At 71.6% G+C, this 54,759-nt stretch carries 54 protein-coding genes, 1 tRNA gene and 1 pseudogene (2 of these 56 only partly in view); 20 read left to right on the top strand and 36 right to left on the bottom strand.

Annotated features, from left to right (window positions below; genetic code table 11):
• Positions 1 to 668, top strand: partial view of a Dyp-type peroxidase gene (locus AC4BGC_RS14080; RefSeq protein ID WP_490556325.1) — the 3' portion only. 550 nt of this gene lie to the left of the window's left edge; 668 of the gene's 1,218 nt are visible here — the last part of the coding sequence; the start codon falls outside the window, past its left edge; it ends in the stop codon at positions 666 to 668.
• A gap of 136 nt (positions 669 to 804) precedes the next feature.
• Positions 805 to 1,023, top strand: a complete 219-nt coding sequence (locus AC4BGC_RS14085) for a hypothetical protein (RefSeq protein ID WP_490556326.1) — start codon at positions 805 to 807, stop codon at positions 1,021 to 1,023.
• Between the two features lie 9 nt (positions 1,024 to 1,032).
• Here AC4BGC_RS14085 and AC4BGC_RS14090 read toward each other — a convergent pair whose 3' ends face one another.
• The 9 genes from AC4BGC_RS14090 to AC4BGC_RS14130 all read right to left on the bottom strand — a co-directional run bounded on the left by AC4BGC_RS14090 (position 1,033) and on the right by AC4BGC_RS14130 (position 8,850).
• On the bottom strand, positions 1,033 to 2,049 hold the full coding sequence (locus tag AC4BGC_RS14090) for an asparaginase (RefSeq protein ID WP_490556327.1): 1,017 nt from the start codon (positions 2,047 to 2,049) through the stop codon (positions 1,033 to 1,035).
• On the bottom strand, positions 2,046 to 3,398 hold the full coding sequence (locus AC4BGC_RS14095) for a dihydroorotase (RefSeq protein WP_490556328.1): 1,353 nt from the start codon (positions 3,396 to 3,398) through the stop codon (positions 2,046 to 2,048). The genes AC4BGC_RS14090 and AC4BGC_RS14095 overlap by 4 nt, the downstream gene beginning before the upstream one ends.
• A 704-nt stretch (positions 3,399 to 4,102) precedes the next feature.
• Positions 4,103 to 4,744 (bottom strand): Fic family protein, encoded by a 642-nt coding sequence (locus tag AC4BGC_RS14100; RefSeq protein ID WP_490556329.1) that lies wholly within the window; start codon positions 4,742 to 4,744, stop codon positions 4,103 to 4,105.
• Positions 4,745 to 4,826: 82 nt separating this feature from the next.
• Positions 4,827 to 5,642 (bottom strand): hypothetical protein, encoded by an 816-nt coding sequence (locus AC4BGC_RS14105; protein ID WP_490556330.1) that lies wholly within the window; start codon positions 5,640 to 5,642, stop codon positions 4,827 to 4,829.
• Complete coding sequence (locus tag AC4BGC_RS14110; protein ID WP_490556331.1) at positions 5,639 to 6,517, bottom strand: TIGR04255 family protein; 879 nt, start codon at positions 6,515 to 6,517, stop codon at positions 5,639 to 5,641. The genes AC4BGC_RS14105 and AC4BGC_RS14110 overlap by 4 nt, the downstream gene beginning before the upstream one ends.
• A 105-nt stretch (positions 6,518 to 6,622) precedes the next feature.
• Positions 6,623 to 6,904: a hypothetical protein gene (locus tag AC4BGC_RS14115; RefSeq protein WP_490556332.1), complete on the bottom strand. Its 282-nt coding sequence runs from the start codon at positions 6,902 to 6,904 to the stop codon at positions 6,623 to 6,625.
• Between the two features lie 25 nt (positions 6,905 to 6,929).
• Complete coding sequence (locus tag AC4BGC_RS14120) at positions 6,930 to 7,490, bottom strand: hypothetical protein (RefSeq protein WP_490556333.1); 561 nt, start codon at positions 7,488 to 7,490, stop codon at positions 6,930 to 6,932.
• Between the two features lie 330 nt (positions 7,491 to 7,820).
• A tRNA-Met gene (locus tag AC4BGC_RS14125) sits at positions 7,821 to 7,894 on the bottom strand.
• A gap of 32 nt (positions 7,895 to 7,926) precedes the next feature.
• Positions 7,927 to 8,850 (bottom strand): haloalkane dehalogenase, encoded by a 924-nt coding sequence (locus tag AC4BGC_RS14130; RefSeq protein ID WP_490556334.1) that lies wholly within the window; start codon positions 8,848 to 8,850, stop codon positions 7,927 to 7,929.
• A 90-nt stretch (positions 8,851 to 8,940) separates the two neighbouring features.
• Here AC4BGC_RS14130 and zwf point away from each other — a divergent pair, with 90 nt between their 5' ends.
• Both zwf and AC4BGC_RS14140 read left to right on the top strand, forming a co-directional pair.
• Entirely contained in the window at positions 8,941 to 10,380 is a 1,440-nt protein-coding gene (zwf, locus tag AC4BGC_RS14135; RefSeq protein ID WP_490556335.1) for a glucose-6-phosphate dehydrogenase, read from the top strand.
• Positions 10,373 to 12,208 carry a glycoside hydrolase family 15 protein gene (locus tag AC4BGC_RS14140; protein ID WP_490556336.1) on the top strand — a complete coding sequence of 612 codons (1,836 nt, stop codon included), beginning with the start codon at positions 10,373 to 10,375 and terminating at the stop codon, positions 12,206 to 12,208. Before zwf ends, AC4BGC_RS14140 begins: the two co-directional genes overlap by 8 nt.
• Positions 12,209 to 12,229: 21 nt before the next feature.
• Here AC4BGC_RS14140 and smpB read toward each other — a convergent pair whose 3' ends face one another.
• Positions 12,230 to 12,709 carry an SsrA-binding protein SmpB gene (smpB, locus tag AC4BGC_RS14145; RefSeq protein ID WP_490547781.1) on the bottom strand — a complete coding sequence of 160 codons (480 nt, stop codon included), beginning with the start codon at positions 12,707 to 12,709 and terminating at the stop codon, positions 12,230 to 12,232.
• Between the two features lie 18 nt (positions 12,710 to 12,727).
• A complete protein-coding gene (locus AC4BGC_RS14150; protein WP_490556337.1) occupies positions 12,728 to 13,219 on the bottom strand; it encodes an SRPBCC family protein in 492 nt (163 codons plus the stop codon).
• Positions 13,220 to 13,309: 90 nt separating this feature from the next.
• Here AC4BGC_RS14150 and AC4BGC_RS14155 point away from each other — a divergent pair, with 90 nt between their 5' ends.
• From AC4BGC_RS14155 to AC4BGC_RS14165, 3 genes are all read left to right on the top strand, one after another.
• A complete protein-coding gene (locus AC4BGC_RS14155) occupies positions 13,310 to 14,593 on the top strand; it encodes an HNH endonuclease signature motif containing protein (RefSeq protein WP_490556338.1) in 1,284 nt (427 codons plus the stop codon).
• 131 nt (positions 14,594 to 14,724) lie between these two features.
• Positions 14,725 to 16,281, top strand: a complete 1,557-nt coding sequence (locus AC4BGC_RS14160; RefSeq protein ID WP_490556339.1) for an adenylate/guanylate cyclase domain-containing protein — start codon at positions 14,725 to 14,727, stop codon at positions 16,279 to 16,281.
• Complete coding sequence (locus AC4BGC_RS14165) at positions 16,278 to 17,174, top strand: SDR family oxidoreductase (protein ID WP_490556340.1); 897 nt, start codon at positions 16,278 to 16,280, stop codon at positions 17,172 to 17,174. The genes AC4BGC_RS14160 and AC4BGC_RS14165 overlap by 4 nt, the downstream gene beginning before the upstream one ends.
• A gap of 63 nt (positions 17,175 to 17,237) precedes the next feature.
• On the opposite strand, the gene AC4BGC_RS14170 is transcribed toward AC4BGC_RS14165, so the two are convergent.
• The 5 genes from AC4BGC_RS14170 to AC4BGC_RS14190 form a co-directional block, all read right to left on the bottom strand.
• The gene (locus AC4BGC_RS14170; protein WP_490556341.1) at positions 17,238 to 20,240 is read right to left on the bottom strand and encodes a UPF0182 family membrane protein; all 3,003 of its coding nucleotides are present in this window, start codon (positions 20,238 to 20,240) and stop codon (positions 17,238 to 17,240) included.
• A complete protein-coding gene (locus tag AC4BGC_RS14175) occupies positions 20,233 to 20,781 on the bottom strand; it encodes a PPA1309 family protein (protein ID WP_490547776.1) in 549 nt (182 codons plus the stop codon). Before AC4BGC_RS14175 ends, AC4BGC_RS14170 begins: the two co-directional genes overlap by 8 nt.
• Positions 20,778 to 21,836: a YlbL family protein gene (locus tag AC4BGC_RS14180; RefSeq protein WP_490556342.1), complete on the bottom strand. Its 1,059-nt coding sequence runs from the start codon at positions 21,834 to 21,836 to the stop codon at positions 20,778 to 20,780. Before AC4BGC_RS14180 ends, AC4BGC_RS14175 begins: the two co-directional genes overlap by 4 nt.
• A gap of 84 nt (positions 21,837 to 21,920) precedes the next feature.
• Positions 21,921 to 22,226 (bottom strand): hypothetical protein, encoded by a 306-nt coding sequence (locus AC4BGC_RS14185; protein ID WP_490547774.1) that lies wholly within the window; start codon positions 22,224 to 22,226, stop codon positions 21,921 to 21,923.
• Positions 22,227 to 22,319: 93 nt separating this feature from the next.
• Complete coding sequence (locus AC4BGC_RS14190; RefSeq protein WP_490556343.1) at positions 22,320 to 22,841, bottom strand: molybdenum cofactor biosynthesis protein MoaE; 522 nt, start codon at positions 22,839 to 22,841, stop codon at positions 22,320 to 22,322.
• 62 nt (positions 22,842 to 22,903) lie between these two features.
• On the opposite strand from AC4BGC_RS14190, the gene AC4BGC_RS14195 reads away from it, so the two are divergent.
• Positions 22,904 to 24,322, top strand: a complete 1,419-nt coding sequence (locus AC4BGC_RS14195) for a zinc-dependent metalloprotease (protein ID WP_490556344.1) — start codon at positions 22,904 to 22,906, stop codon at positions 24,320 to 24,322.
• The gene (locus tag AC4BGC_RS14200; protein WP_490556345.1) at positions 24,319 to 24,861 is read left to right on the top strand and encodes an NUDIX hydrolase; all 543 of its coding nucleotides are present in this window, start codon (positions 24,319 to 24,321) and stop codon (positions 24,859 to 24,861) included. Before AC4BGC_RS14195 ends, AC4BGC_RS14200 begins: the two co-directional genes overlap by 4 nt.
• 7 nt (positions 24,862 to 24,868) lie before the next feature.
• Here the strand turns inward: AC4BGC_RS14200 and AC4BGC_RS14205 are convergent, their stop codons facing one another.
• From AC4BGC_RS14205 to AC4BGC_RS14240, 8 genes are read right to left on the bottom strand one after another with little or no spacing between them, the layout of a single operon-like run.
• Positions 24,869 to 25,414: a M48 metallopeptidase family protein gene (locus AC4BGC_RS14205; RefSeq protein WP_490556346.1), complete on the bottom strand. Its 546-nt coding sequence runs from the start codon at positions 25,412 to 25,414 to the stop codon at positions 24,869 to 24,871.
• Positions 25,415 to 25,459: 45 nt separating this feature from the next.
• Positions 25,460 to 26,782 (bottom strand): glycosyltransferase family 2 protein, encoded by a 1,323-nt coding sequence (locus AC4BGC_RS14210; RefSeq protein WP_490556347.1) that lies wholly within the window; start codon positions 26,780 to 26,782, stop codon positions 25,460 to 25,462.
• 10 nt (positions 26,783 to 26,792) lie between these two features.
• Complete coding sequence (locus AC4BGC_RS14215) at positions 26,793 to 27,686, bottom strand: prenyltransferase (protein WP_490556348.1); 894 nt, start codon at positions 27,684 to 27,686, stop codon at positions 26,793 to 26,795.
• A 7-nt stretch (positions 27,687 to 27,693) separates the two neighbouring features.
• Positions 27,694 to 28,002 carry a lycopene cyclase domain-containing protein gene (locus tag AC4BGC_RS14220; protein ID WP_490556349.1) on the bottom strand — a complete coding sequence of 103 codons (309 nt, stop codon included), beginning with the start codon at positions 28,000 to 28,002 and terminating at the stop codon, positions 27,694 to 27,696.
• Positions 27,999 to 28,376, bottom strand: coding sequence for a lycopene cyclase domain-containing protein (locus AC4BGC_RS14225; RefSeq protein WP_490556350.1), 378 nt, complete (start codon positions 28,374 to 28,376; stop codon positions 27,999 to 28,001). The genes AC4BGC_RS14220 and AC4BGC_RS14225 overlap by 4 nt, the downstream gene beginning before the upstream one ends.
• Entirely contained in the window at positions 28,373 to 29,998 is a 1,626-nt protein-coding gene (crtI, locus tag AC4BGC_RS14230) for a phytoene desaturase family protein (RefSeq protein WP_490556351.1), read from the bottom strand. The genes AC4BGC_RS14225 and crtI overlap by 4 nt, the downstream gene beginning before the upstream one ends.
• Positions 29,995 to 30,870, bottom strand: a complete 876-nt coding sequence (locus AC4BGC_RS14235) for a phytoene/squalene synthase family protein (protein WP_490556352.1) — start codon at positions 30,868 to 30,870, stop codon at positions 29,995 to 29,997. Before AC4BGC_RS14235 ends, crtI begins: the two co-directional genes overlap by 4 nt.
• Positions 30,867 to 32,006 carry a polyprenyl synthetase family protein gene (locus tag AC4BGC_RS14240; RefSeq protein WP_490556353.1) on the bottom strand — a complete coding sequence of 380 codons (1,140 nt, stop codon included), beginning with the start codon at positions 32,004 to 32,006 and terminating at the stop codon, positions 30,867 to 30,869. Before AC4BGC_RS14240 ends, AC4BGC_RS14235 begins: the two co-directional genes overlap by 4 nt.
• Positions 32,007 to 32,131: 125 nt before the next feature.
• Here AC4BGC_RS14240 and AC4BGC_RS14245 point away from each other — a divergent pair, with 125 nt between their 5' ends.
• Positions 32,132 to 32,974, top strand: a complete 843-nt coding sequence (locus tag AC4BGC_RS14245) for a DICT sensory domain-containing protein (RefSeq protein ID WP_490557187.1) — start codon at positions 32,132 to 32,134, stop codon at positions 32,972 to 32,974.
• A 13-nt stretch (positions 32,975 to 32,987) separates the two neighbouring features.
• Here the strand turns inward: AC4BGC_RS14245 and AC4BGC_RS14250 are convergent.
• Together AC4BGC_RS14250 and AC4BGC_RS14255 are read right to left on the bottom strand one after the other, a co-directional pair.
• Positions 32,988 to 33,251: pseudogene (locus AC4BGC_RS14250) on the bottom strand (MMPL family transporter); the annotation flags it as partial.
• Positions 33,252 to 33,314: 63 nt separating this feature from the next.
• Positions 33,315 to 34,382 (bottom strand): PHP domain-containing protein, encoded by a 1,068-nt coding sequence (locus AC4BGC_RS14255; protein WP_490556354.1) that lies wholly within the window; start codon positions 34,380 to 34,382, stop codon positions 33,315 to 33,317.
• Between the two features lie 358 nt (positions 34,383 to 34,740).
• On the opposite strand from AC4BGC_RS14255, the gene kaiC reads away from it, so the two are divergent.
• Genes kaiC through AC4BGC_RS14280 form a run of 5 tightly spaced genes read left to right on the top strand, consistent with a single transcriptional unit; the run spans position 34,741 to position 38,345 of the window.
• A complete protein-coding gene (gene kaiC / locus AC4BGC_RS14260; protein ID WP_490547761.1) occupies positions 34,741 to 36,459 on the top strand; it encodes a circadian clock protein KaiC in 1,719 nt (572 codons plus the stop codon).
• Positions 36,456 to 36,806 carry a circadian clock KaiB family protein gene (locus AC4BGC_RS14265; RefSeq protein ID WP_490547760.1) on the top strand — a complete coding sequence of 117 codons (351 nt, stop codon included), beginning with the start codon at positions 36,456 to 36,458 and terminating at the stop codon, positions 36,804 to 36,806. Before kaiC ends, AC4BGC_RS14265 begins: the two co-directional genes overlap by 4 nt.
• Positions 36,803 to 37,141, top strand: a complete 339-nt coding sequence (locus tag AC4BGC_RS14270) for a circadian clock KaiB family protein (RefSeq protein WP_490556355.1) — start codon at positions 36,803 to 36,805, stop codon at positions 37,139 to 37,141. Before AC4BGC_RS14265 ends, AC4BGC_RS14270 begins: the two co-directional genes overlap by 4 nt.
• Complete coding sequence (locus tag AC4BGC_RS14275) at positions 37,138 to 37,926, top strand: DUF8755 domain-containing protein (protein ID WP_490556356.1); 789 nt, start codon at positions 37,138 to 37,140, stop codon at positions 37,924 to 37,926. Before AC4BGC_RS14270 ends, AC4BGC_RS14275 begins: the two co-directional genes overlap by 4 nt.
• A complete protein-coding gene (locus AC4BGC_RS14280) occupies positions 37,923 to 38,345 on the top strand; it encodes a response regulator transcription factor (RefSeq protein WP_490547757.1) in 423 nt (140 codons plus the stop codon). The genes AC4BGC_RS14275 and AC4BGC_RS14280 overlap by 4 nt, the downstream gene beginning before the upstream one ends.
• An 11-nt stretch (positions 38,346 to 38,356) precedes the next feature.
• Here AC4BGC_RS14280 and AC4BGC_RS14285 read toward each other — a convergent pair whose 3' ends face one another.
• On the bottom strand, positions 38,357 to 39,172 hold the full coding sequence (locus AC4BGC_RS14285) for an enoyl-CoA hydratase/isomerase family protein (RefSeq protein ID WP_490556357.1): 816 nt from the start codon (positions 39,170 to 39,172) through the stop codon (positions 38,357 to 38,359).
• A 168-nt stretch (positions 39,173 to 39,340) separates the two neighbouring features.
• Here AC4BGC_RS14285 and AC4BGC_RS14290 point away from each other — a divergent pair, with 168 nt between their 5' ends.
• The 3 genes from AC4BGC_RS14290 (at position 39,341) to AC4BGC_RS14300 (ending at position 41,817) form a co-directional block, all read left to right on the top strand.
• The gene (locus AC4BGC_RS14290; protein ID WP_196804019.1) at positions 39,341 to 39,499 is read left to right on the top strand and encodes a DUF5679 domain-containing protein; all 159 of its coding nucleotides are present in this window, start codon (positions 39,341 to 39,343) and stop codon (positions 39,497 to 39,499) included.
• Positions 39,500 to 39,626: 127 nt separating this feature from the next.
• Positions 39,627 to 40,460 (top strand): hypothetical protein, encoded by an 834-nt coding sequence (locus AC4BGC_RS14295; protein WP_490556358.1) that lies wholly within the window; start codon positions 39,627 to 39,629, stop codon positions 40,458 to 40,460.
• A gap of 25 nt (positions 40,461 to 40,485) precedes the next feature.
• Positions 40,486 to 41,817, top strand: a complete 1,332-nt coding sequence (locus AC4BGC_RS14300) for an ABC1 kinase family protein (protein WP_490556359.1) — start codon at positions 40,486 to 40,488, stop codon at positions 41,815 to 41,817.
• A 33-nt stretch (positions 41,818 to 41,850) separates the two neighbouring features.
• Here the strand turns inward: AC4BGC_RS14300 and AC4BGC_RS14305 are convergent, their stop codons facing one another.
• From AC4BGC_RS14305 to AC4BGC_RS14320, 4 genes are all read right to left on the bottom strand, one after another.
• Positions 41,851 to 42,057, bottom strand: a complete 207-nt coding sequence (locus AC4BGC_RS14305) for a hypothetical protein (RefSeq protein WP_490556360.1) — start codon at positions 42,055 to 42,057, stop codon at positions 41,851 to 41,853.
• Positions 42,058 to 42,085: 28 nt separating this feature from the next.
• On the bottom strand, positions 42,086 to 42,409 hold the full coding sequence (locus AC4BGC_RS14310) for a WhiB family transcriptional regulator (protein ID WP_490556361.1): 324 nt from the start codon (positions 42,407 to 42,409) through the stop codon (positions 42,086 to 42,088).
• Between the two features lie 140 nt (positions 42,410 to 42,549).
• A complete protein-coding gene (locus AC4BGC_RS14315; protein WP_490556362.1) occupies positions 42,550 to 42,711 on the bottom strand; it encodes a hypothetical protein in 162 nt (53 codons plus the stop codon).
• Between the two features lie 129 nt (positions 42,712 to 42,840).
• Positions 42,841 to 44,922 carry an ATP-dependent DNA helicase UvrD2 gene (locus AC4BGC_RS14320; protein ID WP_490547750.1) on the bottom strand — a complete coding sequence of 694 codons (2,082 nt, stop codon included), beginning with the start codon at positions 44,920 to 44,922 and terminating at the stop codon, positions 42,841 to 42,843.
• A gap of 112 nt (positions 44,923 to 45,034) precedes the next feature.
• Between AC4BGC_RS14320 and AC4BGC_RS14325 the strand changes: the two genes are divergently transcribed.
• On the top strand, positions 45,035 to 45,262 hold the full coding sequence (locus AC4BGC_RS14325) for a mycoredoxin (protein WP_490548452.1): 228 nt from the start codon (positions 45,035 to 45,037) through the stop codon (positions 45,260 to 45,262).
• Between the two features lie 77 nt (positions 45,263 to 45,339).
• Here the strand turns inward: AC4BGC_RS14325 and nudC are convergent, their stop codons facing one another.
• Together nudC and AC4BGC_RS14335 are read right to left on the bottom strand one after the other, a co-directional pair.
• Positions 45,340 to 46,275 (bottom strand): NAD(+) diphosphatase, encoded by a 936-nt coding sequence (nudC, locus tag AC4BGC_RS14330; RefSeq protein ID WP_490556363.1) that lies wholly within the window; start codon positions 46,273 to 46,275, stop codon positions 45,340 to 45,342.
• Positions 46,272 to 48,236 carry a M3 family metallopeptidase gene (locus tag AC4BGC_RS14335; RefSeq protein WP_490556364.1) on the bottom strand — a complete coding sequence of 655 codons (1,965 nt, stop codon included), beginning with the start codon at positions 48,234 to 48,236 and terminating at the stop codon, positions 46,272 to 46,274. Before AC4BGC_RS14335 ends, nudC begins: the two co-directional genes overlap by 4 nt.
• Positions 48,237 to 48,267: 31 nt before the next feature.
• On the opposite strand from AC4BGC_RS14335, the gene deoD reads away from it, so the two are divergent.
• Positions 48,268 to 49,035: a purine-nucleoside phosphorylase gene (gene deoD, locus AC4BGC_RS14340; protein ID WP_490556365.1), complete on the top strand. Its 768-nt coding sequence runs from the start codon at positions 48,268 to 48,270 to the stop codon at positions 49,033 to 49,035.
• 6 nt (positions 49,036 to 49,041) lie between these two features.
• Here the strand turns inward: deoD and AC4BGC_RS14345 are convergent, their stop codons facing one another.
• From AC4BGC_RS14345 to AC4BGC_RS14355, 3 genes are all read right to left on the bottom strand, one after another.
• On the bottom strand, positions 49,042 to 49,365 hold the full coding sequence (locus tag AC4BGC_RS14345; protein ID WP_490556366.1) for a hypothetical protein: 324 nt from the start codon (positions 49,363 to 49,365) through the stop codon (positions 49,042 to 49,044).
• Between the two features lie 113 nt (positions 49,366 to 49,478).
• Complete coding sequence (locus AC4BGC_RS14350; RefSeq protein ID WP_490556367.1) at positions 49,479 to 52,754, bottom strand: ATP-dependent helicase; 3,276 nt, start codon at positions 52,752 to 52,754, stop codon at positions 49,479 to 49,481.
• Positions 52,751 to 54,759: the 3' portion of an ATP-dependent helicase gene (locus AC4BGC_RS14355; RefSeq protein WP_490556368.1), read on the bottom strand. 1,279 nt of this gene lie beyond the right edge of the window; only the last 2,009 of its 3,288 coding nucleotides appear in the window; its start codon lies beyond the right edge, outside the window; it ends in the stop codon at positions 52,751 to 52,753. The genes AC4BGC_RS14350 and AC4BGC_RS14355 overlap by 4 nt, the downstream gene beginning before the upstream one ends.

Here is a 54,759-nt window from a genome sequence, read left to right on the forward strand (position 1 = left end):
CCACCCGGCGCCTCCTCCTCGACGCACGCCCGTTCGCCCGCCTCCGGTGGGAGCAGCAGGGCTCGTGGCGGGGCCGCGACCAGCGTCAGCGCCCGGTGACCGGGCGCAACCTCTTCGGCCAGGTCGACGGCACCGGCAACCCCGAGGTCGGCACCACCCTGTTCGACGACACCGTGTGGGCCACCACGCCGGGCTGGTTCACCGGCGGCACGACCGTCGTCGTACGCCGCATCGCGATGAACCTCGACACCTGGGACGAGCTCACCCGGAACGAGCAGGAGCGCGCCATCGGCCGCGACCTGACCCACGGAGCACCGCTCTCGGGCACCCGGGAGACCGACGAGCTCGACCTCGAGGCCCGCGACGCCCGTGGGGACCTCGTCATTCCGCTGGGTGCCCACTCCCGTCTGTCGCACCCGTCGCAGAACGCCGGCATCCGCATCTTCCGCAAGGGCGCGAACTTCACCGACCCGGGACCAGCCCGCTCCGCGGGGCTGATCTTCCTGAGCCACCAGGCGGACATCGGTGCCCAGTTCACCCCGTTGCAACGGCGACTCGACGAGCAGGACGACCTCAACACCTGGACCACGGCCATCGGCTCGGCCGAGTTCGCGCTACTGCCCGGCTTCACCGAGACAACCTGGCTGGGTCAGAGCCTGCTGGGCTGACTGCGCCTGGAGCGGGTGCTCACGACGAGAGACTGCCTGGTGCTCAGGTTCCTTTCCACGTCACGCGGCTCCAGGTCGTAGCCGGTCGTGTGGCCGCCCGACCAGTTGAGACCAACAAGTGGGCCGTCCTTGGGGCGTGTCGAGAAGTCTGTGGTGGGCCTCGCTCGCAGCTCTTGCCGTCGCGGCCTTGGTCATCGCCGTGGCCGTGGCACTGACCAACCGGGGCGACTACTCGCTCGGTCTCCTTGGGTACGCCACCGCCGTCGTCGCTGCACTCCTGGTGCCACTGGGCCCAGGATGGGTCGCCTCGGGCAAGCACCGCGCTCGGGAGGCGCAGCAGGCGGGCTCCAGCTGAAGGCGTCGACTACCCCGAGGCGCGGGAGAACGCGGCCGCGCCCCGGAGGGCGAACTCCCGCGCTATCTCCTCACGGCCGTGTCGCCCGTGCAGCAGCGACCACAGCAGCAGCCGCGCCTTCACCGGTGTCAGCCATCCGGCCCCGACCGCCCCCCGCCCGCGCAGGTCTCGCTCCGATCCGACGAAGCCGTACGTCTCCCGGGCGGTGGTCCCGCCACCGGTGCGGCTGGCGAAGACCACGGGCAACCGATCGACGACGTCACTGACCGCTGCGGCGACCCCCGTGGAGACGTGGCCCACCCCCATCGCGGCGAGGACCACGCCGTCGTACCCAGCGTCGGCGGTCAGCCGCAGCAGGTCACCGTCGTCCCCCAGATGGGTGGTCAACAGAGCGACCCGGAGCGCGACCCCCGGCACCTCCGCCCCCACCAGGACCGGGTGCCTGGTCGGCCGGTTGCCGTAGACGGGCTCCCCCTCGACGAGACGGCCGAATGGCCCGAACACTGGCGACCGGAAGGCCTCGAGTGCCATGGTGTCGGTCTTGGCGACCCGGGCTGCGCCGTGGATCTCGTCGTTCATCACCACCAGCACGCCGAGATCGCGCGACGCGGGGGCGGCAGCCGTGATGACGGCGGCCATGAGGTTCGCGGGACCGTCACTGCCGGCGCGCTGCGGGCTGCGCATGGCGCCGGTGACCACCAGAGGCTCGTCTCGGTCCCAGAACAGGTCCAAGAGGTAGGCCGTCTCCTCCAGTGAGTCGGTCCCCTGGACGAGCACCGCGCCGGCAGCACCACCGTCGATGACCGTGCGGGCCCACGCCAGCGCATCGAGGCAGTTGGCGTGACCGAGGGAGGCACCCGGCATGACCGCAAGCGTCGTCGCCTCCAGCGTGGCCAGCGAGGCCAGAGCCGGGACGGCGGCCACGAGGTCGTCCGCCGCCAGGGTGGGGGTGACTCCGACGCCCGACTCCGACGTCATGGCGATGGTGCCGCCGAGGGACCCGACCGCAACGCGTGGCTTCGTCATGCCCGGTGCCCGGGGCCGGGCAGGAAGGCCCCGCTGCGGTCGTCCACCGGTTTGCCGTCCTCCGCCGCGAGCCGACCGCGCAGGTAGGTTCGCACCACCTGCCCGGTCACCTCGCGGCCGTCGAACGGCGTCCAGCCCGCCTTCGAGAGGACGCTGGCGTGGGAGAGCGTTCTCGTGGCGGCAGGGTCGACCAGGACCACGTCGCCGTCGGCGCCCGGGGCCAGCCGGCCCTTGCGTGGCCACAGGCCGTAGGTCTTCGCCGGGGTCTCGCTGTAGACCCGTACGACGTCCTCGTAGGCGAGGTGTCCCCGAGCCGCGGCATCGAGCAGCAGCGCCATCGTGCTGTCCAGCCCCGGCAGACCGAAGTGGACGTTCCAGATGTCCCCCTCCCGCTTCTGCTCGAGCGTCGAGGGTGCGTGGTCGGTCGACATGTGGGTGAGTACGCCCCGTCGGAGCAGGTCCCACATCTCCCGCTCGTCGTCATCGGTGCGGGCGCGGGCCGGCGGGGTGAACTTGCGCAGTGCCCCGTGCTCGTGGACCTCGTCCTCGCGCAGCAGGAAGTACTGCGGACAGCCCTCCGCAGCCAGCATCGCTCCACGGGCACGCTCGCTGGCGATGTAGGAGGCCACCTCCGGGTTGCTGACGTGCGCCACGGTCGCCCTGGCTCCTGTGCGTCGCACGAGCAGAGCAGCGACTGCGGCGGCCACCAGCTCGGCGTCCCGGTTTCGCCAGTCAAGGAGCACGGCGTTGTCGTCGCGACCCTGCTCGTGGAGCAGTCTCTCCGCGCTCTCGGTGAGGGACTCGTCCTCGCAGTGCATCAGGCTCACCGCGCCAGCCAGCGCCGTGGACTCGAGGTGCGACTTCAGCGCTGCGGCATCGTGGCCGGGCACACCGTGAGTCGTACAGGTGAAGACCTTGAAGAACGAGACGCCCGCCCGCCAGAGGTCCGCCACCTGGTCGGTCTGACCGGGCCAGGCGTGCGCGGCCAAGCCGAAGTCGACATTGGCGCGGCCCTGCAGGTGGTCGAGCTTGCCCCGAAGGTCCTCGGCGGTGCGGACCGGCCGGCCGTGCGAGTGCTCGACGATGGTGGTGACCCCCGACGCTGCCGCCGCGCTGGTGCCGGTCGGGAAGTCCTCCCGCTCGGGGCTGCCCGGGTCCATCAGGTGCACGTGGGTGTCCACCGCCCCGGGCATGACCAGCAGGCCGCCGGCATCAACGGTTTCCCGGGCACTGGGGCGGTCGGTCCCGACGTAGGTGATCACCCCGTCGGTAACGGCAACGTTCGCGCGACGGCGTCCACCCGGGGCCACGACGGTGCCCCCGGCGATCACGAGGTCTGCGGCAGGCATGTCACTCCTAGTCGGGCACGAGGGGCATCAAACGGTGGCCGGGACGGAACCGCAGCCTTGGTGGGCGTCCTGCGACAGGTCCACGACCTGCACGTCGCCGCCCAGTCCGGTCTGCCGGACAGTTCGGGCTACGCGCTTTGGCAGCCTAGGCCGAGACCACGAGGCGCGACCGCTCCGATCGGAGCAAGTTGATCGGCACGCACGCACCGATTGAAGCAGCGGGGGTAAGACCCGCGGGCCAACGACCCGAGAAGGACAACCACCGCTGGCACGACCGCGTGCGCCACGAGAGAGTCGACAAGTCCGGAAACCGTGACCCTGCGCGTCCACGGCAAACTCCGCCACATCGGCATCGGATGAACCAACAAGGGAACCCACGTCATCCTGCTCGTCCAGGACCTCCACGTCAGAGTCGTCCACGCCGCCACCGGCGAGCTCCTCCGCGAGCTCACCATCGACCCACGCCGCGACTACCAACCCAGAAACAGAAAAGATCCGAACCCCCAGTGAGGGTTCGGATCTCTCCCATGTCTTGCGACATCACATTGGTAGCGGGGGGAGCCCGCAAATCTGCGATCCGCTCGTTGAACGTCGCCAGTCCCCCGCCCCGCAAGGCGTCTGCCAGGGCATTTGCCACCCGTTGCTCATGGCTGGATCGAAGCACACGGCAGCGACAGCTGATCGATCGCGGACGTGGCGGTCCCCTAGGGCTGCAGGCTGGCTCGCACGACCTGGTCGAGGAATGTCACCATGAGCTGGTCGTCGCCGTGCATCTGGTTGCCCGAGGCAAGGTTGTAGTTCAGGTGCAGGCCGGGGCCTGGCATCGCTGAGCGCGGTTTGCCCGGCAGGCTCATCGGGATGCCGTAGCGCAGCGCGACCATCACCGTCAGCAACCGCGCCGTGGACCCGTTGTGGTTGGCCAGCGGGTGGATGCGGATCCATTCGCCGTGCAGCCACGCACACGCCGCGAGGACGTCTGCGTACACGTCGGTGACGGTCGCTCCCGCGTCCATGCGGGCATCGAGCGCGTCGAGGCGGGCGTCGAGCTCGGTGAACGTCTTGGTGACCCGGCGCGCAACGTGGTTCGGCATGGCGCCGAGCACCCCGTCGACGTGGTTGATGCAGCTGTACAGCATCGAGGTGGGCGGGCCCTGGCCGCGGTAGTGGCCCTTGACCCAAGGCTCGGCCACCGGGACGCCCTCCAGGGACCTGGTGTGCCAATCCAGGACCAGCGCCGAGGTGGGCCGCACACCGGAGACGGCGGCGGAGCGGGCATCGGTCTCAATCTGGGTGAAGTTCGCGGTGATGCGCTTGTCGTGCTTTTTCTCGTCCCACGGGAACGGCACAGCGTCGCGTCCTGCAGCCTTGTTGCTGGCCTTCTTGGCACCCCGCCCGCGCTGGTTGCGGCCTCGACCGGGGCTTCGGCCCCTACCCCTCGTCATCTTCCGAGAGGGGCGGCACCGCGGAGGCGTCCCGGGCCGACTCAAGGCGCCGCTGCTCAGCCTCCCCTGACGGCGCGGATGCGGCCAGTAACTGCTCGCGGCTCAGGCCTTCCAAACCCGGCGGCGCGACCAGCGGACCCGGTGAGAGCTCTTCGCGCACGCGCGCCTCCAACGCCACCAGCCGGGACTCGTCCAGCGGCTGCAACCAGCCTTCGACGTGCAGCGCGTGACGGGCCTGCTCGAGGCCCGCCGTGCCGACCAGCAGACCGACCGCGGTGCGGAACCGCAGCAGCCGACCCGCCTTCGACGGACGGACCGCCGCGGTCGGGTTGTTCCGCCAGAACTGGCGCGTCGAGCCCGACAGGCCGGCCACGGCGACGATGTCGTCCAACGGCAGACCCAGCCACTCCTGCAGCTGGTCCAGCGCCTCGGTGCCGGGGTGCACGGTCCGCACCGCGACGTCCCCGGTGTCCTCGACGCCCCTGACGCCCTCGGCCCGTGCCGGATGCACCCGAGACGCGACCAGTGACCTGGCGCCGCCGGCAGCCTCGGCGGCCGCTCGCGATCCCAGGCGCATGGCCGCACGCAGCGCACCCTCACGGGCCAGCTCGAGCGTCACCTGTTCGACCACCAGCATCGAGCGGCGCAGCAGCGCCTCCAGCGCCTCGGACTTGACCGCCCCCACCGGGACGGTCACGTACGTCGCGTCGTTCGCCCAGGCGAACGGCTCCTCGAGAAAGGCGGCAGAGTCCTTGGGCGCGGGCGTCGCCGGGAGCGCGTTGCTGGTCATGGTCATGGTCATCCCTGCTCCTCCCCCGTCGTGGTGCGGGCGACGTTCGTGACACTGCCACCCGAGGTCTTACCCCGCAGGTGGTTGAGCATCTCCGGGGTGACCAGCTGCTGGAACAACGCCACGCCGCACTCGTTCAAGTCCGCAAACAAGTCCAGCACGGCGGCGGAGTCCCACACCGACTGCGGTTCGGCGAAGTTGTCGAGGTCGAGCAGGAACCCGCTTCCCTGCTCATCGATCGGCCCGGACCGCACCCCGCAGCGCATCGGCGTCCCGGTCGATGCGGTCGCGCGCGTCTGGGGCTCGACCTCGAGCAGCATCTGCTGGGTGTAGTTCAGCACTCCGTCCCGCAGCCACCCGTCGCTCGCAGGCGCGATCAGCGACTCGCGGATCCATCTGCCCCAGGCACTCGGCGCCCCCGCCGCGTGTGTAGCGGCGTCCGCTTTGGGTGGCCTCAGCACGTTGACGAACCGCAGTCCTGTCCGCGTCACCGTGACGGGTTCGAGGAGCTCGGTGACCGCCGCGAGAAGTGTGCCGAGCAGGGGCGCGAATTCTTTGGCGTAGCTGCGGAACGACTGCGCCTCAAGCGAGACCCAGTCCGCGGTTACGGTCGCCTGCCACTGCCCGTCGGTGGTAGCCAGCTGCACACCGGTCTGCGACGTCTGCGATGGTGCCGCAACACCGGGGCTGATCACGATGTCGGTCGACGTCACTTCCTGCACCCGGTCGAGGGACACCCCCGCAGCACGGCGCAGCCGCGCCTGCACACCCTTGACCACCTCGGCCGAGACGTCCCGGCGCACCCCGGCGTACCGCGCCTGGGCCACCACCAGCGGCAGGGAGGGCGCGGGCAGGGGCGTGTGGTCTGCATGTTGGAGGTGCAGCATCAACTCGTCTTTCGTGGGGACTGTAAGCCTACTGTAGGTGTACTAACGGTCTCTCGGGAGGCGTTACGCCGCAACAGATCTTCGGCGTGTCCGGCACGGCGAGTGCTAGGCGCAGGCGAATGCGCGGTTTCGGTGGCGGTGGGCGACTCCGCGGCGACCGGGGGCGCGGCTGTGGGCGAGCTCGACCAGAAACGGGATCAGGTAGCGGCGGTAGGTGGAGGCGAGTGTCGTCATCCGATCGCCCTTGCCGTGGCGCTGGATCCCGTAGCGGTTGCACAGGAACTCCACAAGCACCTCGGCCAGTTGGTAGTCGTCGGGGTCCACGTCCTCGAGCAGCAGATCCTCGACGATCTCGCTTGCGCGGTTGACGAGGTCGACCAGATCCACGTCGTCGTCCTGCAGGAGCAGCGCCTCACCTGCGCACAGCCGCGCGAGCGCGGGCCGGGCCGGGGCGGTCTGCTCCGCCGACTGGGCGCCGGTGCCGCGCGCCTTGCCGTTCGGTACACCGCCGGAGCTGGCGAGCCACAGCTGCCGGCTGGGAGTCGCGACGCTCACGAGAGCCCCCTACGGTGCCGAGGCGGGAGATGAGCTGGGTGAGCTGGTCGGCCTGCCTGGCGAGCTGCTTGTCCTTGGTGACCAGCTGCTCGCGCAGGGTCTGCACCAGGGTGTCGGTGTTGCTGAGTCGCCCGGTGAGCTCGGCGGACTCGGTCCGCAGGGCCAGGATCGTCTCGCGGGCTCGGAGCACCTCGACCGCCTCGACCGGTGTGGCACCGGCGGTGAGGTCCTCGCTGTGGATGACGCCCAGGTCGAGGTAGTGGCCCACGTTGACGAGAACCCGTCCTGTGTCGTCGGTGCGGATCTCCAGGCCGTGCTTCTTGTAGACCCGTATGACCGTGTCGACGCTCCTGCGCATCAGGGTGGCCATGTCGTCGCGGGGGATCCAGTCCTCGGCGCTCAGGTGGGGGTGGGACATGTCGGGGGTGCTCCGTCGGGCGGCGGCTCGGGTGGCCGCGTGTGCACGGGACCTGTGCGCGGACGCGGAAGTTGCGCAGTCGTGCACACCCAGTGCTCCGGGGGTGCCTCGGCGGCCACCGGCAGGGCGCGGCGCCTGCGCCCGCGAACAGGTCAACGACCCGGTCCGGGTGCTGGGGGTGCAGCCCGCAGGTGCGAGGGCAGGAGGGGTGCAGCTGCCCGGGCAACCAGGGCACCGGGGCGGTCGCGGGAGGAGGCCCGGGAACGCGATCAGCCCCCCAGGTGAGCCTGGGGGGCTGATCTTCAAGACCGGAATCGCAGTCCTGGTTTGTAGCGGGGGCAGGATTTGAACCTGCGACCTCTGGGTTATGAGCCCAGCGAGCTACCGAGCTGCTCCACCCCGCGTCGGTGAGTACAGGTTACGGGACCATGGACGACTACTCCAAATCGGGCGTCGTGGAGGCGACGAAGTCGGCCACCACCCGGCCCAGCTGCTGGCCGGCGTCCTCCTGCAGGAAGTGGCCGGCGCCGGCGATCACGGGGTGGGTGAGGCCGCTGGTCCCGGGGATGAGCTTGCGCAGGATCGGGGCCATCGCGCCGGTGATCGGGTCGCTGTCGCTGAACGCGACCAGGAACGGCTTCTCCCAGCGGCTCAGCACCTCCCACGCCGCCCGGTTGGCCTCGGTGGCCGGATCGTCGGGACGGGTGGGGACCAGCGTCGGCATCACCTTCGGCGCGGCCTTGAACGACTCGTCCGGGAACGGCGCGTCGTACGCCGCTCGGTCGGTGTCCGCGAGACCGCGCACGCAACCCGCGGCGACCAGACGGCCGATGTCCAGCGCGTCGGCGCCCTCCACGGCGCGACGGAAGTCCCACCAGATCTCGGGCATGTCGAAGTCGCCCGTCGGGAGGCCGGTGTTGGCCGCGACGACACGAGCGAACCGGTCCGGGTGCTCGGCCACGAGCCGGAGCCCGATCAGGCCGCCCCAGTCCTGGCCGACCAGCGTCACCACCTGCAGGTCGAGGTGGTCGAAGACCAGCGAGCGCACCCACTCCACGTGCCGCGCGAAGCTGTGGTCGCTGTGCTGCGCGGGCTTGTCCGAGCGGCCGAACCCGACGAGGTCGACGGCGATCGACCGGATGCCGCTCTGGGTGAGCGAGTCGATGACCTCGCGGTACAGGTAGGACCACGTCGGCTCACCGTGCAGCAGCAGCACGACCGGTCCGTCGACCGGGCCGGCGTCGACGTACGCGATCCGGAGCTCACCACCCTCACCGTCGGCGATCTGCACGTACCGCGGTTCGTGGTCGAAGCCCTCGATCACGGCGAAACGGCTGTCCGGAGTGCGCAACGTGTCCATCCGGGCAGTGTGGCAGGCACCCGGGACGGGTACGAGTCCGCCGAACCCACCGCGCGCCGAGGCGCCGACCCCCACCTCGAAGGACAGGCCTTGTCTGCCACCACCCCCGAGTCCACCAGCGAGTCCTCCGAGCTCGCGCCGCACGTGCTCCTCCTCTTCGGCGCGACCGGGGACCTCGCCAAGCGCAAGCTCTTCCCGGGGCTCTACCGGCTCGCCGCAGCGGGCCGACTGCCCGAGGAGTACGCCGTCATCGGCAGCGGCCGGCACTCCCCCGGCACCGACGAGGAGTTCCGGGACCAGGTCCGTGAAGCCCTGGAGGACTCGGTCGACGACCTCGACGAGGACGTGCTGTCCGGCCTGCTCGAGCGGGTGTCGTTCCAGGCTTCGGGCGCAGACGACGGGAGCGACCTCGCAGCGAAGGTCCGCGCCGCCGAGGAGGACCTCGGCGAGGATGCCCGCCGGCTCGTCTATCTCTCCGTCCCGCCGTCGGTGATGGAGGACATGGTCGCGATGCTCGGTCGCGAGAAGCTCACCGAGCGGGCGCGCCTGGTCCTGGAGAAGCCGTTCGGCCTCGACCTCGAGAGCGCCCGCAGCCTCGACGCGGCCCTCAAGGAGGTGGTCGAGGAGGACCAGGTCTTCCGGATCGACCACTTCATCGGCAAGGAGGCAGTGCAGAACATCCTCGCGCTGCGGTTCGCCAACGGCCTCTTCGAACCCGCCTGGGACCGACGCAGCGTGGAGTCGGTGCAGATCGACGTACCCGAGGACCTCGGCATGGAGGGCCGCGGCAGCTTCTACGAGTCCACCGGCTGCCTGCGCGACATGATCTCCACCCACCTGTGCCAGCTGCTCGGCTTCGTGGCCCTGGAGGATCCCGGCAGCTTCGAGGAGCAGGCCGTCCGGGACGCCAAGTCGGCCGTCTTCCGCGACCTGCGCCCGCTCGACCCCGCGCAGGTCGTCTTCGGCCAGTACGACGGCTACCGCGACGAGGACGACGTCGACGACGACTCCGAGGTGGAGACCTTCGTCGCGATCGAGGCGTACGTCGACAACGACCGCTGGCGCGACGTCCCGTTCCACCTGCGCACCGGCAAGAGGATGGCGGAGTCGAACCGGGTGATCACGCTGCGGTTCCGGCCCTCGGCCTCGGCGATGTTCGAGGACGGCCCGGACAGGGACAGGGCGAGCAACGAGCTGGTGCTCGAGCTCAGCGACGACGCCAAGGTCTACGTCGACCTGCGGGCCAAGCGCCCGGGCCCCGGTCTCGACCTGGTCGGGGCCACGATGCGCCTCGACGTGGGCGAGGCGGCGCCGGAGGACCAGCCGCTGGAGGCCTACGAGCGGCTGCTGCTCGACGTGCTGGAGGGCGACCAGACCCTGTTCACCCGCTCCGACGAGGTCGAGCGCCTCTGGGAGGTCTGCCAGCCCGTCCTGGAGGCACCGCCGAAGCCGCAGCCCTACGCACCGGGCTCCTGGGGCCCGGACGCGGCGCTGGAGCTGCCCACCGGTGGCTGGCACCTGCATGACTGAGAACGTCACCGAGAGCCCCGCGCACGGCGAACCCCTGCCGATCGCGCAGCACGGGCTCATCGGCGACCTGCGCAGCTGCGCACTGGTCGGCACCGACGGTGCCATCGACTGGTTCTGCGCGCCGCGCTTCGACTCCCCCAGCGTGTTCGGCAGCCTGCTGGACACCGAGCAGGGCGGGTTCTGGCGGATCGAGCCCCTCGACGACGACGTCCGCACCAGCCAGTTCTACTTCCCGGACTCCAACATCCTGGTGACCCGGTTCATGACCCAGCGCGGGGTCGCCGAGGTCCACGACTTCATGCCCGTGCTGAAGGCGAACGACCCCGACCACCGACAGCGCATCGTGCGCCGCGTGGCCGCCGTACGCGGCAAGACCAACCTGCGGATGGAGCTGGTCGCACGCCCGGACTACGGCCGGGTGCATCCGGAGACCGAGCGCTTCGACGGCGGCGTGCTGATCACGGGTGGGGGTCTGCGGCTGGGCCTGACCGCCTCCTGCGAGTTCGAGCTCACCGACGGCACCGTCACCGCGGAGCTCTCGCTCGACGAGGGGCAGGAAGGACTCTTCGTCCTGGAGGTGCTCGCGGAGGACCAGCCGCCGAACCCGGAGGAGAGCGGGGAGAGCGGCCACCTGTTCGCGCGCACCGCGGCGTTCTGGCGCAGCTGGGTCGACCAGTCGACGTACAAGGGGCGGTGGCGCGAGATGGTGAACCGCTCCGCCCTGACGCTCAAGCTGCTCACCCACGAGCCCAGCGGCGCCATCGTCGCCTCCCCCACGACCAGCCTGCCGGAGTCGATCGGCGGGACCCGCAACTGGGACTACCGCTACGTCTGGATCCGGGACGCGGCGTTCAGCCTCTACGGGCTGCTGCGGCTGGGGTTCACCGACGAGGCCGAAGCGTTCATGCGCTGGCTCTCCGAACGCATGGGTGAGCACCAGGACGGCGACCGCGAGCTGGGCCCGCTGCGGGTGCTTTACGACATCGACGGCAACGTGCCCGAGGAGATCGAGCTCGACCACCTCGCCGGCTACCGCGACTCCCGCCCCGTCCGGATCGGCAACGGCGCCGCCGGGCAGCTTCAGCTCGACATCTACGGCGAGCTGATCGACTCGGTCTACCTGTTCAACAAGTACGGCAGCGGCATCAGCGCCGACTCATGGGACGACCTCACCCACACCATCGAGTGGGTGATGGACAACTGGGATCGCCCGGACGCCGGCATGTGGGAGATCCGCGAGGAGCCACGGCACCACACCAGCTCCCTGCTGATGTGCTGGGTCGCGATCGAGCGGATGATGCGCATCTCCCGACAGCGCGGCCTTCCCGGCGAGCTCTCACGCTGGGCGGAGGCCCGCGACGCGATCTACCGCCGGATCATGGACGAGCACTGGAACGAGGAGATCGACGCCTTCGTGCAGCACCGCGGCTCCGACGTGCTCGACGCCGGGGTGCTGCTGATGCCGATGGTGAAGTTCCTCGCGCCCAACGATCCCCGCTTCCGATCCACGCTCGCCGCCGTCGAGGACCGGCTGGTCTTCGACAGCCTGGTCTTCCGCTACGACGTGAACCTCTCCGGCGACGGGATCGACGGCACCGAGGGGACGTTCTCGCTGTGCTCGTTCTGGTACGTCGAGGCGCTCACCCGCGTCGGTCGCCTTGAGGACGCGCGGCTCGCGCTGGAGAAGATGTTCACCTACGCCAACCACCTCGGGCTGTACGCCGAGCAGGTCGGCCTGGCCGGGGAGCAGCTCGGCAACTTCCCGCAGGCGTTCACGCATCTGAGCCTGGTCAGCGCCGCGCTCAACCTGGATCGCGCGCTGGGCTGAGGCCGGCGGCCCGGCCGGCTCTCAGTCGGGGATCCCCTTGAGCCGCCGACCGACCGCCTGCTCCACCTCGCGGGTCGCCTGCCGCTCCGCGAGCGCGTGCCGCTTGTCCCAGGTCTTCTTGCCCCGGGCCAGCGCGATCTCCACCTTGGCCCGGCCGTCCTTGAAGTAGAGCGACAGCGGCACCACCGTGAGGCCGCTCTCGTTGACCCGGCGCTCGATCTTGTCGATCTGGGCGCGGTGCAGCAGCAGCTTGCGCTTGCGCCGCGACGCGTGGTTGGTCCACGTGGCCTGCTCGTATGCCGGGATGTGCACGTTGTGCAGCCAGACCTCGCCGTTCTCGACGTCCGCGAACCCGTCGACCAGCGAGGCACGACCTGCTCGCAGGGCCTTCACCTCGCTGCCCTGGAGCACGATCCCGGCCTCCCAGGTGTCCTCGAGGTGGTAGTCGTGGCGTGCCTTGCGGTTGCGCGCGACGACCGGCTCGGCGTCAGGCTTCTTCATCTCCCCAGTCTCTCTCGCTCAGCCGGGGGTCGAGGACTCGGCGATGCGCTTGATCGCGGCGAGGGTCTTCGGGATCCCGTCGTGGGCGTGCCACTTGCGGTCCTCGACCTGGGCGGGGGCGTCGTCGCCGTACCGCTGCGCGAAGACCTCGAGCCCGCGCGGGAGCAGGTGCCAGGTCTCGGTGAGGGTGGTGGTGCCGTCCGGGCCGGGCTCGAGGCGGTAGCCCCACCGCACCATGCCGCCGTCGCCCACCAGCCAGGCGAACTCACGACCCCGCTCGGCGACGATCACCTGGGACCGCGTCTCCCAGGTGCGCTGGGGCGTCTCGTTGTGCCCGGTGAACCACGCGCCCACCTGGCCCGCCTGGCTCTCGTCGTCCCACCAGCAGCCGGTGCACACGGGGCTCCACTCGCCCGTGCGCGTCACGTCGGAGACGAGGTCGTAGAGCTCCTCGGCAGGCACCTCGACGGTGATCGACTCCGCGTGGGTCAGGTCGCTCTCATCGCTCATGCCCCCAGCCTCACAGAGTGCGTCGAGAAGTTCTCCACAGATTTCGATTTCCCTCTTTTATCGAACACAGGTTCGTTCAAGAATGGAGCCATGACCGAGCTCCTCGCCACTGCCGACACCGGCCGCCCACCGGCGCACCCGGTCGTGTCCGGGGTGGCCGAGATCCACGAGGTGCTGGACCGGCTGCAGACCGTCGCCTGCGCTCCCCTGCCCGACCGGGAGCACGCAGCAGCGGTCGCCGAGCTCGATCGGGCCTCCCGCCGGATCGCTGCGATGAAGCTCAGGATCGTCGCCGCCGCCGACAGGGCCGGGACGCCCGCCGCCGCCGGGTACGCCGCCACCGAGGCCTGGGTCGCCAAGCACACCACCGTCACCCGCACCAACGCCGCACGCGAAGTCGGTCTCGCCCGCGAGCTGGCCACCGGCGACCACGACCCCACCGCCGAGGCGCTGGACCAGGGACTGCTCTCCCCCGCCCACGCCGCGGTCATCATCGACGCGGAGCGTCGGCTGCCCGCCGGAGTGACCACCGACCAGCGACGCCAGGTCGAGCAGGCCCTGGTCGCCGACTCCCGACGCTTCGACCCCGACCAGCTCCGCCGCCGCGCCCGCCGCGCCCTGGAGACCATCGAACCCGACCAGGGAGCCGTGGACGCCCACGAGAACGAACTGCTGCACACCGAGGAAGAAGCAGTCCGCTCCAAGTCGAGGCTGACCCTCCACGACAACGGTGACGGCACCACCACCGGTCACTTCACCGTGCCCACCCTCGCCGCCGAGTTCCTGCGCAAGGCCATCGAGTCGATGACCGCACCCCGCCGGATGCCCCACCCCCGCCCCGCGGGAGCCACGGGCCAGCCCCGACCCTTCGACTGGGACCACCGTCGCGGCCTCGCGCTGACCGAGCTCCTCGAACACCTCCCCACCGACCACCTCCACCACAAGACCGCTGCCACCGTCGTCGTCACCATCGACCACCACACCCTCACCGGAGCGCTCAAGGCAGCCGGGCTCGACACCGCAGGCGCACTCTCCGCCGGCGAGGCCCGACGGCTGGCCTGCACCTCCGGTCTGCTGCCCGCCGTCCTCGGCTCGGGCTCGGTGGCGCTCGACCTCGGCCGCGAGACCCGGCTCTTCTCTGCCAGCCAACGAATCGCCGCCGGGCTGCGGCATCAGACCTGCGCGGCCGCCGGCTGCGATCGCCCCTACGCCTGGTGCGAGCTCCATCACCGAGAACCCTGGTCGGCAGGCGGCCGGACCGACCTCGACAACGCAGTCCCGCTGTGCCACTGGCACCACCGGCGCATCCACGACCCCGGCTACCGGCACCGCGACCTGCCCGACGGCACGATCAGCTTCAGCAGACTCACGTGAGAACACCCGCGAGCGCGGTCGCTGGCGCGAGTGCCGCTGATCACCATGTGAACCCGTCCCGTCGATCCGCCGTACCCCCTAGGCTTGGCCCGCTACCGAGGCTGCAGCATCGCGACGAAGGGGCGGACGACGTGACACGTTGGGACCCCGGCGTCTACGGCTCGGCGCTGCTCGGGCCGGCGGACCAGGGCACTCGCCGCCTGCGGATCCGGGTGCAGGTGCTGCTCACCGTGCTCCTCGTGGCCACCAACCTGGTCGGTGCGGGCATCGTGGTCGTGCTCTCGACCGTGGTGATCCCGAGTCCCCCGCCGGAGGACGACACCCTGCTGGCACTGGCGATCGGCGTGCCCGTCTACGTCGCCGTCGCGATCCTGATCGGCGCCGGGTGGGGCACCGCCGGGGCGCTGCGCGCGCTGCACTGGGTCTACCACGACGAGACTCCCAGCGACGACGAGCGGCTGGCCGCCCTGGGTGTGCCCTGGTTCCTGACCCGGATCCAGGCCGGCCTGTGGCTCGGGGCCACCGCGCTCTTCACGCTGCTCGCGGCGCTGCTGCAGCCCGACCGTGCGGTGACCACCGCCCTCACGGTGGGGATCGCGTCGCTGGTGGTGAGCGCGATCGCCTACCTGTTCAGCGAGTTCGCCCTGCGCCCGATCGCGGCCCGCGCCCTCTCCGGGGAGGATCGGCTCCGGGTGCGCGGCCTCGGGATCCGGCGTCGGATGATCCTGTTCTGGGGGCTGGGCACCGGCGCCCCGGTCGCGGGGCTGATCGTGGTGGCGATCCTGGCGCTGTCCGGCAGCGACAACATCAGTCTGACCAAGCTGGCGATCGTCGTGCTCGTGCTCAGCGCGGTCGTCCTGTGCTTCGGCCTCCTCGTCACCTGGCTCAACGCCCGCGCGGTGGTGGCGCCCGTGTTCGGGGTCCGCAACGCGATGCAGCAGGTCGAGGAGGGCAACCTCGACGCCGAGGTGCAGGTCTACGACGGCACCGAGCTGGGCCAGCTCCAGGCTGGGTTCAACCAGATGGTCGGCGGACTGCGCGACCGGGAGCACCTGCGCGACCTGTTCGGCCGCCACGTGGGCCGCGACGTCGCGGAGGCAGCGGCACTCGGCGAGGTCGAGCTCGGCGGTGAGACCCGGGTGGTCTCGGTGCTCTTCGTCGACATCATCGAGTCCACCGCCCTGGCGGCAGATCGCGACCCGGCCGAGGTCGTCGGCCTGCTCAACCGGTTCTTCGGAGTGGTCGTCGAGGAGGTGGACCGGCAGCAGGGCTTCGTGAACAAGTTCATCGGGGACGCGGCCCTGGCCATCTTCGGCGCGCCGGTCGAGCTCGAGGACCACGCGACCAGGGCACTCGCGGCCGGCCGCGCCATGGCCCGACGACTCGCCGAGGAGGTCCCCGACGTGGAGGCCGGCATCGGGATCGCCACCGGGAAGGCAGTGGCCGGCAACGTCGGCGACGAGTCCCGCTTCGAGTACACCGTGATCGGCGACGCCGTGAACGCAGCCGCCCGGCTCACCGAGCTCGCCAAGCACATCGACGGTCGCCTGGTCGTGGCCTGGGAGTCCGTCGAAGCGGCCGAGGAGGACGAGGCGGCCAGGTGGACCAAGCACGACACCGTCACGCTGCGCGGCCGCAGCTCCGAGACGGTGCTCGCGGTTCCCGATCGGACCGGAGGAGAGTCATGACCGAGTCGCTGCGCGAGAAGACCGTGCTGGTCACCGGGGCCGCCCGCGGCATCGGGGCGCAGACCGCCCGGCGGCTGGCCGCCCGCGGTGCGCGGCTCGTGCTGGTCGACCTCGACGAGGAGCCGCTGACCGCACTGGCTGCAGAGCTGGGGACCGCGGAGGTGCTCACGGTCACCGGGGATGTCAGCGACCTCGCCGCGATGCAGGCCGCGGCCGAGGCCGCGCGGAGTCGTTTCGGCGGCATCGACGTGGTGGTGGCCAACGCCGGCATCACCAGCTACGGCTCGGTGCTGGAGGTCGACCCGGCAGTGTTCCGGCGCACCCTCGACGTCAACGTGCTCGGCGTGTTCCACACCGTCCGCGCCGCCCTGCCCTCGCTGATCGAGCGCCGGGGCTACGTCCTGATCGTGTCCTCGCTGGCCGCGTTCGGTGCGATGCCGGGACTCGCGGCGTACAACGCGAGCAAGGCCGGCGTCGAGCACTTCGGCAACGCGCTCCGGCTCGAGGTCCGCCACCACGGGGTGGAGGTCGGGGTCGCGCACATGTCCTGGATCGACACTCCCCTGGTCCAGGACGCCAGTCGCGACCTGAGCGCCTTCGGCTCGATGGTGGCGGCGCTGCCCTACCCGATGAACCGGACCGCGTCGGTGGAGCGCTGCGCCCGGGCCTTCGTCCGGGCCATCGCCGGACGCAAGCGCCACGTCTACGTCCCCGGCTGGGTCGCGGTGCTCGCCCAGGGGCGCAACCTGGTCAACTCCCCGCTCGGTGAGCGGCTCGCCCACCACGACGCGGAGCGCCACCTGAGGCTGATGGACCAGGAGGTACGCCGCCTCGGCCGCTCCACCAGCGCCCGCAACGTCGCGATGAGCGAGGACGGCCCGGCCCCCGGATAGCCGAACGGCCGGCCGTCCCTCTCGGGACGACCGGCCGTGTCGAACTGCCGGGGCTGGTGCGGCTCAGTTCTCCGGAGCCGGCGCAGCCGAGGAGGGAGCCGCCGGTGTGGCGGCCGGCTTGGCCGAGATGGCACGCTCCACGAGCGCGCGCGCCTCACCCACCGCCTTGGCGTAGGCCTCGAGGTTGCCGTCCTTGAGGGCGCTGTCCGCCTCCTTGAACTTCTCGTCGGCCTGCTGCAGCAGTCGCAGCGCAGCCAGCGGGAGGTTCTGGGTGTCCCCGCCGCCGGTGTCGCCGCCGGAGTCACCGCCACCACTGTCGACCGGTGTCGAACCGCCGCCACTGGCCCGCGAGATCACGTCGTCGAGCGCGGTGGAGAGCGTCGGTCCGATGCCGACCTCCTTGCCGAAGGAGACCAGCACGAAGGTCAGGCCCGGGTAGTTACCGGCACCGCCCTCACGCACCGTGTACAGCGGCTGCACGTAGAGCAGGCCGTTGCCGACCGGGAGCGTGAGCAGGTTGCCGTACTTGGCCGTCACGTCCGCCCGCTTGAACGCCAGCAGCTGCGAGGCCACCTTGTCGTCACGCTGGAACTGGTTGGCGATCTGGCCGGGACCCGGCACCTGCGTGTTGTCGGGCAGGCGCAGGATCTGGAACTTGCCGTAGGTGTCCGGGTCGGCCGCGTCCGCGCCCACCGACATGTAGGAAGCGAGGTTCTGCTTCTTCTGCGGCACGTAGACGCTGGTCAGCGAGAACACCGGGGCGTCACCGGAGGTGGTGGCGACCGAGAGCCGGTACGGCGGCTGCTTGCGCGTGGAGGTCACCGGGTCCTGGGGGACGTCCCACTTGTCGTTGCCCTCGTAGAAGGTCTTCGGGTCCAGCACGTGGTAGGACGCGAGCATCTCCCGCTGGACCTTGAACAGGTCCTCGGGGTAGCGCATGTGCTCCAGGATCCCGTCGGGGATCTCCGACTTCTTCTTCACCACACCGGGGAACGTCTTCTCCCAGACCTTGAGGATCGGGTCGGAGGTGTCCCACTCGTAGAGGGTCACGGTGCCGTCGTACGCGTCGACGGTCGCCTTGACCGCGTTGCGCATGTAGTTGATCTGGTCGGTCGGCAGCGTGGCGTACGCCGAGCGCGGGTTGATCGCGTCGGAGGTCATCTCCTGCAGCGACTTCTTCTCCGCCAGCGGGTACTTGTCGCTGGTGGTGTAGCCGTCGAGGATCCAGACGATCTTGCCGTCGACCACCGCGGGCAGCGCGTCGGAGTCCACGGTCAGCCACGGGGCGACCTTCTGGACCCGCTCACGCGGCGAGCGGTCGTAGAGGATCTTGCTGTTCTCGTTGACGCGCGAGGACAGCACGATGTTGGCGTCCCCGAAGTGCGTCGCGTAGAGCAGCTTGCGGAACAGGTTGCCGACCCCGACGCCGTCCTTGCCGTCGTAGGTGTTGGTCTTCGACTGGCCCGGGTCACCGGAACCCTGGGGGATGTCGAGCTCGATGTCCTTGCCGCCCGGCTTCTTGCCGACGATCGAGTACGGCGGGCTCTGCTCACCGAAGTAGATCTGCGGCCGGTAGCCCTTGTCGCCCTGGGCGTCGGAGATGGCACCACGGGGAGGCAGGTCCTCCTCGGCCCACACCGGCTCGCCGTCGCCGCGCACGGGGTTGTCCTCGGCGTCGCTCTGGTTGCCGAAGGCACCGATCAGGCCGTAGCCGTGGGTGTAGACGGTCTTCTCGTTCGCCCACTTCTTTTGCGCGTCGGGCAGACCCTCGAGGTGCATCTCGCGAGCCGCCACGACCACGTCGCGGTCCTTGCCGTTGATCGGGTAGCGGTCGACGTCGAGCACGCCCGGGACGCTGTAGTAGCCACGGACCTGCTGGAGCTGCTCGAAGGTGTCCGAGACCAGCTGCGGATCCACCAGCCGGATGCCCGGCAGCGAGGCCGCGTCGGTGCGCAGCTGGGTGCGGGAGAGCTTGGTCTGTGCGTCGTACTCGGTGACGTCGGTGTCCTCGAGGCCGAACGCGGCACGTGTCGCCTGGATGTTCTTGCCGATGTAGGAGGCTTCCTTGTCCGGCTCGTCGGGCTTGACCTGGAAGCGCTGCATCAGGCCGGGCCACACCGCGCCGAGCAGCACGGCCGAGATCGCGAACAGCGCCAGGCCGACGCCGGGCAGCAGCCACGTGCGCCGCCAGATGTTGGCGAAGAACAGCAACGCGCAGATCACCGCGATGAACATCAAGATGTTCTTCGACGGGAGCACCGCGTTGTCCCGGGTGTAGGTCATCCCGGTGACCAGGCCGCCGGCCTGCGAGGTGAGGTCGAAGCGGTCCAGCCAGTAGTCGGCTCCCTTGAGCAGCAGGAACACGCCCGCCAGGGCCGAGAGCTGGGCCAGGGCCGCGCCGGAGACCTTGTCGCTGGCCGACTGCAGCCGGATGCCGCCGTAGAGGTAGTGCACCACCGCGGCCAGCAGCAGCGCGATGAACACCGCCGACATCAAGAAGTCGACCAGGAAGTGCAGCCACGGCAGGTCGAAGATGTAGAAGCCGATGTCCTTGCCGAAGTACGGGTCGGCCTTGTCGAACTCCTCGCCGTTGTTCCACATCAGGAACGTGCGCCACTTCCCGGTGGCGGAGATGCCGGCGAAGATGCCGAAGATGAGGCTGACCGCGATCAGGAGCAGCCGCCGCATCGGGGTGATCACCTCGCGGTAGCGCTCCAGGTTGGCCTGCTCCGGCGAGTGCGGCCGGAACACGGGCCGCAGCCGGAAGGCGAGGAACAGGTTGAGCGCGACCACCAGCGCCATCAGCCCGCCGAACACCACGAAGAGCAGCACCCGGGTCCAGATCAGCTTGCTGAAGACACCGCCGTAGCCGATGCTGCCGAACCACAGCTTGTCGGTCCAGATCCCCGCGAACAGCGAGAAGCCCATGACCAGGGCACCGACGACGATGACGGTGAGCAGCAGCGGGCGCGGACGTCGCGGACGTGACCCCGGGCCCGGCGGCCGACCGCCCGGCTTGCCCCCACCCGGGGCATCTGAGGGTTGTGCTGCGAAATATTCACTCATCTTCTGGGAAGTCTCCGGGCTCTGGTTGGAGGGTGGTGTGCAACAACTGTAGAAGGGCCGGCACAAGGTCCGGTCCGGTGAGAACCATGTCGTCCTCGTCGTGTGCCCGCTGCCGGATGGCGCAGAAGCTCTCGCCGGTGCGCAGGGCGCCGGCCACGATCCGGGCTTCCTGCCGGTCCGGATGGGCAGCGGCATAGGCCGCCGCAGCCTCGGGGTCGCTGGGCACCTGCTCGGCGTCGGGGGGCACCGTGAGTGCCTCCAGGACGACGGCACAGCCCGCCACCTCCGACGGCCACAGGATACTGGCCAGCAGTTCCTCGAGGCTGCCCGACGTGGTCTCCTGCTCGACCGGGGTCAGCGCCTGGTCCTGCGCCTCCACCCCGAGCAGCTCGGCGAGGTGCGGCTCGCGCTCGAGGAGGTCAGCGGTGTCCACGAGGGCGAACAGGTGGGCCGGCTGGTCCCAGCCGGCGCGGGCGGCGTGCGCCTCCACCTCACGTACGACGTCGGCCAGCGCGCTGGCTGCGTCCGGTGTGCTGCTCATCGGCTACAGCTCGCCATCTTCGCGTCGGAGTCCTTCACCCATGCCTGCACGTCCTTGATCGCTTCCTTCAGAGTGTTCACCCGCACGACTCGCATTGTGTCGGAGTCGTAGTTTGCCTGGAGGGCCTCGGCGCAGTTCTGAGCCGGGACCAGGAACAGCCGGGCGCCGTCGTCCTGGGCGCCGACCAGCTTCTGCTGGATACCGCCGATCCCGCCGACCTTGCCCTCCGCGTTGATCTCGCCGCTGCCGGCGATGACCTTGCCGCCGGTCAGGGAGCCGGGGGTCAGCACGTCGTAGATGCCGAGCGCGAACATCAGCCCACCCGAAGGACCGCCGATGTTGTCGTCGAGGTTGAGGTCGACCTCGAACGGGAATTGATAGCTCGGCGCGATCGAGACCAGCAGCGCGCTCAGCTTCTTGTCCTGCGGCGAGGCAGTGGTGGTCAGCTTCTTCTCCAGCTCCTGGCCGGCGCGGCGTACCTTCACCGTGACCTCCGAGCCCACCTTCAGCGGCCGGATCGACCCGGTGACCTCATCGAGGGTGTTCACCTGCTTGCCGTTGACCGACACCAGGAGGTCACCGTTCTCCAGCTCTCCGTCGGCGGGGCCGCCCTTGGTCACCTGGGCGATCTTGACCGCGGAGGTGAACGGGATGTTCATCGCGCCCAGGGCCGCAGCGACGGCGTTGTCCTGGGAGGAGACCATCTGCACGGCCGACTCCTCGCGCACGCTCTCGCGGGTGTCGGTCGGGGCGTGCACGGCGGAGTAGGGGTAGACGGCGCGGTCGGGGTCGATCCACGCGGTGATCAGCTGGGCGATGCTGATCTTCTCGCCGGCGCCGCTCGCGACGATCGTGGTCAGGCGCAGCGCCCCGTCGTCGCGGTAGGACTTGCGTCCCTTGACGGTGATGATCTCGTCCTTGCCGCTCTTGCCGAGCACGTTGACCGTCGGGCCCGGGGAGAAGGTCGCGTACGGCACCGGCTTGCGGGCCGCGATCACCGAGAGGCCGACCACCAGCACCACCGCGAGCACGGCGGCCCAGGTGCGGCGCCTCATCGGCGGCGATCCCGGGTGCTCATGGCGTCACCCTCTCATTCGGGGGCAACTCAGCCGCCTCCGGTTCGCGCCCGCGCGGGTGGGTCAGGCGGTGCGCGCGGAGTCGTCGGCGGTCTCGGGGGTCCGCGCTGGGAGGTTGCTCACGTTGGCGACCGGCATCTGGGAGGGGCGTACGGCGATCCCGGTGCTGCGCTCGCGCAGCGGCTGCGGCGCGCTCACCCGGCTGACCACCTCGTCGGGCAGGTCACGCATGATCGCCGCGGCGAACCGCTCCTGGGCAGCATCCGACCGGTCGGGGCTGACGTCCCGGGCGCGGCCGAGCCAGCTCACCCACAGCATCGCGATCGCGGTCACGAGTGCGGGCGGCAGCCACCAGAGCAGGATCTCCACGCAGCCCATGATGCCGACGGGTACCTACGGTGCCGCACACCGACACACCTTGGGCCCACCTCGGGACCCAGAACGTGGGCACGGCTGCCCCGGCTAGGGCGAGTTCACCCACTCCTCGCGCCCGTCGCGGAACACCTGGTGCTTCCAGACCGGGACCGAGGCCTTGAGCCGGTCGATCAGGGCCCGGGAGGCGTCGTAGGCCTGGCCGCGGTGGGCCGCCGAGACGGCCACGACCACGGCGATGTCGCCGATCTCGAGGTGGCCGGTGCGGTGCACCGCCGCGAGGGCGACCACCTCGAACTCCTCGGCCACACCGAGGGCGACCTCGCGGAGCCGCTCCCGGGCGGAGGGGTGCGCGGTGTAGTCGAGGTACTTCACGGACTCGCCCTGGTCGTGGTCGCGCACCGCGCCGACGAACAGGTTCACCCCGCCTGCCGCGGGGTCGTCGACCGCGGCGAGCACCTCGGCGGGGTCCAGGGTCGTCTCGCGCAGGTCGAGCAGCCGGATCACGCCGGCAGCGGCGTCAGCAGCGGTGTCGCCCACGGTGTCGGGAGCAGCGTCGGCAGCGGTGTCGGGAGCAGCGTCGAGAGCGGTGTCGGGGAAGTTCGTGGGCACCGACCCAGCCTAGACGCACCGCCAGAGGTGCGACATTGGTCGTAACCGGTAATTTGGGTTGCATGGACGACCGACCGGACGAGAACAACCCCTTCAAGGGGACCCCCTTCGAGCAGATCTTCAACGCTCTCGGCGGCACCGGCGGTCCCGGCGGCCAGGGTGGCGCAGCCGGCTTCAACATGCCGGACCTGTCCGGGTTGATGGGTCAGGTCCAGGCGATGATGGCGCCGTACGACGGTCCCGTGAACTGGGCCCTCGCCACCGACATCGCCCGCAAGACCGCCGCCCAGGAGCCCGACCCCAGCCCGACCAGCAGCGACCAGAGCCGGGTCGCGGACGCCCTGCGGCTCGCCGACCACTGGCTCGACGACGCGACCGTGCTGCCCTCGGGGATCACCACCACCGCGGCCTGGAGCCGCGCGGAGTGGATCGAGCAGACCACCGAGGTGTGGCGGGTCCTCGTGGAGCCCGTCGCCGAGCACGTCGTCGCCGCGATGGGCAAGGCACTTCCCGAGGAGGCGCAGGCGATGGCCGGGCCCCTGATCGGGATGCTCGGCAAGGCAGGCGGCGCCATGTTCGGCAGCCAGGTCGGCGCTGCCCTGGGCGGGCTGGCCGGCGAGGTCCTCACCGCCAGCGACGTCGGCCTGCCGCTCGGCCCGGCCGGCAAGGCGGCGCTGCTCCCCCACAACATCGCGGAGTTCGCCGAGGGCCTCGACGTCACCGCTGAGGACGTCCTGCTCTACCTGTCGCTGCGCGAGGCCGCGCACCAGCGCCTCTTCGCCCACGTGCCGTGGCTGCGACAGCACCTGATCTCCTCGGTCGAGGACTTCGGGCGCGGCGTCACCATCGACGTCTCGGGCATCGAGCAGGCGATGGGCCAGCTCGACCCCACCAACATGGAGGCGATGCAGGAGGCACTGCAGGGCGGGCTCTTCGAGCCCCAGCAGACCCCCGAGCAGAAGGCCGCCCTGGCCCGCCTGGAGACCACGCTCGCGCTGGTCGAGGGCTGGGTCGACGAGGTGGTGGGCCAGGCGACCGCCGAGCGGATGCCGGCCTCGGGGAAGATGCAGGAGGCGATCCGGAGGCGCCGTGCCGCGGGTGGTCCCGCGGAGGAGACCTTCGCCGCACTGGTCGGGCTCGAGCTGCGCCCGCGCCGGCTGCGCGACGCCTCGGCCCTGTGGGGGTCGCTGCGCTCGCGCCAGGGCAAGGAGGCCCGCGACGCGGTCTGGGCCCACCCCGACCTGCTGCCGACCGCTGCCGACCTCGACGACCCGCTGGGCTTCCGCGAGGACCTCACCGAGCCGGCCGAGCTCAGCTCCGACGACTTCGACAAGGCGCTGGGCGAGCTCCTCGACGCCGACGGGGACAAGCCCGCCCCAGAGGTGGACGCAGAGACGGACGCGGAGACCGACGAGAAGCCCGACACCAGGCCTGACGCCAAGCCCGACACCAAGCCCGACACCGGGCCCGACGAGGGGTGAGGCTGCACGCCGACGCCCTCGAGGTGCTCACCGGCTGGCGGGCACCGACCCCTGAGCAGGAGCGGCTCCGGGCGGCGTACGTCGAGCACCTGACCGCGCACGACGACGGGGTGTGGCGCTCCTGCTTCCCCGCGCACCTGACCGCGGGCGCGCTCGTGGTCAGCGAGGACCGCAGCCAGGTCTTGTTGAACCTGCACTGCAAGGCCGGCCGCTGGTTCCACTTCGGCGGCCACCTCGAGCCGGGCGACACCGGCCTGCTCGAGGCGGCGCGGCGCGAGGCGGCCGAGGAGTCCGGGCTCGAGGGCCTCGTGGTCCGGGCCGAGCCGCTGCACCTGTCCCGGCACACCGTGCCGTTCTGCGACCCGCGCGGCGCCGTGGAGCACCTCGACGTGAGGTTCCTCGCGGTCGTGGCGGGCCAGAGCGTGCCCGTCACCAGCGAGGAGTCGCTGGCGGTGCGCTGGTGGCCGGTGGACGACCTCCCGACGCAGGAGCCCGACATGACCGAGATGATCAGCCTCGCCCTGAAGCAGCCGGCCTGAGCGCCGGCTAGGAGACCTCCTCGGGCTCCCGGCACGGCTCCAGGCCCAGCCCGGCGGCGTGCGAGACGCCCTCGAGGTAGCCCTTGGCGCGCTCGGCCCGGGGGTAGCGGTCGACCCAGCGCCAGAAGCGTCGGTCGTGGCTGGCCTCGATCAGGTGCGCGAGCTCGTGCACCAGCACGTAGTCGACCACCCAGGCCGGCATCTTCTGCAGCCGGTCGGAGAGCCGGATCTCACCGGTCGTGGTGGTGCACGAGCCCCATCGCGTCGTCATGTTGCCCACCCAGCGCACCGACGTGGGCTGGGCCCGGCCCTCGAGGTACTCGTGGCGCAGTTCCTCGGCTCGGCGCATCAGCTGGGCGTCGGAGCGGCGTCCCCGCTTCTCGGAGCGCTCCAGGCGAGCGAGCATCGTGGTGACCCACTCGGCCTCCTCGGCCCGGGTGAACCGGGCCGGGATCATCACGACCACCTTGCCGTCGCGGCGGTAGGCGGACACGGTGCGCTTGCGGCGCTGGGAGCGCCGCACCTCCACTGGGGCATCGACCTGTCCTGGCATGGGAAGAAAAATAGCGCCTCCCGCCGACAACCGACCCTCCGCAGATCAGGTCCGGTCCCTGCTGGGCTCGAGCCGGGCACGCCACCTCGTCCACGGCGGGGTGACGTCCCAGTTGGCGCGCAGCGTGCGCACCGCCCGGTCCATCCGGCGGCGGAGCTGGCGTCCCCCGCGCAGCGACCGTGCGGAGACCCCCACCACCAGGGACCGGTCGTAGCGGACCTGGCGGTCCGCGCCCAGGCAGAACGCGAGGTCCATGTCGTCGTGCACCTCGGGGTCGAGGTGCACGAGGTGGCGCACCTCGCGCCAGGTCCGGGTGCGCAGCGCCATGTTGGACCCCCACAGGGTGGTCTGCCCCATCGCCGCGTGCACCAGCACGTAGTACGACCCGAGGTAGGACCAGCGCGCGACCGGCTCGATCCACCGCGGCAGGTCGTGGAACCGGCCCGACCCGGTCAGCGCCGCCAGACCGGGCTCCGCGGCCATCCGTGCGGTGATCTGCTCCACCCAGTCCGCGGGCGGCCTCGAGTCGGCGTCGCAGCGCGCGATCACCTCACCGCGCGCCGCGTCGTAGCCGGCAGCGGCAGCAGCGGGGATGCCGGGGCGCGGCTCGGTCACCACCCTGGCCCCGAAGCCGGTGGCCACCAGCGCGCTCTCGTCGAGCGAGCCGTTGTCGACCACCACCACTTCGTACGGCGGGACGGTCTGGGCCTGCAGCAGGGACAGGCACTCGGCCAGCGGGCCGGCGTCGTCCTTGACCGGGATCACCACCGACACGGTGGGCCCGACGCCCCTCGCCGGGCGCACCGGTTCGCTGCGGTCCGGGCGACTGCGCAGGGCGAGCACCAGCCCCACCACGAGCGCACCGAACCCGTCGGCGACGAGATCGCCGAGCGTGTCGTCGTACCCGACCTGGATGCGGTCGTCGAGGTAGGTGTGCCCGAACCACTCCCCCAGTTCCCAGACCAGCCCGAGCATCGTGCCCAGGGCCGTGGTGGTGAGCACGATCCCGACACCTGCCCGGCGCAGGGTGCGATCCCGCTCGCGTGGGAGCACCGAGAACGCGACCAGCAGCTGGAAGGCGAGCACGGTGACCAGGGCGCAGGCCACGGCGTGCACCACCAGGTCGAGCACGGGATAGGTGAGGTAGAGGTCGAGCACGGCGCTCCACGCCGCGAACAGCAGCACCCCGGAGCTGATCAGGTCCAGGCGCGGCGAGGCGCCGAGGAACCGGGGCAGCACCAGCCCGAGCAGCACCAGGGCGAACAGCGCCGCGTTCACGCCCTGGCCGTCGATCAGGCACCAGACGAAGCTGCCCAGCCCGGCGAGCCGGGCGAGGTCAGCGACGCGGAAGTGCGGGTCGATCACCATCGCCGGTCCCTCATCGGGTCAGCTCGATCCAGATGAACAGCTGGGTGACCAGGAAGCCGGTGACGTAGTTGAGCACCAGGAACCGCCGCCACCCGGCGTTCGCGCTCTCGCAGTCCCGGTCGGGCAGCGACCGGTAGCGCCAGATGTTCACGACGTACGGCACGACCAGCAGCGCGGCGAGCCGGCCCGGTCCGCTGACCGCGACCAGGAGCAGCAGCCCGGCGGCGGCGTACGCCGTGATGGCGAACCGGACGGTGCGGGCGGCGCCGAGCGAGGTCGCGACCGAGCCGATGCCGGCGCCCTGGTCCGCCTCGATGTCCTGGACCGCACCGAAGGCCTGGGAGGCGACGCCCCACAGGAAGAACGCCACGAACGCCGCCAGCGCGGTGGGGGTGAGCTCGGCCCCGGTGAGGGCGAACCCGAAGACCGCCGGGCCGGCGAAGTGCGTGCTGGAGGTCATCGAGTCCAGGAACGGGCGCTCCTTGAACCTCAGGCCGGGCGCGGAGTAGGCGACGACCGCGAACACGACCACCGCCAGCACGAGGTTCGAGCGCACGGAACCGACCACGGCCAGGTAGGCCAGGAACGGCAGGTTGGTCAGCGCCGCCGACCAGAGCGTCAGCCGGTGCCACCGGTCGGAGAGCACCACACCCTCGACCCCGCCCTTGCGCGGGTTGCGCAGGTCGGACTCGTAGTCGAAGACGTCGTTCACGCCGTACATCAGCAGGTTGTAGGGCACCAGGAAGTAGACGACGCCGAGCACCAGCGCGAGGTCCACGCCCCCGCCGCCGAGCAGGTAGGCCGCGCCGAACGGGTAGGCGGTGTTCACCCAGCTCAGCGGGCGCGAGGAGCCGACCAGCTGGCGCAGGGCGCCCGGGGCCGGGTCGCTCACCTGGTCGCTCATCTGGGCCTCAGCGCCCACGGCGCATCCCGGTCAGCTCCCACAGCGCCGGCAGCGCGAGCACGGCGAACACCGGCCAGGCGAAGTCCTCGACCGGGGTGAGCAGCACCCGCGGGCCCAGCAGCGCGTCCTGGCCGTAGCGGAACAGGTCCGCGCTGATCATCACCGTGTCGAAGACCGCGGTGAGCGCCACCAGCAGCACCCCGACCAGGAGGCTGGCAGCCCACCAGCGGCGCGGGAGGCGGGCGAGGCGGGCCGCGACCACGGCGAGGACCGCGCCCGCGACGACGAAGACGGTCCCGAGCAGCGCGTAGGTCATCGCTCGGCCCCGTTCCTGCTGCTGTCCGCACTCGTTCCGGCACTGGTCCCGCCCCTGGTCCCGGTGAGGATCCGGAGCACGGCCTGGTGCATCACCAGGGTGAAGTAGCACAGGAACAGCACGAAGAAGACCTCCTCCAGCGGCAGGTGCGGAGCGACCTCGATGCCGGTCATCCACCGGGCCGCTCCCCCTCGACGGTAGAAGTCCTGGCCGATCGCCACCAGGTCCCAGGCCAGGAACACGACCACACCGACGCCCAGCACGACGCCCGCGCGCCGCCAGTCGGCCCACAGCACCAGCCGCCACCGGCGGTCGACCAGCGCCATGCAGCCCAGCGGCAGGAGCAGCGCGGCGAGGTAGGCCAGATGGGTCATCCGGTGGTGTCCCGCGGCTCCAGCGGGGCGGAGGACCGGTCGCCGCGCAGCCGCTTCACGACGAGCTCCGCGCTGATCAGGCACATCGGGAGACCGATCCCGGGGACCGTGCTCGCGCCGGCGTAGTAGAGCCCCGAGACCTTGCGGGAGACGTTGCCGGTGCGCAAGAACGCGCTCTGCCGCAACGTGTGCGCCGGCCCGAGCGCACCGCCGGACCAGGCGTTCAGGTCGCGGGCGAAGTCGCCGGGCCCGAACGTACGCCGCACGCGGATCCGCGAGTGCAGGTCGGGGATGCCCGCCCAGGCCGCCACCTGGTCGATCGCGGCGTCGGTCGCCTTCTCCACCAGCGGGTCCCCGGCGCCGTCGGGTCCGCCGCTGCCGATCGCGACGTCGGCCGGGACCGGCACCAGCACGAAGAGGTTCTCCGAGCCCTCGGGGGCAACCGTGGGGTCGGTCTCCGAGGGCTTGCACACGTAGATCGACGCGGGGTCCGGGACCCGGGGGTGCTCACCGAAGATGTCGTCGAAGTTCGTGTGCCAGTCCTCGGTGAAGAACAGCGAGTGGTGCGGGAGCTCGGGCAGGGAGCCCTCGACGCCGAGGCAGGCCAGCACCGCGCCCGGCCCGGGATCGCGGGCGTCCCAGTAGGCCTGCGGGTAGGTCTGCTGCTCGCGGGGCAGCAGCTCGGTCTCGAGGTGGTGCAGGTCGGCGGCGCCGACCACCACGTCCGCGGCCAGGGTGTGCTCCACCCCGTCGGCTTCGCGATAGCGCACCCCGGTCACGGCCGGCCTGCCTCCTCGCCGCCTCCGGGTGCCGGCGCCGGCCCGCGTGGTGATCGCGGTGACGGTGGCCCCGGTGTGCAGCCTCGCCCCGGCGTCGCGGGCCACGCCGGCGAAGACCTGCAGCAGCTGCCCGAACCCGCCGCGGGGGTAGAGCACCCCGTCGGCGAGGTCGAGGCGGCTCATCAGGTGGTACATGCTCGGCGCCCGGTCCGGCGAGGTCCCCAGGAACACGGCCGGGTAGCCCAGCACCTGCCGGAGCCGCCGGTCGCGGAACCGCTGCGCGACGAAGCTCTCCAGGGTCTGGGTGAGCAGCCGGAGCAGGCGGGGGGTCCGCAGCACCACGTCCCACCGCGCCTGGCCGCTCAGGGTCTCGAAGTTGGAGTAGAGGAACCGTCGCAGCGCGACCGTGTAGGCGTCCTGCGCCGAGGCGAGGTACTGCTCCAGGGCCGCGCCCGCCCCCGGCTCGATCCGCTCGAAGGTGGCCACGTTGGTGTCCCGGTCGGCGTGGATGTCGACCGGCTCGGGGTGGCCCTCGTAGAACACCCGGTAGCCGGGGTCGAGCAGGCTGAGCCCCAGCTCCGCCCCGGCGTCACGGCCGAAGAGCTCGAAGAAGTGCTCGAAGACCTCCGGCATCAGGTACCACGACGGACCGGTGTCGAACCGGAACCCCTGGCTCTCCCAGGTCCCGATCCGCCCGCCCAGCTCCGCACGCTGCTCGAGCAGGTCGACGCTCCAGCCGTCGCGGGCGAGCAGGGCCGCCGTCGCGAGGCCGGCGATGCCGCCGCCGACGACGACCACGGAGCCGGCCGGCGTACGACGCGACTGGCGCGCCGCCGCGCTCACGAGATCCTCCGGACCAGCAGCGCCCGCAGCAGGACCTGCGCCTTGGCCGGCCCCGGGACCCGCACCCGTCCGCCGCGGATCACCTCCGCCGGGGTCGCGCGCAGCCGGCGGGCCAGCTCGAGGAACAACGCATGGGCAGCGAGCACGGCGCGCCTGCTGCTCGCCGGCAGCCGCGGGATCACCGCGGCGGCGCTCGCCAGGTCGCGGTCGATGTCGTCGAGGAGCACGTCGCGCTGGGCGTCGGTGAACGTGTCGAGGTCGACCCCGGGGAAGTAGTGGCGGCCGAGCACGCCCTGGTCCTCGGCCAGGTCGCGCAGGAAGTTCACCTTCTGGAAAGCGGCACCCAGGCTCCTGGCCCCCGGCGCGAGCCGCTCGTAGGCCGTCGCGTCCGCGGTGTCGGCGACGAAGACGCGCAGGCACATCAGGCCGACCACCTCGGCGGAGCCGTAGACGTACCGCTCCAGGCTGGCGGCGTCGTGCCGGGTGACGTGCAGGTCGGTGCGCATCGACTCGAAGAAGGGGTCGACGAGGTCGGGCGTGATCCCGACCGCCCGGGCCGTGGTGGCGAACGCGTGCACCACCAGGTTGCTGCTGCGGCCGTGCCGCATCGCGTGCAGCGTGTCCTCCCACAGCCGCTCCAGCAGCTGCTGGCGCTCGGCCACGCCGACTCCGGCGTCCGCGTCGTCGACGATCTCGTCGGCGATGCGGACCAGGGCGTAGACGTTGCGCACGTGGGTGCGCACGGGGTTGGCCAGCAGCCGGGACGCGGCCCCGAACGAGGTCGAGTAGGCGCTGATCACCAGGGCGGCGCTGCTCGCCGCCACGCTGTCGTAGCTTCCGGACCCCGAGCCGGCCGGCCTGAGCGTGCTCACGGCGCCCCGCTCAGCAGGTCGGTGCGCATCGCCGCGATCCAGGTGACGAGGTCGGCGGGGAGGTCGCCCCCGCGGGCCGTCTTCTCGGCCAGGTCGACGTGGGTGCTGACGAGCTCCTCGACGAAGCGGCGCGAGCCCGCGGTGGTGAGCAGCTCCCGGACCACCTCGGCGTCCGCCTCGGTGAGCGTGTCCAGGCCGACGTACGGCGCGATCGTCGGCCAGGCCGCGGTGGTGCGCGCGTGCGCGATCAGCGGCGTGGACTTGCCCGAGCGGAGGTCGCTCGTGGCGCTCTTGCCGGTGCGGGCGGGGTCTCCGAAGACGCCCTGGAGGTCGTCGGTCAGCTGGTAGGCCGTGCCCAGCGCGCGCCCCACCCGGCCGGCCACGTGCACCGCGTGCGCGGACGCCCCGGCGAGGATGCCGGCGGCCTGCAGCGGCAGCGCGAAGGAGTACTCGCCGGTCTTGCGCTCGGCCATCAGCAGCGCCTCCGCGACGGTCGGGCTCCCGGTGTCCGGACTCGTGCCCAGACTTGTGCCCGGACTGGTGCCCAGACTCATCCGCACGTCGCTCAGCTCACCGGCCGCCGTCGCGTGCAGCACCTGGTCGAACAGGTCCAGCAGCCGGCGTACGGTGCCGGGCTCGGCGGGACACAGCGCCACCGCGCGCAGCGCACCGGCGAGGGCGAGGTCTCCGGCAAGGATCCCGGCGGCCGTCCCGTAGGACCGGGCCCGCGCCGGGGACACGCCCTCGGCGAGCGCCTCCGCCACGTGGGCGCCCGAGACGTTGAGCCGCCCACGGCGTACGTCGTCGCCGTCGATCACGTCGTCGTGGACCACGAACGCGGTGTGCAGCAGCTCGATCGCCGCCCCGACGGCAGCGGCCGCGTCGTCGTCGGTCCCGCCCCAGGCCCGGTAGCCCACCTCGAACAGGGCCGGCCGGAACCGCTTCCCGCCCTCGGTCGCCGAGACCAGGCTGCGCCAGAGCCGGTGGTGGCCGCCGCCGATCCCGGCTGCCGTCGAGGTGCCCTCGTCGAGGAGACGCCCCAGCGTCCGGTCCGCGGCGGTGTCCGGCGATGCCTGCTGCGACCCGGACTGCGATCGGGGCCGACAGTGCGGATCCGCGCATGGATCAGGGGTCACCGGGGAACGCAAGGGGACCTCCTCCCCAGAACCGTGCTGCCGAGTTGTGCAATATGCTGAACAATACTTGCGCAACCTGAGGAGGCAAGATCACGGACGAGGAGCAGGCCGGGCCGACGCTGACCATCGGTGAGCTCGCGGCCCAGACGGGGGTGGCCGCCGGCACGCTGCGCACCTGGGAGTCGCGGTACGGCGTACCCACCCCGACGCGCTCGGCCAGCGGGCAGCGGCGCTACGTCCCCGAGGACGTGGAGCTGGTCCGCGAGACCCTCCGCCACCGCGCCCGAGGGCTGAGCATGCCCACGGCCGTGCAGCGGGCCCGCAGCCGTTCACAGCGCGACGAGACCTCCGTCTTCGCCGGGCTCCGGCGCCGGCACCCCGACCTGCGGGTCCAGCTGCTCCGCAAGCCGGGAGTGCTGGCCCTGTGCCGGGCCGTGGAGGACGAGTGCGCGGCCCAGGCGGACCGGCCGCTGCTGTTCGCAGCCTTCCAGCGCACCGACCTCTACGAGGCCTCGCGCCGGCGCTGGTCGGAGCTGTCCCGCACCTCGCTGGCCACGTTCGTGTTCGCGGACTTCGACCCCGGCGTCGCGGCCCCCGACCGGCCCGCTGAGGCGCCCACCGAGGTGCCGGTGCCCTTCGACTCGCCCCTGAACCGGGAGTGGGTGCTGGTCTGCGACTCCGAGGAGCACCCCGGCTGCGTCGTGGGCTGGGAACGTCCGGGCGAGCCCGGGGAGGAGGACGCCTCCCGGCGATTCGAGACCTTCTGGTCCGTCGACCCCCAGGTGGTGCGTGACGCCGCCCGGCTGTGCGCCCGGCTCAGCGAGACCCTGCTGCCCGGGAGCACGTTCGCCCACTGGGCCGTGCTCGAGGACACCCCGGCACCGGCCTCGGAGCAGACCCAGCGCGCCGTGGCCGTGCTGGACCGGGTGCTGCAGTACCTCGCCCTGGCCGTCGACCAGGCCGGCTGAACCGGTCCAGGGTTCACGATCCGGCTCGGGCCGAGGCGTACGCCGGATCGGTCTCCTCGACCCTGTCCCCTGCCGGACCCTTCGGCCTCGCGGGCCACCAGGCGCGGTCTCCGAGCAGCACCAGGATCGCCGGCAGCAGCACCAGGCGGATCACGGTGGCGTCGACGAGGATCGCCGCGGAGAGGCCGACGCCCATCATCTTCATCTCCAGCATCGACAAGGTGGTGAAGATGGCGAACACCGAGACCATTACCGCAGCCGCGCTGGTCACCACCCCGGCCGTGCTGGCCTGGCTGCAGGTCTAGCCGGTTCGCTCAGAGCGACGAGTCAGACCGATGAGTCAGGCCGACCGGTCGGGCCGGGCCCACTCGAGCAGCCGGTCGAGCGGCCAGGTGTTCACGACCCGGTCCGGGTCCAGGCCCAGCTCCGCGGCCCGAGCGGCGCCGTAGGACAGGAAGTCCAGCTGCCCCGGGGCGTGCGCGTCGCTGTCGATGGAGAACAGGCAGCCGAGGTCGATCGCCTTGCGGAGCAGGTCCGTGGGCGGGTCGCGGCGCTCGGGCCTGGAGTTGATCTCCACGGCGGTGCCGGACTCGCGGCAGGCGGTGAAGACCCGCTCGGGATCGAACTCCGACTGCTCGCGCGTGCCCCGGTTGCCGGTGACCAGACGGCCGGTGCAGTGGCCGAGGACGTTGACGAACGGGTTCTCCACGGCGGTCACCATCCGCCTGGTCATCGCCTCGGCATCCATTGCGAGCTTGGAGTGCACCGAGGCGACGCGCACCTCGAGCCGGTCCAGCATCTCCTCGCTCTGGTCCAGGGAGCCGTCGTCGAGGATGTCGACCTCGATGCCCTTGAGCAGCCGGAACCCGGCTCCGTCGGCGGCCGAGCCCAGGTGCTGGTTGACCGCGTCGACCACCTCGAGCTGGCGGGCGAGCCGGACGGCGGAGAGCCCGTTGGCCACCCGCAGCCGCGGGGAGTGGTCGGTGAGCACGAGGTACTCGTGGCCGAGCTCCATCGCGGTGAACGCCATCTCCTCGATCGGCGAGCCGCCGTCGGACCAGTCGCTGTGCGAGTGCAGGTCGCCGCGCAGCCGGCCGCGGAGCTCCTCGCCGCCCTCCACGAGCGGGCCGCCGCTCTCCTGCTCGAGCGCGGCCAGCCGTTTCGGCGTACGCCCCTCGACGGCGTCCTCGATCACCTCCGCGGTCGAGGCCCCGATCCCGGGCAGGTCGCGCAGCGTGCCGGCGCGGACCCGCTCGGCGACCTCCTCGCCCAGCGGCAGGATGGTGTCGGCCGCGGAGCGGAACGCCTTGACCTTGTAGGCCTCCGCCCGGCTCCGCTCGAGCAGGAACGCGATCCGGCGCAGGGCGGCGACCGGCCCGGCGGTGTAGCTCTGGTCTGCGGCAGTCACGGGTTCATTGTGGCGGCCCCGGCGTCCACAGCACAGCACCCGTCCTCCACACACTGTCCACAGGGTTATCCACAGCCGGTGCGTAACCGGTGGGCTTCTCGGGACTGACCCACATTGACCGGCGCGGCCAGGCTGGCTAGCGTTACCGCCCACAAGGGGCCCTCGACGAGTGCCTCCTGCATTCGCAAGGGGAAGGCAAATGCAGGAGTTTCGTCGAGGGCCTCGCTTTTTGCGTTCCCGTCGAGGCACACTTCGTAACGAAATCCCCCAAAGCGCCGCGCAGCGTGGCGTTGATCTGAGAACCACCCGACAAACACCTCGAGGCGGGAGACACTGCAGCCGTGGACGGGGTTGAGCGATGACGACGGCGGACCGGCCGGTGGTCGGCCTGGAGAAGGCCGCGACCGGCATCACCGGGTTCGACGAGATCACCAACGGTGGGCTGCCGCGCGGGCGCCCGACCCTGGTGACCGGCGCCGCGGGGTCGGGGAAGACGATGTTCGGCCTCGAGTTCCTCGTGCGCGGCGCGCGCGACCTCGGCGAGCCCGGGGTGCTGCTCGCGTTCGAGGAGTCCCGCGAGGACATCGTCACCAACGTGGCCTCCCTCGGCTTCGACGTCGAGCAGCTCGAGCGTGACGGCCTGCTCGCCATCGACACCTTCCGGCTCGACCCCACCGAGATCATCGAGACCGGTGCGTTCGACCTCGAGGGCCTGTTCATCCGGCTCGCCATGGCCGTCGAGTCCGTAGGCGCCAAGCGGGTCGTGCTGGACACGATCGAGCTGCTGTTCAGCGCCCTGCCCAACGAGGCGATCATCCGCGGCGAGCTCGGCCGGCTGTTCCGCTGGCTCAAGGAGCGCGGCCTCACGGTGGTGATCACCGGCGAGCGCGGCGGTCCCGGCACCCTGACCAGGTTCGGCATCGAGGAGTACGTCTCGGACTGCGTGGTCAGCCTCGACCACCGGGTCCGCGACGAGATCACGACCCGCCGTCTGCGGGTGGTGAAGTACCGCGGCTCGCTGCACGGCACCAACGAGTACCCCTTCCTGATCACCGGGAACGGGCTGGTCGTCGTACCGATCACCTCGGTCGGCCTGACCTACGAGGCCTCCGACGAGCGGATCTCCAGTGGCATCGCCCGCCTCGACGAGATGCTCGCCGGCGGCGTCTTCCGCGGGTCGTCGGTGATGATCAGCGGCACGGCGGGCACCGGCAAGACGAGCATCGGCGCCGTGATGGCCGACGCCTCCTGCGCCCGGGGCGAGAAGACGCTGTTCTTCTCCTTCGAGGAGTCACCGGCCCAGCTGGTGCGCAACATGCGCTCGATCGGCATCGACCTGGGCCGCTGGACCGACTCGGGACTGCTCCTGGTGGAGTCCGTGCGTCCCACCGCGTTCGGGTTCGAGGAGCACCTCGCCATGCTGCACCGCCTCCTCGACGAGCACGAGCCCGACCTGGTGGTCCTCGACGCCGTCGCCAGCCTCACCCACGCCGGGGCCCGCGGCGACACCACGTCTGCGATCTCGCGCGACCTCGACCTGCTGAAGGGACGCGGGATCACCACCGTGATGACAACGCTGACCCACGGGGCCAGCCAGGAGTCCAGCGAGGTCGACGTCTCCTCGCTGGTCGACACCTGGATGCTGCTGCGCAACGACGAACGCAACGGCGAACGCAACCGACAGCTGTTCGTGATCAAGAGCCGGGGCTCGGCCCACTCCAACCAGGTGCGTGAGTTCGTGCTCACCGATTCGGGGGCCGAGCTGCTCGACGTGTACGTCGGCCCCGACGGCGTCCTCACCGGGTCCGAGCGCACCGAGCAGATCTCCTGGGAGCAGGTCTCGCAGGCGACCCGCGCGGACGAGATCGACCGCCGCCGTCAGGAGCTGGCGCAGCGCTCGGCCGCGCTCCGGGCGCAGGTGGCCGCCCTCGAGGCCCAGCTGGTGGCCGAGAACGCCGAGGTCGAGCGGTTCATCGCCTCCGAGGCGCAGGGCCGCGCCTCCGCCATGGCCGCCCGCGCCTCCCAGGGCCGGCAGCGCGCCGGCAACGAGGGCCTGACCGGGGCGGGCGAGCGATGAGCCACACCACCGGGAGCAGCGACCCGGACGCCTCCCCCGCGACACCGATGGGTGACGACGCGACCTACGACCTGCGGCTCTACGTCGCCGGCCAGTCGCCACGCTCGGTTCGCGCGCTGGAGAACCTGCGCCGCGTCTGCGACGAGCACCTCGCCGGGCGCTACCGGGTGGAGGTGATCGACCTCCTGGTCAATCCCGCGCTCGCGCGCGGGGACGAGATCGTGGCCGTGCCGACACTGGTCCGCAAGCTGCCCGAGCCGATCCGCAAGATCATCGGCGACCTCTCCGACACCGACCGCGTCCTCGTCGGTCTCCAGGTGCGTCCGCCGGGCCAGAGTCCCCAGTGACGGTCGAGCACGCCACCCGGTGGTCACTCACGCTCTACATCAGCGGCGCCTCGCGTCGATCGATGGAGGCCGTGGACGCCGTACGCCGTATCTGTGACGACGACCTGGCCGGGCTGGTGGACCTGGACGTGATCGACGCGCTCGAGCACCCCGAGCTCCTGGAGCGGGACCACATCCTGGCGCTGCCGACCCTGGTCAAGCACTCGCCCTCGCCACCGCGCCACCTGGTCGGCCACCTCACCGACGACGTCCGGATCCGCTCCGGGCTCGACCTCGCCCCGCGAGCGGCGACTCACGGCGTGCCGCCGTCCTCCCACCCGGGCGAGTCGCGATGAGCCGAGAACCGAGTCCCGACGTCAGCCAGGAGCAGGCCTTCGAGGACAACGACGGGCACGACATGGTCGAGCTCCGCCGCCAGATCTCCTACCTGGAGGAGACGCTGACGGCGATCAGCAGCGGTGGCGTGGACGCCGTGGTCATCGGCGGTCCCCAGGAGGAGCAGGTCTACACGCTCACCAGCGCCGACCGGCCCTACCGGGTCATCGTCGAGCGCATGGGCGAGGGAGCCGCCACGGTCTCCGAGCGCGGCGTCATCCTGTTCGCCAACCCGCAGCTGGCCAGCCTGCTCGAGGTGGATCGCACCACGATGATCGGGCGCGACATCACCGACTACGTCGAGGAGGACCAGCGCGACGCACTGCTGGAGCTCCTCGAGACCACGGCGATGGACACGTGGCGCACCGAGCTCACGATCCGCCGTACCGACCTCTCCGAGGTGCCGGTGCTCGTCGCCGTCACCGCCCTCGACATGGAAGGAGTCCTCGTGCGCTGCCTCGTCTTCACCGACCTCACCATGCAGAAGCTCGTCGAACGGCAGTCGGCCGAGGACGCGGCCCGGACCGAGCGCCAGCGGGTCGCGCGGGAGGTCAACGACACGATCGTGCAGGGCCTGGTGACCGCTGAGATGGCGCTGGACCTGGGCCGGATCAGTGCGGCACGCCGCGCGATCGCGAGCACCTCGCTGCAGGCCCGGCGATGGATCGGCGAGCTCGCCGTGGACCAGCAGGTCCAGCCCGGGACGGCCGTGCGCAGCGCACCGGCGGCGGTGGAGCCCCGATGACCGAGAACGTCAATGTGCTGGTCGTCGACGACTCGGCCGACCTGCGTGAGCTGATCAGCATGGTGATCGAACGTCACCCCGAGGGCTGGCAGGTCGTCGGCACCGCCGCGGAGGGCCAGCAGGCGGTGGACATGGCCAGGCAACGCCAGCCGGACCTGGTGCTGCTCGACATCGCGATGCCGGTGATGGACGGGATGCAGGCACTGCCCCTGATCCGTCAGGCGGCGCCGGACGCGGTGGTCGTGATGCTCTCGGGCTACCCGTTCGCCACCGGCGGGCAGGGGGCCCTGAACGCGGGCGCGCACGGCTACCTGGAGAAGTCGGACCTGGTCCGCAGCCTGCTCCCCCGCCTCGAGCAGATCCTGCTCGAGGCCGGGACCGAGGATGGGCCGAAGATGCCGGGCCCGGCCGAGGCCTGACCGGCAGGCGGCTAGACGCCCCGGAACACGGGGTCGCGCTTCGCCCGTGCCGCCGCGATGCCTTCCTGCAGGTCGGCGGTGGCCAGGGTGACCGGCTGCGCCAGCGCCTCCCACTGCAGGCAGGACTCGAAGTCGCTGTGCCCGCCGTCGCGCAGCGCCAGCGTGGTGTAGCGGCTCGCGATCGGCGCAGTGGCGGCGATCCCCTCCGCGATCTCCTGGACGCGCTCCCCGAGCTCCTCGGCCTCGAAGACGCGGGAGACCAGGCCGAGCTCGCGGGCCTCATCGGCCTCCACCGTGCGTCCGGTGAGCAGCAGCTCGCGGGCGTTGGCCTCGCCCACCACGTTGGGCAGCAGGTAGGTGGCGGCCATCCCCGGGTGCATCCCGAGCTTGACGAACGGGGCCCCCAGCCGGGCCCCGCGTGCGGCGTACCGGATGTCGCAGGCCAGGGCCAGGCACAGCCCCGCGCCGATCGCGGGTCCGTTGACCGCGGCGATCGTGGGCACCTCGAGCTTCCGGATGCTCAGCCAGGCCCGGTAGAAGGCCATCATCCGGGTCCGCAGGTAGTCGACCTCGGCCTCGGGCTCGCTCGCGATCCAGCCGGTGTTGCCGCCCGAGCAGAACGCCGTGCCCTCGCCGGTCACCACCACCACCCGCACCGAGTCGTCGGCCGCGAGCTCGTCGATCGCAGCCACCCACGACGCGGTCATCGCATCCGACATCGCGTTGCGCTGGCCGGGGTTGTCAAGCACCAGGCGGGCGACCCCGGGGGCCGGCCGCTCCAGCCGGAGGTGCGCGTTCGGGCTGATCTGCTCGGAGTTCGGCGACATGGCCGGAGATTACCGCCGCAGGACACGTTCGGCCGCCTGACCCTCCCCTGCGGGGATTGAGCCTGAGCGTGGTCTACGCTCGATCGAGGTTCGAAAACACCGAACCCCGGCGGGTTTCCCCGAACCCCTCCCGCCGAGACGACCAGAACTATCAATGAGGAGGCCGTCATGGCGGAAACCTGGAGCGGCGAGTTCTACTGCGTGAAGTGCAAGGAGAAGCGCGAGGCGAGCGGCGAGGTGAGGGTCAACGACAAGGGCACCCGGATGGCCAAGGCTGTCTGCCCCGTCTGCGGCACCAACCTGAACCGCATCCTCGGCAAGGCCTGAGCACCACACGACTCAGCCTGCGAGACACACGGCGGGACCCCTCCTCGGAGGGGTCCCGCCGTTGCTGTTCCCGGCGCCTGTGGATTGAGGTTTCGCCCTCGCCGCCGGCCCACCTAGCGTCCCGGCCATGCCGACCCGCCAGCCGTCCCCGTCCCTCGCGCCGGGGCTGCGCGTCGTACGCCGCGGGCTGCACCACCTCCAGGTCGGCCTGCACGACGGGCGCCGCGTGCTGCTGCCCCGCACCGAGGTCGTGCAACGCGCACTGACGCTGCTGCTCGAACGACGGCTCGACGTCGCCACGCTGGCGACCGATCCCGGCCTCGCCGAGGTGCTCGAACGCCTGCAGCGCAACGGGTGCCTGGCCTGGGGACGCGAACGAGGACGAGCCCCCGCGACCGTGGCCGTGCTCGGCGACGCCCCGGTCCCCGGGGTGCCCGGGCTCGCCGAGCTGTTCGGGACAGCCGGCCTGCGCACCACCACGTCGGCGGTGGGAGCCGACGTGGTCGTCGTGGCCAGCTGGGGTGAGCTCGACCGCGAGCGGCTCGACCCCCTGGTCCGTGACGCCAGGACGCACCTCGTCGTACGCCTCGTCGACGGCGACGCCGTGCTGGGCCCGTTCGTGGTGCCCGGGACCACGCCGTGCCTGCGCTGCATCGACGCCCACCAGGCTGTCGCCGACCCCGACCACGTCGCCGTGACCGCGAGGTACGTGCACGCCTCGGCCCTGCCCCGGCCCGACGGGGTGCCCGACCTCGACCCCACGCTGGTCTCGCTCGCGCGGGCCTGGGCAGCCCGTGACGTGATCGCCCACCTCGACGGGCACGAACCCTCGACCTGGTCGAGAACGATCGTCCTGGCAGCCGAACCGGCCCGGCGGCGTGAGCAGGAATGGCTGCGACATCCGGGATGTGGCTGCTGCTGGTCGGCGGATTCGCCTGTGTCGGGCACCATGGGGTCATGACCCACACCGAGGATCGGGGTCGCGAGTGAGCGAGCTCCCCCGCCGGGCAGTCGCCCGCACCGCCAAGCTCGCGGCACTGCCGCTGGGCTACGCGGGTCGCACCGCGCTCGGACTCGGCAGGCGCATCGGCGGCGCCTCGGCGGAGTCCGTGCTCACCGACGTGCAGCAGCGCACCGCCGAGCAGCTGTTCCGCACCCTCGGGGACCTCAAGGGCGGGGCGATGAAGTTCGGTCAGGCGATGTCGATCTTCGAGGCCGCCCTGCCCGACGAGGTGGCGGCGCCGTACCGCGACCAGCTGACCCGGCTGCAGGACGCCGCTCCCCCGATGCCGACGATCACCGTGCGCGAGATCCTCGGCCGTGAGCTGGGCCCGGACTGGAAGAAGCAGCTGGTCGAGCTCGACCCGGTGCCGGCAGCCGCCGCGTCGATCGGACAGGTCCACCGGGGCCGGTGGGCCGACGGCAGGGACGTGGCGCTGAAGGTGCAGTACCCCGGTTCGGCCGAGGCGCTGACCGCCGACCTGCGCCAGATCGCCCGGGTCGCGCGAGGCATCGGGCCGCTGGTGCCCGGCCTGGACGTGAAGCCGCTGATCGCCGAGCTGCAGGAGCGGGCGGTCGAGGAGCTCGACTACCAGCTCGAGGCGCAGGCCCAGCGCACCTTCGCGCTCGCCTACCGCGACGACCCCGACATCGTTGTCCCCGACGTCGTCGCCTCGGCCGGGACGGTGCTGGTCACCGAGTGGATGGAGAGCACCGACTCCCTGGCGCACGTCATCCGGGAGGGGACGCAGGAGGAGCGCGACCACTACGGCTACCACCTGCTGCGGTTCATGTTCGGCGCCCCGAGCCGGACCGGCATGCTGCACGCCGATCCGCACCCCGGCAACTTCCGGCTGCTGCCGAATGAGGACGGCAGCCCCGGCCGGCTGGGCGTGCTCGACTTCGGCGCCGTCGCGCGACTGCCCGAGCGGCGCCTGCCCCGCTCCCTGGGGGCGCTGATCCGGATCGCCACGATGGAGGACTACGAGCAGCTGGTGACCGCGTTGCGCGACGAGGGCTTCATCCGCGAGCGCGTGCGCGTCGACGCCGAGCAGCTGCGCGCCTACCTCGGCCCGTTCATCGAGCCCGCGAGCGTGGAGGAGTTCCAGTTCTCCCGCTCCTGGATGCAGGAGCAGTTCCGCCGGCTCAACGATCCTCGTGGCGACGCGTACTCCGCCATGCTGAGGCTGAACCTGCCTCCGGCGTACATGCTGATCCATCGCACGTTCGCCGGAGGCATCGCGGTGCTCAGCCAACTCGAGGCCAAGGTGCCGTTCCGCCAGGTGCTGCGCGACTCGTTCCCCGGTTACATCAGCTGAGCGCCCCTCAGATCGCCCGTTCAGATCGCCCGCTCAGATCGCCCGGGCCAGGGCGAGCCGTGCCCGGCTGGCAGCCCGCTCGGCCCGCCGCGAGACCCGCGCGGACTTCCGCGCCAGCCGCCGGGCCCTGCGCTGCAGCCGGTCCACGACCGCTGCCCGCCGGGCCCGGCGACGGCGCTCGGCGTCGGCCAGGCGCGCCTCGTGCTCGGCGCGGGCCAGGTCGACGAAGAGGTCGTTCATCGTCGTGCTCCGTTCTGGTGATGTGCGCTCAGGCAGCCGTCACGACTGACCTTCGAACGTCGGTGGAGACCGGGGTGGGAGCCTCGGCCTGGTTCTTGCGGGGGCGGCCCCGCGGACGCTTGCGCGGGACGACCACGCCGGCGATGACGAGCTCGCCGCCCCACACGCCCCACGGCTCGCGGCGCTCGAGGGCGCTCGCCAGGCACTGCGTGCGGATCGGGCAGAGCTGGCACAGCGCCTTCGCCGCCTCCACGTCGGTGGGCGACTCGGCGAAGTAGAGCTCCGGGTCCTCGTTGCGGCAGGGCAGGTCCGCCTCGTCGATGCGTGCTGTCCGGACAGCGCTGGTGCGCATCCGGATCACCTCCTCGTGAGGGTGTCGTTCTGGTGGGCTGGGGCTGGTGGTGGGATCCGCCGGCGTCCTGGGACAACACGAAGGCCGCGGATCCCGTGGTGGGTTCCGCGGCCTGGAGGCAGCTGAGGGTGAGCGTGGGCTCAGGTGATCAGCGGACTCCAGGGGCGGCAACCCATGGCCATGGCGGCGTCGTTCGCGTGGCGGTAGCGCACCTGCGGGCAGGCTCCGGCGACGGAACCACCGAGGGTGGGCGCGACGAACGCGGCCCACGTAGTGGCCGGGGTCTGGTTGTACAGCTTCATGTCGCACCTCCTTCGTGGTCGGTCAGGGCGGACAGCCCGAATGAACAGGAGCGACGCTACGCCGACCCCGATCCGCCGCGCAATCGATTTATTGCGCGCATCTTTCCCACTGCCCTCGCGGGCCGCTCTTCAGCCGAGGATCTCGAGCAGCTCCTCGGCGTACTTGTCGAGCTTGGACTTGCCGATGCCGTTGATCGACTGCAGCCCGCGACGGTCGGTGGGCTTGACCTCGGCGAGCGCCTCGAGGGTCGCGTCGGAGAACACCACGAAGGCCGGCACGCTCTCCGCCTCGGCCTGCTCCTTGCGCCAGGAGCGGAGCAGCTCGAACAGCTCCTCGTCGTAGGGGACGGGGCAGTCCTGGCAGTAGCCGCGGTTGCGTTCGCGCGAGCTGGCTAGCGGGCGCTGGCACTGCTTGCACGCGGCCGCCTTCTTCGCGCGGTGACGAGACCCCGGGGCGGATCGCGCTCCCCCGGCGCGGTCGGTCTCCTGGTCTGTTGCTGAGGCGGGCCGGAGTCCTGCCAGGAAGCGCGAGGGCCTGCGCCTGGCCTGGCCCCCGGGGTTGCGTGCCAGCGCCCAGGACACCCACAGGTGGACGCGGGCCCGGGTCACACCGACGTAGAGCAGCCGCCGCTCCTCCTCCACTGCCGCGGGCGTGTCGGCGTAGGTGATCGGCATCGACCCCTCCTGCATCCCGCACAGGAACACCGCGTCCCACTCCAGGCCCTTGGCGGCGTGCAGGGTCGCGAGGGTCACGCCCTCCGCGACCGGGGCGTGCTGCTCGTGGGCCCGGCGGTCGAGCTCGGCGACGAAGCTGGCCAGGGTGGGGACGCGCTCGGCGGCGGTCTCGCTCGCGACGTGCACCGAGGCCTGCGAGACCAGCGCCTGCAGCGACTCCCACCGGTCGCGCGCCTGGCCCCGGGCGGTCGGCGCCTCGGTCGACCAGCCCATGCCGGTGAGCACCGCGCGGACCTGGTCGACGAGCTCGTCTGACTCCTCCGCGCCGGCGCGCAGCTGCCCGCGCATCAGCGCCAGCGCCTGGCGCACCTCCTGGCGCTCGAAGAACCTGGCTGCTCCACGGACGACGTAGGCGATCCCCCGCTCGGTGAGCGCCTCCTCGAACGCCTCGGACTGGGCGTTGATGCGGAACAGCACCGCCATCTCGCTCAGCGGCACGCCCTGGTCCATCAGCTTGCTGACCTGCTTGGCGACGGCCTCGGCCTCGGCGACCTCGTCGGGCGCCTCGCGCCAGGTCACCTCGGGTCCGGCCTCGCGCTGGGACCGGAGCATCACGCTGGTGGTTGCGGAGTCCTTGAGCAGCGCGTTGGCGGCCCCGATCACCTGCGGCGTCGAGCGGTAGTTGCGCACCAGCTCCACGTTGGTCGCGCCTGGGAACTTGACCGGGAACTCGGTCAGGTAGCTGGCCCGGGCTCCGGCGAAGGAGTAGATCGTCTGCGCCGGGTCGCCCACGACGCAGATCTCGTCGCGTCCACCGAGCCACAGGTCGAGCAGGGTCGACTGGATCGGGCTGACGTCCTGGAACTCGTCGACGGTGAACCAGCGGTACTGGCGGCGCACCTCGGCGGCGACCCGCTCGTCCTCGCTGAGCAGAGCGGCGCCGATCAGGAGCACGTCCTCCATGTCCATCCGGCCCTGGTCGCGCTTGAGCTCCTCGTAGCTGCCGAAGACGCGGGCCACGGTCGCGTGGTCGAGACCGGCGACCTCCCGCCCCCGTCCCGGGGCCACTCGCTCGTAGTCGTCGGGGCGCACGTTGCTCACCTTGGACCACTCGATCTCGCTGGCCAGGTCGCGCAGGGCCGCCTGGTTGACCTCGACCCGGTTGCTGCGCGCGGCTGCGGCGATGGTCGGGATCTTGGAGACGGTCAGCTCGGGCGGCTGGCCGCCGTACACCTTGGGCCAGAAGTAGCGCACCTGGCGCAGCGCCGCGGAGTGGAACGTGCGCGCCTGGACCGCTGAGGCGCCCATCGAGCGCAGGCGCGTGCGCATCTCCCCGGCCGCGCGGGTGGTGAAGGTCACCGCGAGGACCTCCATCGGGTTGTAGACCCCCGAGGCCACGCCGTAGGCGATCCGGTGCGTGATCGCCCGGGTCTTCCCGGTGCCCGCCCCCGCCAGGACCCGCACGGGGCCGCGCAGAGCGGTGGCCACCTCCCGCTGCTCGGGGTCGAGCGCGCTCAGGAGCTCATCGGCATGCATCGGAAATGTTCTCCGTCCCTTCTGCGTTGAGGCCGGTGTCGAGCGTAGACGCGAGAGAGGACACTCAGTGACCCAGGAGTCCACAGCCGTGGAGAACCAGGCCAGCTTCACCATGTACACCACCCCGTGGTGCGGATACTGCCACCGCCTGCGCAGCCAGCTGGACCGCGAGGGGATCAGCTACAGCGTCGTCGACATCGAGCAGGACCCCACCGCGGTCGAGATCGTGATGTCGGCCAACAACGGCAACCAGACCGTCCCCACCCTGGTCTTCACCGACGGGACCGCCCAGACCAACCCGTCCTTGGCCCAGGTCAAGGAGAAGATCGCCAGCCTCTGAGTTCGGATCCGGATAGTCCGAGACGTTTCCGTCGTCAGTCCGCCACTTGTACGACGGAAACGTCTCGGACTATCCGTCTACCAGCGACCCGGCAGCGGGCCGCCGTACCAGCTCTCGATCAGGGAGCGGGAGATCGAGACGCCGCCCGGTAGGACGAGGTCGCCGGAGGTGGCTCCGGCGTGCAGCTCTGCGCGGGTGAACCACTGGGCCTCCTCGATCTCCGAGCCGTCGACGTCGATCTCGGAGCCGGTGGCGCGGCCGGTGAAGCCGATCATCAGGCTCGCCGGCAGCGGCCAGGGCTGGCTGCCGAAGTAGGCCACGTCCCCGACGATGACGCCGGTCTCCTCGAACACCTCGCGGCGTACGGCGTCCTCCATCGTCTCGCCTGGCTCGACGAACCCGGCGAGGGTGGAGAAGCGGCCCTGGGGCCAGGCCGGGCTACGACCGAGCAGGGCCCGTTCCTCGTCACTCCCGGGCTCCCCGTCGGTGACCAGCATGATCACCGCCGGGTCCGAGCGCGGGAACTGGTCCTTGCCGCACGACGTGCAGCGCAGCACGTGACCGGACTGGCGCGACTCCAGCCGGCCACCGCACCTGGGGCAGTGCCGGGTCGACCAGTGCCACTCCGCGAGGCCGATCGCGTGCAGCACCAGCGGGGCGTCCTCGAGGTCGCTGTCGGCCAGTGACTGCACGATCGTGCGCAGCACCACCCATTCCTCCGGGTCCCCCGGCGCCTGCGCGGGCTCGACGATGACGGCGAAGTGCTGCACACCGTCACGCTCGCCCAGCAGGATCCGGATCCCGTCGGGAGCCTCCTGGGGACTGACCCAGGTGATCCGGCCGCCGAGCGGGCGCAGCCGCGAGCCGGCGATGACCAGCACCCTGGTCGCCGGCTCGGCCCACCGCGCCTCGAGCCAGGAGTCGTCGGTGCGGTGCAGCCCGTGCCGGTCGTGTGCGTGCTCGGAGAGCGCCACGTGTGGCAGCTGCCGGCCGCCGGGAGTCGCCGGCGTCACGGCGTGGTCTCGCCGGAGCTGTCCGGGAGCGCCCCGGGCGGTCTGCCCAGCCACTCGGTGAAGGCTCGGTTGTCGTATGGCCGGCCCAGGAAGTCCTCGACGAGGTCGGCGGCGTCGCGGGACCCGCCGGGGGCGAGGACGGTGTCGCGGTAGCGGTGGGCCACCTCCGGCGCGAACAGGTCCTCGGGGTCGAACGCCGAGAACAGGTCCTTCGCGATCACCAGGCTCCACATGTAGGTGTAGTACGCCGAGGAGTACCCGTCGAGGTGGCCGAAACCCGCGTGGAAGTGGGTGTCGGGCAGCATCGCGACCAGGCTGTAGCGCTCCATCAGGTCCTGGAGCCCTGTCGTCAGGTGGGCCGGGCGGTCGTGGTGGAACCAGTACGAGATCGCGGCGTACGCCATCTGGGTGCGGGCCAGGAACGCCTTGCCGAACTCGTCGGCCGCCCGGATCCGGAGCACCAGGTCCTCGGGGATCGGCGTGCCCTCGGAGTCGGTGGCGAACCCCCGCAGCACGTCGGCGTCGCGGGCCCACTCCTCCAGCAGCTGCGAGGGGGCCTCCACGAAGTCCCACTCGGTGGCCACCCCGGAGAAGCGCACCCACTCGTGCCTGCCGGCCAGCACGTGGTGCATCAGGTGACCGAACTCGTGGAACAGCGTGACCACGTGGGCGGGCTCCATCAGCCCGCGGGAGAAGTTGCACACCAGGACGCCCTCGGGCAGCTGGCGGCCCAGCACCCCGGGGACGAGGGTGAACTGCGCCGCGTGGTTGTACTTGCGGGCGCGCGGGTGCAGGTCGAGGTGGATCCGCCCGAGCAGCTGGCCGTTCTCGGCCAGGGTCACGTCGTAGGAGGTCACCTCGGGGTGCCAGGCCGGCGCGTCGACCTCGGTGTAGGTGAGCCCGAACAGCCGGCCGGTCACGTCGAGGAGCCCCTGGCGGACCTTGGCAAAGTCGAAGTAGCGGCGGACCTCCTGGGCGCTCACGCCGTAGCGGTCCCGCTTGAGCGCCTCGAGATGGTGGCGCCAGTTGCTGAAGTCGATCACGTCCTCGCCCTCGGCCACGCCGTAGAGCAGCAGCTGCTCGATCTCGTCGCGCCCGGCCGCCTCGGAGGCAGCGGCGATCTCGTCGATGAACCTCGGGATCCGCGGCCCCTCGCCGATCATCTTCACCTCGGCGTCGTAGCTGGGCCAGTCGTCGTACCCCAGCAGCTTGGCCTTCTCCTCGCGGACCTCGAGCAGCTCGGCGAGGACCGGGTCGTTCTCGGGCCAGCCGATGTTGAGGAACGCGTGCGCCACGCGGCGACGGGTCTCCGGGTCCTCGGCATGGGTCAGCACCGGCATCGTGTCGGGGGTGTCCGTGCTGATCTCCACCAGGCCGTCGGCTCCGGGCGGGCGCTCGGCGAGGTAGTCCTGCGGCAGACCCGCGAGCGCCGAGACCGGCACCGACGTCGTACGACGGCCGTCGCGGATCCTGCGGGTGAAGGTCTGCGAAAGCTCGCTCCCCCGGCGATCGAGCTCTCGCAACCGGGCACGGATGTCCTCGTCCAGGTCGACCCCGGCACGCCGGAAGGAACGCAGCGCGTCCTCGAGCATCCGCCGGGCCGGCTCGTCGAGCCCCGCGACGTCGACCGAGGACAGCTGGGCGAAGACGGCCTCGTCGAGGTAGAGGTCGGTGCTGAACCGCTGGGCCTCGATCTCGAAGGCCTCCGCCGCCTCCATCACTGCCGGATCGGGATGCACCGCGGCGGCCAGCGAGCTGAGCGCGAACACCCCGGCGAGCGCGATGTGGACGTCGTTCCACAGCTGCAGGATCGCGCCGTCGCCGCTGGGAGCACTCTTCAGCGCGGCCACCTCGGTGCCGGCGTCGCGGAGGCCGTCGGCCGCGCGCCGCTCGACCCAGTCGAGCCAGCCCCCCGGCTCGCTGGGCATCGTGAGGGGCTGCAGCGGGGCGGTCGCATCCATGCCTGCGAGGCTAGTCCTAGGCTGTGCCGCCATGAGCACCCACATCGGCGCGCACCCAGGTCAGATCGCACCCACCGTCCTGCTGCCCGGCGACCCCTTGCGAGCACGCTGGATCGCGGAGACCTTCCTCGAGGACGCCGTGTGCCACAGCGAGGTCCGCGGGATGTACGGCTACACCGGGACCTGGCAGGGGCAGCCCGTCTCGGTGCAGGGTTCGGGGATGGGACAGCCCTCGATGTCGATCTACGTCAACGAGCTGTTCGCCGACTACGACGTACGCCGCATCGTGCGGGTCGGCTCCTGCGGGGCACTGACCGAGCGGGTGGCCTTGCGCGACGTCGTGATCGCCTCGGGTGCGTGCACCGACTCGGCGATGAACCGGCTGCGCTTCCACGGCCTCGACTACGCCCCCGTCGCCGACTTCGAGCTGCTCCGCGCGGCCCACGACGCCGCGAGCGCTCGGGACGACGTCACCGCCCACGTGGGCCTGATCCTCTCCGGCGACGCGTTCTACCACCCGCGCCCGGAGCTGACCGACCCGATGGTCGCCCACGGCGTGCTGGCGGTGGAGATGGAGGCGAGCGCGCTGTACACGCTCGCGGCCTCCTACGGTCGCCAGGCCCTGGCCGTGTGCACGGTCAGCGACCACATGGTCACCGGCGAGGAGGCCACCTCCCAGGAACGGGAGCAGACCTACCGCCCGATGGTGGAGATCGCCCTGGCGGCGGCGCTCGCGCCGTCCAGCCACGTGACGACCAGCACCGTGAGGGCCGGCACCGTGACGGCCGGGGCGTCGTAGCTCCGTTCAGGCGTAGGCCGGGCTCGCCGAGTGCTGCAGGGCGCGGGTCGACTGCTCAGGGACGTGCCGGTCGTGCTGGGGCTCCTGGGCCTCCTGGGCCTCCTGGGGCTGCGGCGCGACGAAGGGCTCGTTGGTGCGCGAGGGGAGCCGCACGCAGGTGATCGTGTCCTGGCGTACGACGCACAGGTCGCCGTTGTCCTCGAGGACCGCGACCCCGTGACCGTCGCTGTTCAGGACGCGGCCGGTGATCCAGTCGCCGCCGACGTGCATCCGGACGGCAAGCTGGTCGTCCTTGGCCCGGTCGAGCGCCTGCCCGATCGTGAGCAACATCGTTGATCCGAACATCTCAGCCCCCTCGCATCGCTGCCTGCGACGCCTCTGAGAAGATCTTGGGGCAACTTGGGTGATATGGACCTGTTAGTGGCGTATTGACCGGAACTGGTCTACACCGGACCGGTCTGCGGGGGTTCGTCCGGCGAGAGGATTCGCTCCAGGTCTTGACGCGGGGGCAATTCGTCCGGCGCCACGGTCTCCCCCGAGCGGACGTAGTGGAAGGCCGCGCGCACCTGGTCGAGCTCGACCCCCATCAGCTCGGCCCAGGCCAGCCGGTACAGCGCGAGCTGCAGGGCCTCGGCGTTCTGCTGCCGGTTGGTCTTCCAGTCCACGACCAGCCAGCTGCCGTCCGGCTCGGCGTACACCGCGTCGATCCGGCCCCGGACCACCTGCCCGGCGAGGACCAGCGCGAACGGCGCCTCCACGGCGTACGGGACCCGGTCGCCGAAGGGACCCGACTCGAAGCTGCTGATCAGCTCGCGCAGCTCGTCCTCGTCGTCGAGGCCGAGGTCGGCGCGGCCGGACAGCTCGTCGGGATCGAGCAGCGACTGCTGGCCGAACCTGGCCTCGACCCACGCGTGGAACCGGGTGCCGAACCGGGCGGCCGGGGACGGCTGTCGGGGCATCGGTCGGGCCAGCTCGCTGGCGAACTGCTCGGGATCCTCGCGCAACCGTGCCAGCGAGGTGGCCGAGAGGCTCGTCGGCATCGGCACCTGGACCACCCCGGAGCGGTCGGCCCGGGCCTCGCGCAGCAGGCGCTCGAGCTCCTCGTCCCATTGCGCGAGGGTCGAGCTCTCGACGAGGTCGAGCTCGGGCGCCGCGGAGCCGTCGTCCCCGGAGGCCATCGCCTCGCGCACCAGCGCGGCCGAGGCCAGCCGCCGGTCGTGCTCCTCGGTGCGGGTCAGGTCCGGCCACGGGGTCGAGGGCGGGTTCTCCTGCAACGGGTTGGGGGTGCCGACCTCGGGCAGCTCTGGCCACGACGCCGGCTCGGTCCCCCAGCCGGCCATCACCTCCCGCACCGTCTCCAGGTAGGGAGAGGGCGCCAGCGGCTTCTGCCGGGTGGGGCTCCACTGGTAGGCCGAGACCCACAGCTCGTGCTTGGCCCTGGTCAGGGCGACGTAGCCGAGCCGCAGCTCTTCGAGCCGCTGGTGGGCCTTGGCTGCGGCCTTGAGCTCCTCGATCGCCGCCTTGTCGTGCCCGCGGAGCTGGGGCACGTCCGCGGCGTCGCCGCGCAGCGGCGCCGGGAGCACCTTGGACACGGTCGTCCACTGGCTGCGGGCGGTGGTCACCGGGAACTTCTCGGCGCACACCCCGACGAGGAACACCGAGGACCACTCCAGCCCCTTGGCGCGGTGGACGGTGAGCAGCTTGACCGAGTCCGCCTCCGACGGCGTCGCCTGGTCGAGGCCGCTGCCCATCTCGTCCTCCGCGTCGAGCCACGCCAGCAGGGACGCGAGGCTCACCCTCCCGTCGATGGCCTGGAAGTCGGCCACCGCCTTGACGAACAGGTCGAGGTTGTCGCGACGGGCGGAGGCCGCCAGCGAGACCGAGGAGGCCAGCTCGACGTCGATGCCGGTCACGTCGACGATCCGCCGCACCAGGTCCAGCAGCGGCTCCCCGGCGTGGGCCCGCAGCTGGCGCAGCTCCTCGGAGAGCAGCGCGAACCGGGCCAGTGCCTGGGGCGAGTACGACAGGTCCCCCGGGTCGGCCAGGGCGTCGTTGAGGGAGAGCACCTCGGTGGGGTCGGCGCCCTCGACCGCGCGCTGGAGCTCCTCGCCGACCGAGATCCCCTCCTCGCGCAGCTTCACGCCGGTCAGGGCGCGCGCCCGCTTGCCGAGCAGGGCGAGGTCGCGGGGCCCGATCGCCCACCGCGGCCCGTTGAGCAGGTTCAGCAGGTCGGCGTTGGCGGTGAGGTCCTGGAGCAGCGCGAGGGTGGAGACGACCTCGGAGACCTCCGGCAGGCGCATCAGGCCCTTCAGACCCACGATCTCGACCGGGATCCCCCGGCTGGTGAGGGCGTCGAACACGTCGGCGGCGTGGGAGTTGTCCCGGGTGAGCACGCCGATCTCGCTCCACAGCGGCTCGGGCATCGCGGCGTGGCTGGCGAGGACCTGGTCGGCCAGCCAGGCCAGCTCCTCGGGGTAGGTCTCGTGCAGCACCGCGTGCACCGCTCCCTGCGCGGCGCCGTCCTTGGCGCGCAGCGGCTCCACCTGGTCGAACTCGTCGTAGAGCGGCTTGGCCAGGGCGTTGGCGACCTCGAGGATGCGGGCGTCGGAGCGCCGGTTCACCGTCAGGGCGTACGACGGGACCTCGGCACCGTCCGCGGAGGGGAAGAACGACCCGAACCCGAGGATGTTGGAGACCGAGGCGCCACGCCACCCGTAGATCGCCTGGTTGGGGTCCCCGACCGCCGTCACCGCGTGCCCACGCCCCGAGGCGACGTCGGGCCCGGAGAACAGGGCGCTGAGCAGCTGGGCCTGGGCGACCGAGGTGTCCTGGTACTCGTCGAGCAGCACCACGCGGTACTTGGCGCGCTCCACCCGCCCGACCTCCGGCTGGCTCCCGGCCAGCTCCGCGGCGAGGGCCACCTGGTCGGAGAAGTCCATCAGCCCGAGCTGGGACTTGAGGGCCCGGTAGCCCTCGACGAGGTCGAGCACCTCCTCGCGCTCGGCCATCTTTGCGATCGCCTTGGTGATGTCGACCTTCGCCCGGGAGGTGGCCAGCGCCTCCTCGAAACCGGGTCGGGTGCGGGCGTGGAACGCACGGACCTGCTCGACCGTGACCAGGTGCTCGTTGAGCTCGGCGTCAAGGGCGAGGAGGTACTCGATCGCGGTCTTCGGGTGCTCGCTGAGCAGCTCGACGGCACCGGTGTGGCGCTCGATGGCCCGCGCCGCCACCTGGTAGCGCGAGGCGTCGGCCATCACCCGGGTGTCGGGCTCGTGGCCGATGCGCAGGCCGTGCTCGGTGAGCAGCGCCGCGGCGTAGGCGTTGTAGGTGACCACCATCGGCTCCACCCGCTCCGGCAGCTCGCCGGGCTCGTCACCGGGCTGCGGGGCGGACGCGACTCCCTCGTCGAGCCCGGCGGCGGACAGCGCCTCCCGGACGCGGGCGGCGAGCTCGGCGGTGGCCTTGGTGGTGAAGGTGAGCCCGAGGACCTGGTCGGCCTGGACCTGCCCGGTGGCGACCAGGTAGACCACCCGGGCGGCCATCACCGAGGTCTTGCCCGAGCCGGCACCGGCGATCACCACCGCCGGCTCCAGCGGTGCGCTGATCGCCGCCCACTGCTGGTCGCTGACCTGGTAGGGCGTGCCCATCAGGCGCTGGAGGTCGGCGGGGCTCTCCAGCCGGATCCCGGGGCCGGCCTCGCTGAGGAGCGGCGCGCTCATGACAGCACCGATCCCGCGACCTGGGCCGGGCAGAACGCCACGAACTGGCACCGGTCGCACCGGGTCCGCTCGGGCCGCGCCGGGAACTGCTCGAGGCGCAGCGCCGAGGCGGCCTGCATCAGCTGGCGCTCCACCGGGCGGATCCCCTCGTCGTCGGGCTGCTGGGGACGCTGGCCCTGGACCTTCAGCTCACCCTTGGTCTCCTTGCGCAGCTGCCAGAGCTCGGCGCCACCCGAGGCGGCCCCCTCGACGAGGTCGTCCACGGCCCCGTGGTCGACGGCGTGCTGGTAGAGCCCGAGCTGCGGGTTCTCCTCGATCCTGGTCGGGGGGTACTTCCCGGTCTTGAGGTCGACGACCACCACCCGCCCGTCCTCGTCGAGCTCGAGCCGGTCGGCGTACCCCCGCAGGACCACCTGCTGCCCGTCGGGCAGCGTCACCTGCGCCCGGAGGTCCTTCTCGGTGGCCAGCACCGTGCGGGCGCCCGGCCGGCCGTGCCAGTCCAGGAAGCGGCTCAACGCCTTGCGGACCTCCTCGTGCTCCCGCCCGCGCGACCAGGGGGTGCGGAAGCCGAGCTGGTCCCACACCTCGTCCACGTGCGTCATCAGCTCCTCCACGGCCCCGGGCCCGGTCCCGAGCTCTCCCTTGGCGACCCGGTCCGCGATCGCGTGGACGAGGTTGCCGAAGCCCTGCGCCTGGCTCGACTTCGCCGCTCCCCCGGCCTCGCGCTCGAGGAACCACTTCGCGGGGCACTCGACCAGCCCGGCGAGCGCGCTGGCGGTGAGCTCGACCGGCGCGTCGGCCGGTCGCACCGGCTGCTCGGCGTGGGTGAGGTCGCGGGTGCCCCACCAGTTGGCGGGGTCGGCGGCCGGGACGAGGTGGCGGCCGTCGGGGCGGCGCTCGGCGGCGAGCCGCGCCAGCCGCTGCACCGCGGCCGCCCTCAGGGTCGGAGTGGTCTCGGGGTCCGAGGCCGTACGGCGCAGCTCGCTGACCAGTCCGAGCAGGGACAGCGGCCGTGGCGGACGACCCTGCTGGTGCCGGACCTCGACCCCGAGCTCGGTGAGGAACCGCGAGGGCTGCTCGCCCTCGTCGTCGGGCGAGGCGACAGCGGTGACCACCAGCCGCTCGCGCGCGCGGGTGCAGGCGACGTAGAACAGCCGCCGCTCCTCGGCGAGCAGCTCGCGGGTGGTGGTCTCGGGCTCGATGACCGGCACGGAGTACCGCTCGGCGCCGATGCGGTCGGCCTGGAGCAGGGTGGCGCGGCGTCGCAGGTCCGGCCAGGCCGTCTCCTGCACGTGCGCGACCACGACCAGGCGCCACTCCAGCCCCTTGGAGCGGTGCGCGGTCAGCAGGCGCACCGACTCCCCGTGGATCCCCCTGTCCGCCAGGGTGTCCGCGGGGATCTCCTGCGCCTCGATGGTGGCGAGGAACTCCCCGACCGGCTTGTGGCCGACCTTCTCCTCCGCCCTGGCGGCGGTCTCGAACAAGGCGCAGATCGCGTCGAGGTCCCGGTTGGCCAGCCGCGCCGTCGCGCCGCCTCGCCCGGTGCGGACACGCAGGTGCTCGGGCCAGGCGGTGCCGGACCACAGCGTCCACAGCACCTGCTCGACCGTGCCGGAGCCGTCGAGCACCTCTCGAGCGGTGCGCAGCAGGTCGCTGAGGGCCCGCACCCGCTTCACCACCGGATCCAGGGCACGCTCCTCAGCCGCGGAACCGCTCTGGCCGGTCAGGCCGGCGCCGAGGACCGCTTCGCGCAGGAGGTACGGCGAGGGCCGGGCAGGGCGTCCCTCCTCGGCGGCGAGCCGCTTGTCGCGCTCGCGCAGGAACCGGGACAGGGCGCGCACGTCGGTCGCGTCGAGGCCGACCATCGGCGAGACCAGCAGGCCCTCGGCCGCGATCGGGTCGAGGTAGTCGGGGTCGTGCGGGTCCTCGTTGTCGAGGTTCACCACGGCTCGCAGGGCGTCCAGCAGCGGGCGTACGGCGGGCTCCTGGCCCAGCGGCGTCTCGT

The organism is Nocardioides sp. Z38_18 (genome assembly GCF_058215695.1).

What these genes read in the sequence shown, in the direction of transcription:
- AC4BGC_RS14275 (WP_490556356.1), top strand. Translation starts at nt 37,138, where the DNA reads ATGAGCCGAGAACCGAGTCCCGACGTCAGCCAGGAGCAGGCCTTCGAG.
- AC4BGC_RS14320 (WP_490547750.1), bottom strand. Translation starts at nt 44,922, where the DNA reads ATGCATGCCGATGAGCTCCTGAGCGCGCTCGACCCCGAGCAGCGGGAG.
- AC4BGC_RS14280 (WP_490547757.1), top strand. Translation starts at nt 37,923, where the DNA reads ATGACCGAGAACGTCAATGTGCTGGTCGTCGACGACTCGGCCGACCTG.
- AC4BGC_RS14315 (WP_490556362.1), bottom strand. Translation starts at nt 42,711, where the DNA reads ATGAAGCTGTACAACCAGACCCCGGCCACTACGTGGGCCGCGTTCGTC.
- AC4BGC_RS14335 (WP_490556364.1), bottom strand. Translation starts at nt 48,236, where the DNA reads ATGGATGCGACCGCCCCGCTGCAGCCCCTCACGATGCCCAGCGAGCCG.
- AC4BGC_RS14155 (WP_490556338.1), top strand. Translation starts at nt 13,310, where the DNA reads ATGACCGAGCTCCTCGCCACTGCCGACACCGGCCGCCCACCGGCGCAC.
- AC4BGC_RS14130 (WP_490556334.1), bottom strand. Translation starts at nt 8,850, where the DNA reads ATGGACACGTTGCGCACTCCGGACAGCCGTTTCGCCGTGATCGAGGGC.
- kaiC (WP_490547761.1), top strand. Translation starts at nt 34,741, where the DNA reads ATGACGACGGCGGACCGGCCGGTGGTCGGCCTGGAGAAGGCCGCGACC.
- AC4BGC_RS14220 (WP_490556349.1), bottom strand. Translation starts at nt 28,002, where the DNA reads ATGACCTACGCGCTGCTCGGGACCGTCTTCGTCGTCGCGGGCGCGGTC.
- AC4BGC_RS14325 (WP_490548452.1), top strand. Translation starts at nt 45,035, where the DNA reads ATGTACACCACCCCGTGGTGCGGATACTGCCACCGCCTGCGCAGCCAG.
- AC4BGC_RS14090 (WP_490556327.1), bottom strand. Translation starts at nt 2,049, where the DNA reads ATGACGAAGCCACGCGTTGCGGTCGGGTCCCTCGGCGGCACCATCGCC.
- AC4BGC_RS14225 (WP_490556350.1), bottom strand. Translation starts at nt 28,376, where the DNA reads ATGACCCATCTGGCCTACCTCGCCGCGCTGCTCCTGCCGCTGGGCTGC.
- AC4BGC_RS14110 (WP_490556331.1), bottom strand. Translation starts at nt 6,517, where the DNA reads ATGCTGCACCTCCAACATGCAGACCACACGCCCCTGCCCGCGCCCTCC.
- AC4BGC_RS14150 (WP_490556337.1), bottom strand. Translation starts at nt 13,219, where the DNA reads ATGAGCGATGAGAGCGACCTGACCCACGCGGAGTCGATCACCGTCGAG.
- AC4BGC_RS14310 (WP_490556361.1), bottom strand. Translation starts at nt 42,409, where the DNA reads ATGCGCACCAGCGCTGTCCGGACAGCACGCATCGACGAGGCGGACCTG.
- AC4BGC_RS14305 (WP_490556360.1), bottom strand. Translation starts at nt 42,057, where the DNA reads ATGAACGACCTCTTCGTCGACCTGGCCCGCGCCGAGCACGAGGCGCGC.
- AC4BGC_RS14290 (WP_196804019.1), top strand. Translation starts at nt 39,341, where the DNA reads ATGGCGGAAACCTGGAGCGGCGAGTTCTACTGCGTGAAGTGCAAGGAG.
- deoD (WP_490556365.1), top strand. Translation starts at nt 48,268, where the DNA reads ATGAGCACCCACATCGGCGCGCACCCAGGTCAGATCGCACCCACCGTC.
- AC4BGC_RS14175 (WP_490547776.1), bottom strand. Translation starts at nt 20,781, where the DNA reads ATGAGCAGCACACCGGACGCAGCCAGCGCGCTGGCCGACGTCGTACGT.
- AC4BGC_RS14345 (WP_490556366.1), bottom strand. Translation starts at nt 49,365, where the DNA reads ATGTTGCTCACGATCGGGCAGGCGCTCGACCGGGCCAAGGACGACCAG.
- AC4BGC_RS14210 (WP_490556347.1), bottom strand. Translation starts at nt 26,782, where the DNA reads ATGGTGATCGACCCGCACTTCCGCGTCGCTGACCTCGCCCGGCTCGCC.
- AC4BGC_RS14265 (WP_490547760.1), top strand. Translation starts at nt 36,456, where the DNA reads ATGAGCCACACCACCGGGAGCAGCGACCCGGACGCCTCCCCCGCGACA.
- AC4BGC_RS14170 (WP_490556341.1), bottom strand. Translation starts at nt 20,240, where the DNA reads ATGAGTGAATATTTCGCAGCACAACCCTCAGATGCCCCGGGTGGGGGC.
- AC4BGC_RS14095 (WP_490556328.1), bottom strand. Translation starts at nt 3,398, where the DNA reads ATGCCTGCCGCAGACCTCGTGATCGCCGGGGGCACCGTCGTGGCCCCG.
- AC4BGC_RS14105 (WP_490556330.1), bottom strand. Translation starts at nt 5,642, where the DNA reads ATGACCATGACCATGACCAGCAACGCGCTCCCGGCGACGCCCGCGCCC.
- AC4BGC_RS14205 (WP_490556346.1), bottom strand. Translation starts at nt 25,414, where the DNA reads ATGCCAGGACAGGTCGATGCCCCAGTGGAGGTGCGGCGCTCCCAGCGC.
- AC4BGC_RS14285 (WP_490556357.1), bottom strand. Translation starts at nt 39,172, where the DNA reads ATGTCGCCGAACTCCGAGCAGATCAGCCCGAACGCGCACCTCCGGCTG.
- AC4BGC_RS14140 (WP_490556336.1), top strand. Translation starts at nt 10,373, where the DNA reads ATGACTGAGAACGTCACCGAGAGCCCCGCGCACGGCGAACCCCTGCCG.
- AC4BGC_RS14350 (WP_490556367.1), bottom strand. Translation starts at nt 52,754, where the DNA reads ATGAGCGCGCCGCTCCTCAGCGAGGCCGGCCCCGGGATCCGGCTGGAG.
- AC4BGC_RS14120 (WP_490556333.1), bottom strand. Translation starts at nt 7,490, where the DNA reads ATGTCCCACCCCCACCTGAGCGCCGAGGACTGGATCCCCCGCGACGAC.
- AC4BGC_RS14295 (WP_490556358.1), top strand. Translation starts at nt 39,627, where the DNA reads ATGCCGACCCGCCAGCCGTCCCCGTCCCTCGCGCCGGGGCTGCGCGTC.
- smpB (WP_490547781.1), bottom strand. Translation starts at nt 12,709, where the DNA reads ATGAAGAAGCCTGACGCCGAGCCGGTCGTCGCGCGCAACCGCAAGGCA.
- AC4BGC_RS14180 (WP_490556342.1), bottom strand. Translation starts at nt 21,836, where the DNA reads ATGAGGCGCCGCACCTGGGCCGCCGTGCTCGCGGTGGTGCTGGTGGTC.
- AC4BGC_RS14165 (WP_490556340.1), top strand. Translation starts at nt 16,278, where the DNA reads ATGACCGAGTCGCTGCGCGAGAAGACCGTGCTGGTCACCGGGGCCGCC.
- AC4BGC_RS14195 (WP_490556344.1), top strand. Translation starts at nt 22,904, where the DNA reads ATGGACGACCGACCGGACGAGAACAACCCCTTCAAGGGGACCCCCTTC.
- AC4BGC_RS14215 (WP_490556348.1), bottom strand. Translation starts at nt 27,686, where the DNA reads ATGAGCGACCAGGTGAGCGACCCGGCCCCGGGCGCCCTGCGCCAGCTG.